The sequence below is a fragment of the Deltaproteobacteria bacterium genome (assembly GCA_005879795.1).
Taxonomy (GTDB): domain Bacteria; phylum Desulfobacterota; class Binatia; order DP-6; family DP-6; genus DP-6.
Genome location: VBKJ01000133.1, coordinates 1 through 46404 on the forward strand (window position 1 = coordinate 1; position 46404 = coordinate 46404).

At 72.4% G+C, this 46404-nt stretch carries 31 protein-coding genes and 1 pseudogene; 13 read left to right on the forward strand and 19 right to left on the reverse strand.

Going from position 1 to position 46404, the window contains the following annotated elements; all coding sequences use genetic code 11:
- Positions 1-919: 919 nt before the first annotated feature.
- Positions 920-1111 (reverse strand): hypothetical protein, encoded by a 192-nt coding sequence (locus E6J59_08780; GenBank protein TMB20334.1) that lies wholly within the window; start codon positions 1109-1111, stop codon positions 920-922.
- Positions 1112-1192: 81 nt separating this feature from the next.
- Between E6J59_08780 and E6J59_08785 the strand changes: the two genes are divergently transcribed.
- A complete protein-coding gene (locus E6J59_08785; protein TMB20335.1) occupies positions 1193-2287 on the forward strand; it encodes an ABC transporter ATP-binding protein in 1095 nt (364 codons plus the stop codon).
- A 429-nt stretch (positions 2288-2716) separates the two neighbouring features.
- On the opposite strand, the gene E6J59_08790 is transcribed toward E6J59_08785, so the two are convergent.
- From E6J59_08790 to E6J59_08815, 6 genes are all read right to left on the reverse strand, one after another.
- Positions 2717-5899 carry a discoidin domain-containing protein gene (locus tag E6J59_08790; GenBank protein ID TMB20336.1) on the reverse strand — a complete coding sequence of 1061 codons (3183 nt, stop codon included), beginning with the start codon at positions 5897-5899 and terminating at the stop codon, positions 2717-2719.
- Between the two features lie 8 nt (positions 5900-5907).
- The gene (locus E6J59_08795; GenBank protein TMB20337.1) at positions 5908-6729 is read right to left on the reverse strand and encodes a carbohydrate ABC transporter permease; all 822 of its coding nucleotides are present in this window, start codon (positions 6727-6729) and stop codon (positions 5908-5910) included.
- Positions 6726-7649: a sugar ABC transporter permease gene (locus E6J59_08800; GenBank protein TMB20361.1), complete on the reverse strand. Its 924-nt coding sequence runs from the start codon at positions 7647-7649 to the stop codon at positions 6726-6728. The genes E6J59_08795 and E6J59_08800 overlap by 4 nt, the downstream gene beginning before the upstream one ends.
- A 14-nt stretch (positions 7650-7663) precedes the next feature.
- On the reverse strand, positions 7664-8842 hold the full coding sequence (locus E6J59_08805) for an extracellular solute-binding protein (protein TMB20360.1): 1179 nt from the start codon (positions 8840-8842) through the stop codon (positions 7664-7666).
- 131 nt (positions 8843-8973) lie between these two features.
- Positions 8974-11103 (reverse strand): glucans biosynthesis glucosyltransferase MdoH, encoded by a 2130-nt coding sequence (gene mdoH, locus E6J59_08810; protein TMB20362.1) that lies wholly within the window; start codon positions 11101-11103, stop codon positions 8974-8976.
- A 572-nt stretch (positions 11104-11675) separates the two neighbouring features.
- The gene (locus tag E6J59_08815; GenBank protein ID TMB20363.1) at positions 11676-13208 is read right to left on the reverse strand and encodes a glucan biosynthesis protein; all 1533 of its coding nucleotides are present in this window, start codon (positions 13206-13208) and stop codon (positions 11676-11678) included.
- A 227-nt stretch (positions 13209-13435) separates the two neighbouring features.
- On the opposite strand from E6J59_08815, the gene E6J59_08820 reads away from it, so the two are divergent.
- The 5 genes from E6J59_08820 to E6J59_08840 all read left to right on the forward strand — a co-directional run bounded on the left by E6J59_08820 (position 13436) and on the right by E6J59_08840 (position 22973).
- A complete protein-coding gene (locus E6J59_08820; protein ID TMB20338.1) occupies positions 13436-14878 on the forward strand; it encodes an NAD(P)/FAD-dependent oxidoreductase in 1443 nt (480 codons plus the stop codon).
- 187 nt (positions 14879-15065) lie between these two features.
- Positions 15066-16391 (forward strand): DUF1329 domain-containing protein, encoded by a 1326-nt coding sequence (locus tag E6J59_08825; GenBank protein TMB20339.1) that lies wholly within the window; start codon positions 15066-15068, stop codon positions 16389-16391.
- A complete protein-coding gene (locus E6J59_08830; protein ID TMB20340.1) occupies positions 16327-17568 on the forward strand; it encodes a phytanoyl-CoA dioxygenase family protein in 1242 nt (413 codons plus the stop codon). Before E6J59_08825 ends, E6J59_08830 begins: the two co-directional genes overlap by 65 nt.
- A gap of 200 nt (positions 17569-17768) precedes the next feature.
- The gene (locus E6J59_08835; GenBank protein TMB20341.1) at positions 17769-21182 is read left to right on the forward strand and encodes a hypothetical protein; all 3414 of its coding nucleotides are present in this window, start codon (positions 17769-17771) and stop codon (positions 21180-21182) included.
- 105 nt (positions 21183-21287) lie between these two features.
- Positions 21288-22973, forward strand: coding sequence for a GAF domain-containing protein (locus E6J59_08840; GenBank protein TMB20342.1), 1686 nt, complete (start codon positions 21288-21290; stop codon positions 22971-22973).
- Between the two features lie 59 nt (positions 22974-23032).
- Here E6J59_08840 and E6J59_08845 read toward each other — a convergent pair whose 3' ends face one another.
- Positions 23033-23410: a hypothetical protein gene (locus E6J59_08845; protein TMB20343.1), complete on the reverse strand. Its 378-nt coding sequence runs from the start codon at positions 23408-23410 to the stop codon at positions 23033-23035.
- Positions 23411-23524: 114 nt separating this feature from the next.
- Here E6J59_08845 and E6J59_08850 point away from each other — a divergent pair, with 114 nt between their 5' ends.
- Together E6J59_08850 and E6J59_08855 are read left to right on the forward strand one after the other, a co-directional pair.
- Positions 23525-25219: a hypothetical protein gene (locus tag E6J59_08850; GenBank protein TMB20344.1), complete on the forward strand. Its 1695-nt coding sequence runs from the start codon at positions 23525-23527 to the stop codon at positions 25217-25219.
- Between the two features lie 239 nt (positions 25220-25458).
- Positions 25459-25689, forward strand: a pseudogene (locus tag E6J59_08855) (hypothetical protein).
- 225 nt (positions 25690-25914) lie between these two features.
- On the opposite strand, the gene E6J59_08860 reads toward E6J59_08855, so the two are convergent.
- The 6 genes from E6J59_08860 to E6J59_08885 all read right to left on the reverse strand — a co-directional run bounded on the left by E6J59_08860 (position 25915) and on the right by E6J59_08885 (position 31660).
- A complete protein-coding gene (locus E6J59_08860; protein ID TMB20345.1) occupies positions 25915-26295 on the reverse strand; it encodes a response regulator in 381 nt (126 codons plus the stop codon).
- Between the two features lie 607 nt (positions 26296-26902).
- Entirely contained in the window at positions 26903-27688 is a 786-nt protein-coding gene (locus E6J59_08865) for an SDR family NAD(P)-dependent oxidoreductase (GenBank protein ID TMB20346.1), read from the reverse strand.
- A 55-nt stretch (positions 27689-27743) separates the two neighbouring features.
- Entirely contained in the window at positions 27744-28127 is a 384-nt protein-coding gene (locus tag E6J59_08870) for a YkgJ family cysteine cluster protein (protein TMB20347.1), read from the reverse strand.
- Between the two features lie 98 nt (positions 28128-28225).
- Positions 28226-29596, reverse strand: a complete 1371-nt coding sequence (locus E6J59_08875) for a hypothetical protein (GenBank protein ID TMB20348.1) — start codon at positions 29594-29596, stop codon at positions 28226-28228.
- 200 nt (positions 29597-29796) lie between these two features.
- Positions 29797-30882, reverse strand: coding sequence for a diacylglycerol kinase (locus tag E6J59_08880; protein TMB20349.1), 1086 nt, complete (start codon positions 30880-30882; stop codon positions 29797-29799).
- Between the two features lies 1 nt (position 30883).
- Positions 30884-31660, reverse strand: a complete 777-nt coding sequence (locus E6J59_08885) for a glucose 1-dehydrogenase (protein TMB20350.1) — start codon at positions 31658-31660, stop codon at positions 30884-30886.
- A gap of 86 nt (positions 31661-31746) precedes the next feature.
- On the opposite strand from E6J59_08885, the gene E6J59_08890 reads away from it, so the two are divergent.
- From E6J59_08890 to E6J59_08910, 5 genes are all read left to right on the forward strand, one after another.
- Complete coding sequence (locus E6J59_08890) at positions 31747-32139, forward strand: hypothetical protein (protein TMB20351.1); 393 nt, start codon at positions 31747-31749, stop codon at positions 32137-32139.
- A 167-nt stretch (positions 32140-32306) separates the two neighbouring features.
- Positions 32307-33530, forward strand: a complete 1224-nt coding sequence (locus E6J59_08895) for an MFS transporter (GenBank protein ID TMB20364.1) — start codon at positions 32307-32309, stop codon at positions 33528-33530.
- A gap of 391 nt (positions 33531-33921) precedes the next feature.
- Positions 33922-36051: a hypothetical protein gene (locus tag E6J59_08900; GenBank protein ID TMB20352.1), complete on the forward strand. Its 2130-nt coding sequence runs from the start codon at positions 33922-33924 to the stop codon at positions 36049-36051.
- A 169-nt stretch (positions 36052-36220) separates the two neighbouring features.
- A complete protein-coding gene (locus tag E6J59_08905) occupies positions 36221-36814 on the forward strand; it encodes a YceI family protein (GenBank protein ID TMB20353.1) in 594 nt (197 codons plus the stop codon).
- A gap of 102 nt (positions 36815-36916) precedes the next feature.
- Positions 36917-38458 carry a lipase maturation factor family protein gene (locus tag E6J59_08910; GenBank protein ID TMB20354.1) on the forward strand — a complete coding sequence of 514 codons (1542 nt, stop codon included), beginning with the start codon at positions 36917-36919 and terminating at the stop codon, positions 38456-38458.
- A gap of 120 nt (positions 38459-38578) precedes the next feature.
- Here E6J59_08910 and E6J59_08915 read toward each other — a convergent pair whose 3' ends face one another.
- The 5 genes from E6J59_08915 to E6J59_08935 form a co-directional block, all read right to left on the reverse strand.
- A complete protein-coding gene (locus tag E6J59_08915; GenBank protein ID TMB20355.1) occupies positions 38579-39598 on the reverse strand; it encodes an NAD(P)-dependent glycerol-3-phosphate dehydrogenase in 1020 nt (339 codons plus the stop codon).
- A gap of 93 nt (positions 39599-39691) precedes the next feature.
- Complete coding sequence (locus E6J59_08920; protein ID TMB20356.1) at positions 39692-39994, reverse strand: GYD domain-containing protein; 303 nt, start codon at positions 39992-39994, stop codon at positions 39692-39694.
- A 27-nt stretch (positions 39995-40021) separates the two neighbouring features.
- Entirely contained in the window at positions 40022-40912 is an 891-nt protein-coding gene (locus E6J59_08925; GenBank protein TMB20357.1) for an acyltransferase family protein, read from the reverse strand.
- A 72-nt stretch (positions 40913-40984) separates the two neighbouring features.
- On the reverse strand, positions 40985-41998 hold the full coding sequence (locus tag E6J59_08930; GenBank protein TMB20358.1) for a methyltransferase domain-containing protein: 1014 nt from the start codon (positions 41996-41998) through the stop codon (positions 40985-40987).
- Positions 41999-42044: 46 nt separating this feature from the next.
- Entirely contained in the window at positions 42045-44417 is a 2373-nt protein-coding gene (locus tag E6J59_08935; GenBank protein TMB20359.1) for a glycosyl transferase, read from the reverse strand.
- Positions 44418-46404 lie beyond the last annotated feature (1987 nt).

Genomic DNA, 46404 nt, shown 5'->3' on the forward strand with positions numbered 1-46404 from the left:
AGATTCGGCAACGATCTCCCGAAGGCGCTCGCGGCGTACAACGCGGGCGAGAGGAAACTCGCTACGCTCCACAAGCAGATCTCGGGGCTGAGCTTCTGGGACGCGAAGCTGTCCGAGGCAATTCCGATGGAGACACGGAGCTACGTCCCAGGCGTCCTCGCGGCTGCCTGGATCTTCTTGCATGCGCAGGACTACGGCCTCGTATCGTCAGGGCTGGAGCTCGGCGCGACCACGATCGCGCTCAGGGAGTCCGCCTCGATCGGCGAGCTGACGATCTGTCTCGGACCGGGCCAGAACCGCAACGGGTGGTTCCGCACCCTCCGCAACCTCAACCCTCGCGTGAGCGGCAATCAGCGGATCGACGCGGGCGAGAAGCTGCGGATCCCGTCCATGCTGGTACCGCGCTACGTGGAGCACTGCGCCGGCGATTCTCCGCTGCTCGCACGCGCCCGCCAGCTGCACGAGGCCACGGACGAGAAGGAGGGGCGATTCGATTATGCGCTGCAGGAGGGCGGCACCTGATCTAGCGTCACGAGGGGGAACGCAGGAATTTCCGGAACTCGTTCACGATGAAGCCGGGGAGACCACTGCCGTCGGTCTGCGCGTCCACGGCGGCGAGGAACTCGGTAAGGTGCGCGCGCACGACGCGGTGGAGCACGCCCGTCGTCGGCGATGGGGCGGGTAGAGGGCCGCCACGCGATCGTCCGTAGCGGGCCACGGGCGAGCCACGCGCGCGCGATTTCAACCCTTCCGACATTTGACGCGTAGCGTACCGAAACGACCCGTTGCCGGCATGGATGCCTTGATGGCGCCCGCGGTGCGCCATCGAAATCCGGAGCGCCCCTCCGCTCCGGGCCGGCACGATGGTTCGGTACGAGGAAGGGCTTGTGGGACGCAAGCGATAAGTGCCATACGGGCCCTATACGAGATGGTCATCACGCCCGAGGCGTGAGATGAACTGCGCCGGCAGCCGCGCACGCAGCGCCGGCACGAGCCGCGTCGAGGGCGGGAACGCCGTGCCCGGCTCCTGCACGGCGACGCTCCGCCGGAGCGCCAGCCCGAGCTGGAGGAAGAACAGCTCGTCGAAGATCAGCGAGCAGTGCGCGAGCATGCGCCGGCGGTTTGCCGCCGACGCGATCGCTGCGCGCGCCCTGGCGGTGATCGGCGAGGAGCGCTTCTTCGACTGAGCACGATGGCGAGCGTCGAGTTCGAGCACGTCGACAAGGTCTTCCCCGACGGGACGCGCGCTGTCGCCGACTGCACCCTGCGGGTCGAGGATGGCGAGCTGGTGGTCGTGGTCGGTCCGTCGGGTTGCGGCAAGTCGACGCTGCTCCGGCTGGTGGCCGGGCTCGAGGAGGTCAGCGCCGGGACGGTCCGCATCGGCGAGCGGGTCGTGAACGAGCTCAGCCCGCAGGAGCGCAACGTCGCCATGGTCTTCCAGGACTACGCCCTCTACCCGCACCTCTCGGCGCGCGGCAACCTCGAGTTCCCGCTCCGCATGCGCCGGCTGCCGCGCGCCGACAGGCGCCGGCGGGTCGAGCGGGCGGCGGAGCTGCTCAGCATCGGCGATCTCCTCGACCGCCTGCCGAGGCACCTCTCGGGCGGGCAGCGGCAGCGCGTCGCGATGGGCCGCGCGCTCGTGCGGGAGCCGAGCGTCTTCCTCCTCGACGAGCCCCTCTCCAACCTCGACGCCAGGCTCCGCGTGCAGGTGCGGGCGGAGATCGGGGAGCTGCAGGCGCGCACCGGCACGACGATGATCTACGTGACCCACGACCAGGTGGAGGCGATGACGCTCGGCGACCGTGTCGCCGTCCTCGACCGGGGCCGCCTGCAGCAGGTCGCCCCCCCGCGCGACCTCTACGACCGCCCCGCCAACGCCTTCGTCGCGGGCTTCATCGGCAACCCGCCGATGAACCTCTTCCCCACCCGCCTCTCGGTGGACGACCGGGGCCGGGTCGTGATGGACCTGGGCGGCCAGCCGGTGCCCGTGTCCGGCGCGCCGGCGCACGCGGCGGCCGTCACCGCCGGCGTCCGCCCGGAGTCGCTGCGGCTGGTGCCCGCCGGCGCCGCCGAGGGCGCCGTGCGCGCCGTCGTCGAGCACCTCGAGTGCCTGGGCCACGAGACGCAGGCCCACCTGCGCGTCGCCACCGGCGGCGACGGCGGCGTCCGCCTCGTCGCCCGCGTGCAGGGGATGCCGGGGCTCGCCAAGGGCGAGCCCGTCGGCGTGCAGGTGGATCCCGCCCGGGTGCACCTCTTCGGGGAGGACGGGCGCGCGCTCGGGGATTGAGCCGGGGGTGCGCCGCGTATCGCAGATTCGATATTGACAGCCGCAAACCGGCGGCGAGATCATCGCGTCCGTGTCCTCCCGGCTAGCCGTTCACGGCGTCTTGACATGCACCCTTCTCCTCGCGGGTGCTGAGCCCGCCTCTACGCGCCTCCACGACCCCATCCAGTGCTGCCATGCGGGCGGGAGCGGTGTCCCGAAGTGCCGCGCGAAGAGCCGGCGTGCCTGCCAGAAGAATGTGCAGCTCGTTCACGCGCCCACCGTGGGGACCTTCGAGGCCCGCGGGGATCACCGCCGCACTTCCCGCCCGCTCCCGTGCGCAGTCGGCCCGCACGATCGACACCGCTGGAAACCGCCCCCTCGGCGTGGCGACCGACGGGATGACCTCACGGCGCGAGCGAGTGCGATCGGCCGAATGCGCGGGCCGTCTCGTCAGTACTCCAGCAGGATGTCGGCGGGGAACTCCCGGACGGTGGCGGTGTCGGCGGTGTGTGCCGCGAGCGGCCGGCCGTTCACGCTGACCGCGCGCAGGGGCCGGGCGAGGGGCGAGCAGACCACGATGCCCCCCGGCGGCACGGCGAGGTCCCCGGACACGCGCAGGCGCACCGCGTCGGCGCCCTCGGCGCGCAGGCTCAGGTCGAGCACCCCGTGGTACGTCGGCAGACGCTTCACGCTGACGCCCGGCTCGGCCGTGACCCAGGCGGCCGGCACACCCGCCGCCAGGACGAGCGCCTGGTCCGACTCGCGCTCGTAGGCGAGCAGCGCGCGCACCGAACGGACGAAGGTCGAGCCCACCCAGGTGTGCGGCATGTCCCCGATGAACCGGGGCGCCTCCCGGTCCCGCCACACGATCTCGGCCCACTCGTTCCAGCCGCGCGGCCGCTGGTCGGCCAGGAGCTGGTCGAGGAGATCGAGCGCGCGCTGCTTCTCGCCGAGGCGCACGAAGGCGCCCACGTTGCGCACCTCGTAGGGAGAGTACTCGTCCGAGTCCGTGTCGCCCCGTCGTCGCGCCACGAGCTCCTCCCAGTACCGCTCGAAGGTCCGCGTCAGCGCGGGCTCGGGCAAATGCCCGAGCTCGCCGCCGGGCGCGAGCGCGATGCTCGTCGAGGTCGGGTCGAAGTCGCCGAGCTCGGCCGAGCCCGGGAGGAAGTCGATCCCGTGCTGCGCCATGGCGCGGCCGATCGAGGCGTAGAGCGCCTCGCGGAAGGAATCGCGCAACGCCGCGAGCTTGGCGGTGCGCCCCTCGTCGCCGACCACCCGGGCCATGTCGGCCGCGTCCTTCAAGCCCCGCAGCGCGAAGAAGTCGTCCCAGTAGGAGTGGACCGGGTACCCCGAGTAGCCCTCGTGGCTGATCGAGGCGGGCAGGATGCCGTGGAACACGGCCTTGTCCGGCGCCTTGAAGTCGTCGCCCGTGCTCTGCCCCCGCAGCGCCGCCAGGTAGTCGACGGCGCGCAGCACGTGCGGCCACATGTCGTGGAGGAAGCCCACGTCGCGGGTGTAGCGGTAGTACTCCGCGACGGCGTACACGAACGCTCCCGGGCTGTCGTGCTCGGAGACGCGCTCGGCGCCGCGCCGGTCGACACAGCACGGCACCTTGCCGTCGGGGCCCTGGTAGCGCGCGTACCAGCGCAGGAACTCGCGCACCTCGGGCGTGAAGCCCATCTCGAGCAGCGCGGAGGAGGTGATGGCCCCGTCCCGGATCCACGAGCGGGCGTAGTTGCGCGATCCGGGCTGGATGGCGGGGCCGTCGCGGTTGATCTGGATGTAGGCGAGGGTCGTCTTGAGCGTTTGCTCGAGCTTGCGCGCCTCGGGGGGCAGGTCGATGGCCACCCGCCCGAGCACCGTCTCCCAGTCGCGCCGCGTCCGCTCCTGCTGCTCGGCGACGTAGGCCGCACCGTCGGCGGCGATCAGGCGCGCGGCGGTGGGTGCCACGTCGTGGAAGGGGACGGCGAGGTCGACCTCCGCACGCCCCTTGGGCTCGAGGTAGAGGTTGTACTGGAGCGCGCCCGAGGCGAAGCCGAGCGGATCGGTGACCTCGGTGTGCGGCGGCACGCGGTCCGCAGCGAGGAAGCGGGTGACCGAACCCGCCTCGAAGGGCGCGGCGCCGAAGTGGTCGGGCAGCGTGAGCGAAACCACGGCGCGGTCGCGGTCCACCCAGACCACGCGCCCGTCGAAGCGCATGCTGCGGATGTGCGTGACCCCCCCCGATACGTTGAGCGTCTGCCAGGGCGGGTTCACCTGGAAGGGACGGATCGCCACGTAGAGCCGCACCGGCTCACCCCGGTCAGCACGGTTGGATATCTGGTAGCGCGCGTAGAGCGTGGACGCGCCGGGCTCCCCACCCGCGAACGCCGTGACGGTGAGCGTCAGCCGCTCGTGCTGCCAGGTGACCGAGGGAATGGGGAGGTAGCCGTCCTGCAGCTCCTGCCCGGTCGTGACCGAGTGCCAGGTGACGAGCTCGCCGCCGGCGTAGAGGAAGGGCTCGATCGAGAACGCCGCCTTGTCGACCTCGAGCATCCCCTCCTCGTTCAGGAGTGCTTCCTTCTCGTCCCCGGCCGCGCCGACGAGCGTCCAGTACGTCTGGCGCCCGTAGAGGTACTTGGGGTACGTCCCCTCGGGCGCGTCCCGCGCGATCGCCGCGAAGAAGTCGCTCGGCGAGGCGGAGAACGAGAACGGCTTCACCGTGAGCGTGGCGATGCCATAGCCCTGCGCCCGGCTGCTGTGCCGGAGGTCGAGGCGGATGAACCGGGACTCGGCGTCCGGGAGGTAGATGTAGTCGCGGCCTCCGTGGCCGGTCACGGTCGAGAAGCCGGTCGTCCACTGCGTGCCGTCGTTGGAGACCTGCACCTCGAACGACGTCGCGTAGTCGTCCGGGTCCCAATCGATGACGAGGCCGCCGTACTCCCGGTTCTTGCGGAAGTCGAGGAGCACCGACTGGGCGCGCGGGACCGGCTCGCTCTTCCAGCCCGTCGCCGCGTCCTCGTCGAGCATCAGCGGCGGCTCGTGGCCGGGCAGCGAGGTCGAGGCCTGGATGTCGGGGGGGACGCCGTCCGGGGTCACGGGCTCGCGCTCCTCGAAGCGGAGGTCGTCGATCCAGATCGATCCGCTCCCCCCCTCCCCGGCCGAGATCGCGAACTCGATGGTGCCCACCTGCTTCGGCTCCCGGGCTCGGGACGGGCCCCAGGCGAGGGAGAGGCGGGACTTGCGGATCGTGATGCCCTGCCAGTCGGTGGGAAAGGAGAAGTCGCGCTGATTCTCCCACCAAACGTTCTTCCCGGCCGGGTCGACCAGCTTGAACTCGAAGTTGTTGCCGCGCCCTTCCCCGCGCAGGGAGAAGGTGAACGCGTAGTTCTCGGGCAGCGTGAGCGGGAACTGCTTGCGCACGATGACGTACCCGCCGCCGCTGCCGAGGTCGAACCCGACGCGCATCCCCATGCCCGAGTGCCCGGGCTCCTGGAGCGTCCACGCGCGCGCGCCCTCGGAGGCGACGGTGGTCCAGCCGGTGAACGTCTCGAAGTCGTCGAGGACGACGCTCGCAGCGCGTGCGCGGGCGCCGCCCAGGTGGAGCGCGAGGAGGAGAGCGGCCGGCCAGGTCGCTCGGCGTGCGGTCGTCACCCGGCGCGCTACTCCTTCACGCTCCCGGCCATGATGCCGGCGAGGTAGTAGCGCTGCAGGCAGACGAAGAGCACGAGGACGGGCAGCACGGTCAGCACCGCCCCGGCCATCATCAGCTCCACGTCCTGCACGTGCTCGCCCGCCAGGTTCGCGAGCGCCACCGGCAAGGTGTAGCGGCGGGCGTCGGCGAGCACGACGAGCGGCCACATGAAGTCGTTCCACGTCCCCATGAACGTGAAGACGGCGAGCGTCACCAGGATGGGCGCGCACAGGTACAGCACCAGCGAGCGGTAGATACGGAGCTCGCCGGCGCCGTCGATGCGGGCGGCGTCGAGCACGCTCTCCGGAATGGAGAGGGCGTACTGACGGACGAGGAAGATGCCGAAGACGCTCGCCATCCCCGGGACGATCACGCCCGCGTACGTGTTCACCAGGCGGAGCTCGCGGAGCATCAGGAAGAGCGGCAGCATGCCGACCTGGGCCGGGATCACGAGGCCTGCCAGGAGGACGCGGAAGATGTGCTCGCGCCCGGCGAAGCGGAGCTTGGCAAAGGCGTAGCCCGCCATGGAGTTCACGAGGAGCGCGATCACCGTGACCGACGCGGCGAGCCCGGCGCTGTTGCGCAAGGAGCGCGCCAGGTCGAGGCGCGTGAAGAGCCCGCGATAATGCTCGAACGTGATGGCGCTCGGCACGAGGCGCGGCGGGACGGCGGTGGCCTCGCCGGCGGGCATCAGCGACGCCGAGACCATCCAGAGGAGCGGGGCGAGGACGAGCACGGCGCCCCCGACGAGGGCCGCGTGCAGCAGGACCGCCTCGGCCGCACGCCTCATGCGCCCGCCTCCTCCGCCCCCCGCCGCCCCGCCGGTGCCGTCGCCATCTCCCGCTCTCCAACCATTAGCCCGCGCAGCCGAAGTTGCAAGGCCGTGCCGGCGAGGATGACGGCGAAGAGCACGAAGGCGATCGCCGCGCCGCGGCCCATGGTCCACCAGCGGAAGCCCTCCTCGTACATGAGCAGCACGACGCTGAGGGTGCTGTCCGCCGGCCCTCCCTGGGTCATGACGTAGGGTTCGGCGAAGAGCTGGAAGTAGCCGATCATCGTGACCACGCCGACGAAGACGAAGGTCGGCGCGAGCATCGGCAGCGTGACCCGCCGGAACTGCTGCCAGGCGCCCGCGCCGTCGATCCGGGCGGCCTCGTAGAGGCGCTCCGGGACGTTCTCGAGCCCGGCGACGAAGATGATCATGTTGAAGCCGAAGTTCTTCCACACCGCGAGCAGGATGATGGCGGGCATGGCCCAGGCGGGATCGCCGAGCCAGTCGATCGGACCGAGCCCGACCAGCGCGAGCCCCCGGTTCAAGAGGCCGAAGCGGGGGTGGTAGAGGTAGCGCCAGACGACCGCAACCGCGACCAGCGTGGTCACCACGGGCAGGAAGAAGACCGTCCGGAAGAAGCCGCGGAGGCGCGCCAGCCTGGCGTTCACGAGGAGCGCCGCGCCGAGCGAGACGGCGACGGAGAGCGGGCCGCCGACGAGGACGAAGTAGAGCGTGTTGCGGAGCGCGATCCAGAAGCGCGGGTCGCGCAGGAGGGTTGCGTAGTTGTCCCCGCCGACCACCCGCAGGTGGCGCGGGTCGCCGATGGCGTAGACGTCGAAGTCCGTGAAGCTCAAGAGCAGCGCGGCGACGACCGGCGCGAGGAAGAAGACGCCGATCAGGCCGAGCGCCGGCGCCACGAACCAGACGGCGGGACCGATCCGCCGGCGCCGCGTCACCGCGCCTCCGCCTGGCCGAGGAGCCAGCGGCGCTTCGCGAGCAGCGCGTCCACCTTCCCATCGAGCGCGGCGAGCGCCTCGTCCGCCGTCATGGTCCCGCGCACCGCCGCCTCCGCGTGCCGGGCGATCTCGGTGGCGATCCGCTCCCACTCGGGGATCTTCGGCGTCGCGCGCACGGCCTCGAGCTGCGTCCAGAACGCGCCCGTGTACGGCTCACGGTCGAGCGCCGCCTCGGTCCACGCGCTCCGCCGCGCCGGAAGGTCACCCGTCAGCCGGTAGAAGCGCGTCTGCTGGGCCGGCTCGGAGAGGTACTCGATCAGCTGCCAGGCAGCCTCCTTGCGGGGCGAGCTCCGGTAGAGGGCGAGGCTCGCGCCGCCGGCGAGCGAGACACCCGGGTAGCCGGCGTCGGGCGCCGGCAGGGGTGCGGTCGCCCAGCGCCCCTCCAGGCCGGGCGGCAGCCGCTGCCGGAACTCGCCGATGTTCCACGGGCCGCTCATATACAGGGCGAAGTACCCGGCCGCGAAATCCTGGTACACGTTGGTCACGGCGGCCTCCCCGGTGCCGGGCGCGAAGCCGCGCCGGAAGAGGTCGAGGTAGAAGTCGAACGCCTGGCGGAAGGGCGGGCTGCGGAAGTCGCCGTAGCGCTCGCCGTCGCGCAGGAGCCCCGCTCCGAGCTGCAGCGCCAGGACGACCGGCGGCTGCCACTCGTGGAGGGGGAGCAGGATCGCATAGCGCTCCGGGCCCGCTCGCGCCTTCACCCGCACCATCGCGTCGGTCCACGTCGCCCACGTGCGCGGGGGGTCGGGACAGCCGACCTCCGCGAGCAGGTCGCGGCGGTAGAAGAGGACGCGCGTGTCCACGTACCACGGCACGCCGCGGGTGACGCCGTCGACGACGTTGGTATCGAGGATGCCGGGGAAGTAGTCTCCGCCCGCGAGGACCGGAGAGCGCGCGATCCGGCCGTCGAGCGGTTCGAGCGCGCCCAGGGCGGCGAGCTCCGGGAGCCAGGTGTTGCCCGCCTGGAAGACGTCGGGCATCGCCCCGCCCACGTAGGCCGTCACCAGCTTCTCGTGCGCGGCGCTCCACGGAATCTGCTGCACGCGTACGCGGCGGCCCGGATGGCGGCGCTCGAACCCCGGCATCAGCTGCGCCACCACCTCTCCCTCGCGCCCCATCGCCCACAGCTCGATCACCACGCCGTCGTGCGCGTCACGGCTGCAGCCGAGCCAGGCGCCGAGCAGCAGCAGGGCGAGGCGCGGGCCGACGTGGGAGGGGCGGCGCGCGGGACGGGACGGACGCGGCGGGCTCAAGGCGAGGGCGGCGGCCCCGGGTGCGGGGCCCGCCCGGGACGGCCCCAGCGCGCGGCCCGCTCGCGCTCGGGCAGGCCCCAGACGCGCCGGTGGAGCCCGTCGGTCAGGTCGGGATCCCGGAGCAGGATGCCGCGCTCGCGCGCCGTCAGGCTCGCGGGCCCTTCGGCGAGCGCCCGCTCGAGCAGCGCCTCGCGCGCCGCCCGGAGCCTCGGCTCGAGCGAACGCCTGCGGCCGAGCAGCGCCCGGTGCAGCGCGTTCACGTAGGGATCGACGGCGGCACGGACGAAGCCGTCCCGCTCGCGCTCGGGCAACGCGGACGTCTTGCGGCGGGCGATGCGCGCCAGCTCGAGCAGGTCGTGCAGCTCCGGGGGTGGCGCCGTCTCCTCGGGGATCACGAACAGCCCCCACCGCCGCGCGCGCTCGCCCAGGCTCGAGCGGCTCGTGTACACCGAGAGCGGCACCGACAGGATGAGCGCGCCGATGACCGGCGTCACCCACCAGAAGTAGCCCGGGCTCAGCCAGAAGAGGGCCGCGCCCCACGCGCTCGCGAACAGCGAGTCGAGCCCGTGGTGCCGGAGCGCCTCCCGCCAGCTGGTGGTGATCTCCTCCCGGCCCTGCGAGCGCCAGCCCACGGTGCGCCCGAGCAGGTTCGTCAGGACGAACCGGCTGTGGAACACCATGCGGATGGGGGCGAGCAGGCTCGAGAGCAGTATCTCGAGAAGCACGCCGAGCGACAGCTTCACGACGCCGCCGAAGGCCCGCGCGCTGCGCCGCCTGAGCACGATCAGGAGCACGCTCAGGATCTTGGGGAGGAAGAGGATCATGGCGATCACCGCCAGCAGCCAGAGCGCCCAGTCGAGTCTCCAGATCGGCCACTCGGGGAACAGGCTCGCCCCGTGCGGGAAGTACTCGGGCTCCCGGAGCGCGGTCGCGACCGCCTCCACCGTGCTGAGCGTCAAGAAGACGAACCAGAGGAGGGCCGAGACGTACGACAGCGCGCCGTTCAGGAAGAGCGCGCGGTGCGCGCCGAACAGGCCCTCGGTGAAGAGGAGCCGCAGGTGCTGCAGGTTCCCCTGGCACCAGCGGCGGTCGCGCTTCATCTCCTCGAGCAGCGTCGACGGCGTCTCCTCGTAGCTGCCCCCGAGGTCGTAGGCGAGCCACAGGCTCCACCCGGCCCGCCCCATGAGGGCGGCCTCGACGAAGTCGTGGCTCAGGATCTCGCCGCCGAGCGGCTCCCGGCCGGGGAGGCGGGGCAGCGCGCAGTGATCCATGAAGGGCTCGACGCGAACGATCGTGTTGTGCCCCCAGTACTGCCCGTCGCCCAGCTGCCAGTAGTGGAGGCCGGCCGCGAACATCGGGCCGTACACCCGGCTCGCGAACTGCTGCACGCGCGCGAACAGCGAGCTGCGGTTCACGGCCGCGGGTGCGGTCTGGATCATGCCGACGCCCGGGTGGCGCTCCATGAGCTCGACGAGACGGACGAGCGTCTCGCCGGTCATCAGGCTGTCGGCGTCGAGTACGACCATGTAGCGGTAGCGCCGGCCCCAGCGCCGGCAGAAGTCGGCGACGTTGCCGCTCTTGCGCTCCACGCGCGCCTTGCGGCGGCGATAGAAGATACGGCCGAAGCCGTCGACGGCGCGACACCAGTCGAACCATGCCTCCTCCTCCTTCACGGCCGCGCTCGGGTCGGCCGAGTCGCTGAGCACGAAGAAGTGGAAGCGGTCGAGCGCGCCGGCGCGCTCGAGGGAGCGATGGATCGCCCTGAGCCCCGCGAACACCCGCTCGACCGGCTCCTCGCAGACGGGCATCACGATGGCCGCGAGGACGCCCTCGGCCGGGGCCGCCGGCGCCTCGTCGCCCGACGGCTCGAGGCTGGTGATCGCGAAGCGATCGCGGCGGCGGACGAGGGTGAGGAAGCCGAGCACGGCGGTCCAGAAGCCGATCGATATCCAGCCGAAGAGGGCGCCGAAGAAGGCCGCGATCGTGACCTCGAGCCAGGTGCGCCCCTGGTGGGGCAGGACGCCGACCATGAACTCGCTCGCGATGATGGTGGGGACGAGCACCAGCAGACCGAGCAGGAGCCGGCGTCGGAACGCGACGCGCGCCCACGGGAGCCGGCGGCGCATCCGGCGGAGCTGGCCGCCATAGAGCGCCCGGTCGGCCGGGGCGGCCGGCGCCCGCTTCCGGCGCCGGCGGCGCAGGAAGCGGCGCTCGATCGGCTCCGAGACCATCGCCCGGCGGCTGAGCTCGGGCATCGAGCGCAGGAGACCGTCCCCGGCGGCGATCCCCGCCGGCCGGCCCGGGTTGTCGCTCCGTGGCGAGCGTCCTCCGAACGCCCGCTCGAGGCGCCAGGGGAGGAAGCCGTCGGGGGGGCCCTGCGGCGGACGCGCGGCTCCCGGACGCTCCTCCTGCACGAGCTGGCGCAGCGCGCGCATCGTCTCCGACACCGCGTCGCCCCCGGTCTCCCACGGCTGCGTCAGGGCGCGTTCGACCGCCCGGGCCGCGAGGGCGCCATGGTCGTGCGCGTCGAGCCCGAGGGCGGCAAGGTAGGCGCGCGCGCGTGTGTGGGCCTCCTTCCAGTCGTGGAGGATCCGGCCCGCGGGCACCTCGAGGCGGCGGTCGCACGCCGGGCCGACCTGTCGCAGCGGAGCCGGATCGCCATCCATCGCGGGAGAACGCGAGCGGGGTGCCTGCTCGCTCACGGCAGGATCACGTAGGACCACGTCTCCGTCAACGTGTCGCCCCCCTGCTCCAGGAACGCCCGCAGCTCGAGCGGCTCCCGCCTCTTCGGCCGCACCTGGAACGTGAGCCGCCAGCCGCCGGTGAAGGGATTCTTCACCACGTGCTCCTCGAGGAGCTCGCCGGCCTCGGCTCCGCCGGCCACGGTGACCACGCCGTGCAGCACCCGGTCGGCCGGTATCGCCGCCAGCTTCTTGCCGGCGAAGTCGATCACGAAGCGCTGGGCATCCTTGGCGGTGCCGCCGTCGCGACGGGTGGCCACGGCGCGACCGCCGGGCGGCCGTGCCGGGTCGTCGCCGAACCAGTAGAGGGTGTACGAGAAGGCGGCCGGCTCGCCGGGCTTCGGCGCGCTCTCCGGCACCCAGTAGGCGACCACGTTGTCGTTCGTGTCCGAGGGGCTCGGAATCTCGACCAGCTCCACGGAGCCCGCTCCCCAGTCGCCGCCCGCCTCGACCCAGGCGCTCACCCGGCGCTCCGGGTACGTCTCCAGATCCTGGTAGTGATCGAACTCGCGATCTCGCTGCAGCAGCCCGAACCCCCGAGGCCTCTCCATCCGGAAGCGGTTCACGTTCAGCGTGCGGCGGTTCTCGAGCGGGCGCCACAGCCACTCGCCGCTCGCGAAGCCGATGAGCAGCCCGTCGGAGTCGTGCACCTCGGGGCGGAAGTCGTCGAAGGGCCGGTTGGTGTTCTCGCCGTGGAAGAACATGCTGGTGAGCGGCGCGATCCCGAGCTTGCGCACCTCCTTGCGCAGGAAGAGGCGGCACTCGACGTCGACCGCCGTCTGCTCGCCCGGGCGGACCACGAAGCGATAGGCGCCGCTGAGCCTCGGGCTGTCGAGCAGGGCGTAGACCGTCAGGCGGTCCGCCTGCGGAGCGGGGCTGACCAGCCAGAATTCCTTGAAGAAGGGGAACTCCTCGCCCCAGGACTCCGCCGTGTCGATGCCGAGCCCGCGCGCCGACAGCCCGAACCCCTCGTCCTTCCCGACCGCTCGAAAGTAGGTCGCGCCGAGGAACACGATGACCTCGTCGAAGTAGTCCCGCGTCTTGATCGGATAGTGGGCACGAAGGCCGGCATAGCCGAGGTTCTGCGGCACCCGGCTCGCGAAGTCGTTCTTGCCGTAGTCGAACTGATCGGGCGAGAAGTCGACGGGGTGGATCCCTTTCGCCTCGACGACGTTCACCCGCACGGTCCGGTTGTAGTATAGCCCGGGGTGGAAGAACTGCACCTGGAAGGGCGCCTTCCGGTCACGCCAGAGCGCCCGCTCGGGCCGGAAGCGGATTTCGCGCCACTGGTCGTAGCTGATCTTGAGGAGCCAGTCGGGCACTCGTCCCTTCGCGTCGAGGAAGGGCTTCTCGGCGAGCCGGTGGGCCCTCTCGGCCACGTCGTCGAGACCGAACGCCGCGGCGCGGGCGGGGAGCGCCGCCACGGCGAGCGCCGCGAGCGCATGGAGCAGCGCTGACCGGCGCGCGCCCTCCGCCCCCGGCGACCACATGCTGCGCAAGGTCATGCAGGGAATGGCTCGTTTCATACCAGGCTCGAGAGGGTCAAGCCCGCGGCCCGGGCGACGCGCGCCGCGGCGACGCGTTGACGCGCCCTCTCTCCACGGCGTAGTAGTCGGACGTTCGGGCAACCGGCACGAGGAGAGGACCCGAGTTGCAAGCCCAGGATCGGACCCATCCGCGCATCGTCATCATCGGGTCGGGCTTCGGCGGCCTTTGCATGGCGATCCAGCTGAAGCGGACCGGGATCCATTCCTTCACCATCCTCGAGAAGACCGACCGGCTGGGCGGCACCTGGCGCGACAACACCTACCCCGGCGCCGCGTGCGACTCGCCCTCGTTCGTGTACTGCTTCTCCTTCGAGCTGAAGACCGACTGGTCGCGGAAGTGGGCGCCGCAGGCGGAGATCCTCGCCTACATGGAGCACTGCAACCTCAAGTACGACCTCCTCCCCCACATCCGCTTCGGGACCGAGGTCGCGGGCGCGCGCTTCGACGCGGACGCCGGCATCTGGCGCATCCGCACCGCCGCCGGCGAGACGATCGAGGCCGAGGTGCTGGTGAGCGCCGTCGGGCAGCTGAATCGCCCGTCGCACCCTGCCATCCCCGGGCTCGCTCGCTTCCGGGGCGTGTCCTTCCACTCCGCGCGCTGGCGGCCCGACGTGGACCTCGGCGGCAAGACCGTGGCCGTGATCGGCAACGCCGCGAGCGCCATCCAGTTCATCCCCCAGATCGCGCCCGTGGTGAAGCGTCTCCACGTCTTCCAGCGCAGCGCCAACTGGATGATCGCGAAGAACGACCGGGTCTACGGCGAGCGGGAGAAGCGACTCTTCGCACGCGTGCCCGGCCTCGCCCGGCTATACCGCTGGTGGCTCTGGTTCCAGTACGAGCAGCGCTTCCCGATCTTCCGCCGGAACCGCTTCATGAGCCGCATGATCACCCGCATGGCCGAGGAGAACATCCGCGCGACGGTGTCCGATCCGGCGCTGCAGCGCGCGCTCGTGCCCGACTACCCGATCGGCGGCAAGCGCATCCTCATCTCCGACGACTACTACCAGGCGCTCAACCGGGACGACGTCGAGGTCGTGACGAGCCCGATCGAGCGCGTGACCGAGGACGCGATCGTGACCCGCGACGGCCGCGCCCGCCCCGCGGACGTCGTCATCGTCGCGACCGGCTTCGAGAGCACGTCGTTCCTCGTGCCGATGAAGATCGCGGGACCCGACGGCCGCCTGCTGGAGGAGGTCTGGCAGGACGGCGCGGAGGCGTACCTCGGCATCAGCGTCGCGGGCTTCCCGAACTTCTTCATGCTCTACGGCCCCAACACGAACCTCGGCCACAACTCGATCATCTTCATGATCGAGTGCCAGGTGCGCTACATCATGGACTGCATCCGGGCGCTCGCGGCGCGCGACCTCGCGTGGCTCGACGTCCGCGCCGACGTGATGCGGGCGTACAACGAGCGTCTGCGGGCCGTGCTCGCGCGCTCGGTGTGGGCGACGACCGACCACAGCTGGTACAAACGGGCCGACGGGCGCATCACCAACAACTGGTCCGGCACCACGGTCGCGTACTGGTGGCGGACCCGCCGCGCCGACCTCCGCCTCTACCGGCAGCGGGCGCGCACGCGGGCGGCCGAGGCCGCGGTCGCGCAGGTCGCCTGAGCCGGCTCGCCCGCTTCAGCACCGCCGAGCGGCGAGGGGACGTGTTCTTCCTCGAGGCGCTGTACGCGAAGGAAGGCAGGGCGCGGGCCAGGCTCCGTAGCCGCGATTTCCGTGTCGGGATTTCCGTTGCCCTCGCGCCCGGATCCGGGCTACAGTGCCGCGCCGGTCGGCGGGTGAGCTGAACACCATGATGTCCAGGCCAGGGCTCGTCGTGGTCGCTCTCGTCCTCTTCGCGACCGTCGCCGCGCGCGCGGCTGAGGGGCCGAAGCCCGGCGAGACGCTCGATCAGAGCACCTGGCGGGAGGCGGAGACCCTGCTGCCCCCGGAGATCCTGCGGCACTACCGCGAGGGCGAGTACAGCAACCCCATCGTCGACTGGCCGGAGAGCAAGTACAGCTGGCCGCCGGACTTCCTCGCCGCGACGAAGGCCAACGCGGGCAGGTTCACCGTAGGCCCGCGCGGGGAGATCCTGAGCAAGGAGACCGGCAAGCAGCCGCCGTACGTCCTCGGCCTGCCGTTTCCGACCATCGACCCGAGCGATCCGGCGGCCGGCGTGAAGGTGGTGTGGAACCAGTTCTACCGCTTCTGGTACTTCGGGAACCTGCTCGCCGAGTCGCAGGTGAACTGGATCAGCCCCCGGGGCCTCGACCGCCGCACCGACCTGGACGTCCGCTTCGCCTACTACGACGGCGTCCCGGCGGACGAGCGCCTGCCGAACCCGCAGAACTTCCTGACCCAGGCCCTGATCCTCGTGAAGGCGCCCGCCGACCTGCACGGCACCGCCGCCCTCACCTGGCGGTACCGGGATCCCGACCGGCGGGACTCCACCTGGTCCTACGTCCCCGCGCTCCGCCGCGTGCGGGCCGTGAGCCCGGCCAACCGGTCCGACGGCTTCCTCGGCTCGGACATGAGCCAGGACGACGGTCCCTTCTTCGACGGCAAGCCGGAGGACTTCGAGTGGCATTTGAAGGGCGAGGCGGAGGGGCTCCGCTTCGCCGAGGACCTCAATCTGAAGGACGTCTCCAAGGCCCGCTGGGTGCCGGAGGTCGGGGCCTGGGACGCGGACTGGCCCGACACGAAGTTCCTCGGCTACATGGATCCCGCGTGGAAGGGCCTCGCGTGGGCGCCGACCGGCCCCTCGGTGCTCGCCCGGCGGCCGTTCTGGGTGGTCGAGGGCGTGCCGCGCGACCGCTACTACCTCTACGGCAAGCTCGAGCTCTGGATCGACAAGCTCACCTACCAGGGCGCCTGGCACCGCAAGTACGGTTGGAAGGGCGAGCAGCTGAACACCATGCAGGTGATGGCGTGGAACCCGATCCCGTTCACGCGGCCGAACGGCAAGGTCGACTACATGCAGGGCTCGAACATGGCCTACCAGTGCGCGGAGAACCTGAAGCTCAACCGTGCCACGGTCGCCGGGATCAAATCGAGCCCGACGTCCCATTTCTATGGCCGGATCAAGTTCAACCCCGACGTCTTCGACGTCGAGGCCCTCGTGCGCTCCGGCAAGTAGCGGGGCCGCGGGCCCGGTGCACGGCTTCCCGGCCCTCGACTTCGACGACTACCACCGCCGCGTGCTGCCCGCCCGCTGCGTGTCGGAGGCCGGGCGAGCGGCCGCGCGCGACTTGCGGGGGGCCGCCCCGATCGCATTCCTCCTGACCGACGGCCGCGCCTACCGGCTGACGCCCGCAGCCGACGCGATCGCCGTCGAGCCGGTCGCCGAGGCCCCGACCATCGTCGAGCTCGACCCGTCGGCGTGGTCGGATTTCGTGCACGAGCTGCACACGGCGGCCGGTCTCCTCTACGGAGGCCGGGTCCGGTTCGTGCGCGGTGAGCCCGCCGACCTCGAGCGCTGGGAGCCGGCGCTGCGCGCCCTGTTCTCCGGGCGGCCGATCTTCGACCCCCATGGCTGCGACTTCCGCGATCCGGCCGGCGCGCCACTCGACCTCCACCGGCGCTTCCGGCTCGACGATTCGGCCGAGGAGCTGCGCCACTTCCTCGGCCAGACGGGCTACCTGCTCGTCGGGCACGTCTTCGCGCCGGAGGAGATCGCGCACATCGCGGCTGCGGTGGACCGGGCCCAGGCGAGGGCGCGACCGGGCGACGGCCGCTCGTGGTGGGCGAGGCGGGCCGACGGGGCGCCGGTCCTCTGCCGCCTCGTCTACCTCGGCCTCGGGCTCCCGGAGATCGCCGCGCTGAGCGACGACCCGCGGCTCCGCCGCCTGGCGGCGCTCGCGGGAGAGCCGCTCCGCCCCACGCTCGACCGCTCGGACGGGCATTCGCTCGTGATCAAGAACCCGGCCGTCGTCGAGGGCCTCTCCGATCTGCCGTGGCATCGCGACTGCGGCCTCGGCGGGCACCCCATCACGTGTCCCGCGGTCAACGTCGGCGTGCAACTCGACGCGGCGACCGCGGAGACCGGGCGCCTCCTCTTCCTGACGGGCTCCTGGCGCGGATCCTGCCACCGGCGCGACCTGGAGCGTCCGGACCTGCCGGTCGTCGCCGTCGACACGGAGCCCGGCGACTGCACGGTCCACCTGGGCGACACCCTGCACGCTGCGCCGCCGCCGAGCGGCTGCGGCCCGGGCCGCCGGACCCTCTACGTCACGTTCATGCCCGCGCGCGCGTTCGACGTGATCCCGCCGGGCCAGAGCTACAACGACGTGATCCGCGCGCGGGTGGGCGGCTGATGCCCGCGCCGCGGCTCCGACCGCGCACGGGCGCGCGTCGTCCCATCCATCTAGCTCGCTAGCAGAAGTCCCCGCGCATAGACCCGCTTCGGGGCGGAGCCGGCGGCGTGGGCCGCCGGCGTCACCTTTCGCTGGGCGTGGTCTCCCCCCTTTTCGGCGCTGCTGCTCAGGTCTCATTCGATTACCCTCCTCGCCGGCGCATGGTACCCGCAGGCGAGCTGACCAGATCACGAGGAGGTCGCATGCCCGCCGTCTCGCGTCCCCGCTCGCTCCGGCTTCTCGCCGCGCTCTGTCTCGTCGCCCCGCTTGCCGCACCTGCGCCCGCGGCCGCCCAGAGCGGCACCTGCAACCTCCCCGCCTACCCGAACGACCCCGACTACGCGCCCGCCGAGCGGGGCGATCGGACGAAGACGTGGAACGAGGAGCAGTGGTACCTCTACTCCTGTCTGCCGAGCGACGCGCCGGCCGCCACCGATCCCGAGGGCGCGAGCGGCATGAGCGTCGAGCGGGTCTGGAACGAGCTCGGCGACCGCGGGCGCGACGACGTCATCGTCGCCTACATGGAGGGCGGCGTGAACTGGCGCCTGGACGACAGCCCCGAGCTGCGCCGGCGCGCCTACCTGAACACAGGCGAGCTGCCGCTCCCGGAGGACGCCGGCGGCGTGACACACGGCGCCTACGACCTGAACGGCGACGGCGTGGTCAACGTCGACGACTGGGCCGACGACCCGCGCGTGCGGCGGCCGTTCCTCCACACCCAGGCGAGCGGGATCACCGCCGAGGACCTGATCGTCGCGTTCTCGGACGGCCGCGACGACGACGGCAACGGCTACGTGGACGACATCTCGGGCTGGAACTTCCACCGCGACACGAACGATCCGCAGACCGACAACAGCGTCTACGGCCACGCGAACGGCGAGTCGCGGCAGGTGCTCGGCGAGACCGACAACGCGCTCCGCACGGCGGGCATGTGTCCCAGGTGCCGCCTCCTCACCGTCAAGGCGGGCGACGAGGCGATCGACCGACCCGACCGGGTGGCCGAGGCGATCACGTTCGCGGTCGACTCGGGTGCGAAGGTGATCACGGGCGTGATCGCGTCGACCGGGCTCATCCCCGAGGTCGCCCAGGCGCTGCGCTACGCCTACGACCGCGGCGTGGTGGTCGCGTGGGCCTCGAACGACTTCGACTCGGGCGACCACACCGACGGCATGTTCTACCCGCACCTCTGGCCCGGGAACTCGATCGTCGGCGATCAGTCCACGCGCGGCCAGCAGTCGCCGAGCGTGCTCCTGAACCGGACCTACCGCAGCCGCTCGACGCTCACATCATTCGGTCCGCACGCGCTCTTCAGCGTGCCCAACAACGACGGCTCGACCTCGACCGGCACACCCACCCAGGCGGGCGTGGCCGCCCTGGTCATCAGCGCCGGACTCGACGCCGCGGCGGCGCTCGAGATCGCCCGGCCGCTCAGCGCCGACGAGGTGAAGCAGGTCGTGCGCTCGACGGTGTCCCCCATCGACGATCCGACGCTGCCGTTCCCGGGCCTTCCGGGTGCGACCTTCAACATCCAGTACGGCTACGGGCGGCCGAACGTCTACCGGGCGGTCCGGGCCGTCCACGCCGGGAGGATCCCCCCGACCGCGGACATCCTGCAGCCCGACTGGTATCAGGAGGTCGACCCGACCGTGCGCTCGGCCCTCAATATCTGCGCCGCCGTCGCGGCGCGGAATCCCGGTCCCTACACCTGGACCATCGGGTACGCACTCGGGCCGGAGCCCCTGGAGTCCGAGTTCGTGCCCATCGGCTCGGGACGGGGGAGGCGGTCCGGCACCGCGTGCGCCTCGCTCGGGCTCACGAACATCCCGTCATCGTTCTGGAGCGGGGACTTCGCCATCACGCCCGACCGCCTCTCGATCGAGCGCTACGACGTGACCGTGCGCGTGCGCGTGACGGACGCGGCGGGCCTCGTCGGCGAGGACCGGCGCGCCTTCCACCTGCGTCACGACGCGAGCGAGATGCCCGGCTTCCCGGTCCGCCTCGGCAGCTCGGGCGAGTCCTCGCCGACGATCGCCGGCCTCGAGGGGCGTCGCACGCTCGACGTCGTGGTCGCGACCGCCGGCGGCACGGTGCACGTGCTCCGTGCCAATGGCCGCGAGGCCCCGGGCTTCCCGGTCTTCACCGGTCCCGCGCCCGGCATGGACCCGGCCTCGGACGTGAACTACCTCGCCGTCCCGCGCTGGGGTAACGACCCGAGCGCTCGCCCGCGCGACGGGATCGCGGCGCCGACGGCGGTCGGGGACGTCGATGGCGATGGCCAGCTCGACATCGTCGCCACCACGGTGAGCGGCCGCACGTACGCGTGGCGGAGCGACGGCACGCTGCTCTCCGGCTTCCCGGTCGAGACCGACCGTGCCTTCGCCCACCAGCCCGTTCCGACCCCCGACACGCCGTATCACCGCAACCGCTCCACCGGCGCGTTCGCGGCACCGGTGCTCGTCGACCTCGACGGCGACGGCGCGCTCGACATCGTGCAGGCGGCCTGGGACGGGCACGTGTACGCCTGGCACGGCGACGGGAGCGCGGTCGCCGGCTGGCCCGTCGACACCGACTACCCGGCGCTCCGCCCCTCGGGCCAGACCTACGCGCGCGACGACAAGGTCGTCGCCACGCCCGCGGTCGCGGACATCGACGGCGACGGCACGCCGGACCTGGTCGTCTCCCTCCAGGACACGTCGTGGCCCAGCGACTCACCCGCCGGGGCCCCGATCGCCGGCTATCTCCTCGCCTTCTACGGCCAGGGCACGGCGCGCGGCAACGCCGGCCTCATCGAGGGCTGGCCGGTCGCGCTTCAGGGCCTCGTGCAGGGCTACGGCTCCGCGCAGGACTTCGTCACCGAGGGCCTCACCTCGCCCGTCGTCTACGACCTGCCGACGGGGCCGGTCGCGGTCGTGACGGTCAACCTGTTCGGGCAGTACCTGGTCGACCTCCGCACCCGCGCGACGCGGCAGTTCGCCGACGCCTCGCTCGCCGACGGCGGCGCGATCGTGCCGTTCACCACCTCGCCGTCGGCGGGCGTCCTGCTCGGGGGCGGCGCCCCGCTGATCGCCCAGTCGGGGTCCTCCGCCTCGGACGTCGCGACCGGCGTCGTCGAGACGCCGGGCATGGGAATCCGCGTGCACTCGGGCGTGGGCGTCTGGGATCCGTCGACCGGCCAGAGCCTGTCGCAGTTCTCGCAGCCGATCCAGGGCCTCGCCTTCTTCAGCGCGCCCGCGCTGGCCGACGTCTCGGGCGACGGCGTCCCGGACGTCATCCTGGCGACGGACTCCGCCGCGCTCCACGCCTGGGACGGCCGCACCGGCCAGCCCGTCGCCGGCTTCCCCAAGTGGACCGGCGGCTTCTCGCTCTTCACGCCCGCGGTGGCGGACCTCGACTGCGACGGGCGGCTGGACGTCGCCCTCATGACACGGGAGGGCTACCTGCACGTCTTCCGCACCCGCGGGCTCGCCTCGGCGGTGAGGCAGGCGTGGCACTGGCATCAGGACAATCGGAACAGCGGGCACTGGGGCCCCGACTCGGGAGCGGGGGAGGGACGGTGCGGCGTCGGGGGAAGGTGACTCGGCCCCCTCTCGAGTGGGGACGACGACGGATCGAGCGCGGGCCTTGTCGATCGTCGTCGAATCCTCTACTAACAGGAACCCGCATCCCCCAGTCCTTCGATCTTGACCAGGCCGGAGAGCACGAGAGAGCCCGGGCCCGCATCCAGGCGACCCGAAGAAGCCGTTCGCTGGCTCGAGGCGGTCACCGACACCGCGCTCGGGCGCCTGTCGCTCGAGGAGCTGCTGAGCGAGCTCCTCGTCCGCGTGCGCTCGATCCTCGGGGTCGACACCGCCGCCATTCTGCTGCGGGAGGGCGAGGAGCTCGTGGCGCGCGTGGCCAAGGGGCTGGAGGAGGAGGTCGAGGCGGGTGTCCGGATTCCGATCGGGCGCGGCTTCGCGGGACTCGTGGCCTCCGAGAAGCGACCGATCTTCATCGAGGATGTCGACCACTCCCAGGTGCTGAACCCGATCCTGCGCGAGAAGGGAGTCCGCTCGCTCCTCGGCGTCCCGCTTCTCTTCGAGGGCGGGGTGATCGGTGTGCTCCACGTGGGCACGCGCCGGCGCCGGCAGTTCGATCGACAGGACGCGCAGTTGCTCCAGGTCGTCGCCGACCGGATCGCCCTCGGGATCGAATACGAGCGGCTGTACCGGGAAGCCGAGGAGACCAGCCGCCTGAAGGATGAGTTCCTCGCGACCATCTCCCACGAGCTCCGCACCCCGCTCACGCCGATCCTCGTCTGGGTGAGTCAGCTGCGGCAGCGGACGTTCGATCCCGCCCACGCCGCGCGCGCGCTCGACGCGATCGAGCGCAGTGCGAGGATGCAGGCCCGGCTGGTCGACGACCTCCTCGACGTCTCGCGCATCATCGGCGGGAAGCTGCGCCTCGACCTCCGCCCGACGGAGCTCGCCTGGGTGATCGAGGCGGCAATCGAAGCGGTGCGACCGGCGGCTGCGGCCAGGGACATCCGCATCGAGACAAAGCTCGAGCCACGGGTCGACGTGATCCGGGGCGATCCGGAGCGGCTGCAGCAGGTGGTGTGGAACCTGCTCTCCAACGCGATCAAGTTCACGCCCGAGGGCGGGCGCGTCGATGTCACGCTCCAACGCGTGGACGCCCACCTCGAGCTGACGGTCAGCGACACGGGCCGGGGGGTCGCGCCCGGGTTCCTGCCCCATCTCTTCGAGCGGTTCCGGCAGGCCGACGCGTCCACCACGCGCGCGCACGGCGGCCTGGGCCTCGGTCTCGCAATCGTCCGTCACATCACCGAGCTCCACGGCGGCACCGTCCAGGCCGAGAGCGAGGGCGAGGGGAAGGGAACCACCTTCAGGGTGCGGTTCCCGCGCGGGGTCGCGATTCGGGGCGCGAGCGAGCAGGAGCGCGCGCCGCGAGGAGAGACCTTCGCCCGCGCGGCGCCCGCGCCACTCGGCGGCCTGCGCCTCCTGGTGGTCGACGACGAGCCGGATACGTGCGACGTCCTCGAAGCGGTCTTGCGCGGGGCGGGCGCCGAGGTCCGCGCCTGCCGGTCGGCCGCCGAGGCGTTCGCTCAGCTCGAGATCTGGTGGCCGGACGTGCTCCTGTGCGACATCGCGATGCCCGGCGAGGACGGATACTCGCTCATGCGGAGGATCCGGGCCGCGCAGGGCCGGTACGGACGCGCGCTCGGTGCCGTCGCGCTCACGGCCCGCACCCGGGCCGAGGACCGGGAGAAAGCGCTCTCGGCCGGTTTTCAGTTGCACGTCCCCAAGCCGATCGACGGCGACGACCTCCTCGCGGTGCTCGCGAGAGTCGCCCGGGTTGCGGCTTCGTGAGCGGCGGGCCGGGCGCCGCAGCCGCCGTGCTTGCCCCGACAGCCTCCTACCTTAACTAGCTAGTTCGCCTGCTGGCGACTGGTCTCGATGAGCACAGGCGGGAAGTTGAACTCCTCGTCGGGCGGCCGGCGGCCCACCTTCGCGCTCACCTGGAGGCGATCGCCGACGGCGGGTGCGGGCGCGTGGCTCACCACGTTGATGCGGCGGTCGTCGCCAAGGAGCGTGTAGAAGCTCTCCCCGAGGTGGCCGAGGCTCGGAGCAACCACGGTGCCGACCACCGTGACCTGCTGGTTCGCATAGTCGTCGGGGTGCTCCACGATGGCCCGGATCGACGTGTCGGCCGAGGCGGGTTCGGCGATCGCGACCAGCAGGCCAACCACGACGACAGCGATCACGGCGCGCGAGATGGCGACCATTCGAGCGAACTCTACCGCCACGACCGCGCCTCGTGCAATACGGAATTCCGACCGAGCGCGATTTTCCGCGTTGACGACCTCGGGATCGATCGGCTAAGGCAGGAAGGCCTGGAGGCCAGCCGGATGAGAGGACGCGTGCGCTTGAAGCTGGCGGTCGGCATCGCGGTGCTCGGCGTGGGGGTCCCGGCCGCCGCCGATCCCGTCAACAGCGATCTCGCCGCCGCCCAGGCGGGCGGCGGCTGCTACCCGACGGGCATTCAGCCCTCGCTGTTCGACATGCTCGTGCTCGTCAACCCCGAGTGGGCCCCGCTGCTGAACGGCATGACGGTCGCCTCCACGCCCGTCCTGGTGCACGGCACCGTCCTGGGCATGCACGGCGACACCAGCGGTGACTTCCCCGCCACGCACGTCCGGGCCGACGTCAACCACTTCGTGATGCCCGATCCGGAGGACGCCGGCCGGCTCGCGACCGGGAACGGTGACGGCGAGGTTCACTTCGAATGGGAGGCCGGCACCTACCCCGCCTGGGCCTGGGCCGGCACCGGAGACCGCATCGTCGGCCTGGGGCGCTGGATCTTCGACTGTGGGCATCCGGACCCGACGCCCGGGAACTGCTCCGTGACCACGGCCTCGCAGTGCGTGCTCGACGGCGACTGCCAGCCGCCCACGTGCCCGAGTTGCGGCTCGGGGGAGACCTGTGTGGGCGCGCACTTCGGGTACAGCTCCGAGCTCCATCCCCCGCAGGCGACGGCCGCGATCCGGACCGGGCGCGGGGCCGTCGTCTCGAGCCTGACCGGCGCCACGCCGGTACCCGCCACCAGGGTCGACATCTTCGTGAGCCCCTACGCCGGCGGGGCCAGCGACGAGTGCATCCTGACGCACCGGGAGACGCCCCTCGACCTCCTGAGCGTCGAGTGCTTCCCGCTCGCGCAGCCGGTGGCGCCGATCAACGGCCAGGACTTCGAGTTCGACGTGCCGCTGCCGCCGCGCCCCGCGGTGGGCGGCAGGCTCAAGCGGCGCATCGTCCCCCAGCAGGGACCGGCCGGCGCCGCGGCGCGCATTCGCGTGGTCCGGCGCCACGGGGACCGGGAGCACCTGCATGTGAGGGTCAGGATGACGAAACGAGTCCACGGCGTCCTCCCCACCGGGTACGCCGGGACGTTGCTGGCGGGATGGGTGAAGGATCCCACCCCGCTCACCCACGTCCGGGTGACGGTGAGCGACCTCGTCATCAACAACGCGCTCCAGCTGGCCACGCCCGTGGCCCCGAAGACGTGCTCCACCAGCCACGGCCCGTGCAGCACGAGTGCCGACTGCTCGAGCGGGGAGTCCTGCCTCGGCGCCGGGCCCGTGAAGAGCTGGGTCATGCAGGCCGCGATCAACGGCGAATGGCAGGAGCTCAGCGGCCTCGACGTGGTGAACACCGGCGACGTCATCCCGCAGACGCTGGTCTACGATCAGTACCTGCCGGCGAGCGGGGAGGTGCATCTGGAGGTCAACGGCGCGGCGCACGAGTGCGTCGACACGATGTACGCCAAGTCGCTGGCCACCGACGTCGCCGAGCTCGGGTTCAACAAGGGTATCGCCTGCCTGGCTTCGACCGCGCACCCCCCCGGGACGATCAACCTCGCCTACGCCGGGCCGGACTTCGGCGCCGGCGGCTCCGGCTCGATGGACTACGAGACCGTGAGCTCGGGCGGCGAGGGTGGAAACTGCTCGACGAGCACGACGCTCACCTGCGTGGTCGACGACGACTGCCCGTCCGGGGAGATGTGCCAGACGACGGGCGGCGCCTTCTCCCTGCGCTACCGGATCGAGCGATTGCCGTAAGCGACGGGGGTCCGGCAACATGCTCTTCGCCGCGGCCAGCGGGCCCGCCCTCGTCCCCTTCGGCCCCGTCGCCCCGAGGCGGGCGCCGGGGCTGCCCGTCTCAGCGGGAGCCGCCGCTTGACCCGGGTCCACGACGCGACCACACTCGGTTCGTGAAGCTCGCGGCGATGCATGGGCCGCCGGCTCTCTGCTTCGCGGTCCTGCTGACGCTCTCGCTGCCCGCCGGCGCGGCGTGCATGGGCCATGGCGGCGGCCACTCCGGTGGGGGCGGCTTCGCCGGCGGCGGGCACTTCGGTGGCGGCGCGCACTTCGGCGGTGGTGGGCACTTCGGCGGTGGTGGGCACTTCGGCGGTGGTGGGCACTTCGGCGGCGGCGGGCACTTCGGCGGCGGCGGGCACTTCGGCGGCGGCGGGCACTTCGGCGGTGGTCGCTTCGGAGGCCACTTCCCCGGAGGCTTCCATGGCTTTCGCTCCGGGTCCTTCTTCCACTCCAATCACGGCTTCCACCACGGACCCTTCTTCTTTGGCAACGGCTTCGTCGTCTTCGGCGTCCCGTGGGTCTTCCCACATTACTACTACCCGTACACGCCCTACCCGTATTACTCTCCCTACTGCGATCCCTACTCGCCTTACTACGACCCGAACTACTGCTACTGGCTGACCGGCTCCTAGACGTGCATCGGACGGCCCGGGTCCTCACCTCACCCGATGCCGGTCGACCAGCTCCAGCAACTCGTCCGGATCGGCGGGCTTCTGCAGCACGGCGGCGGCCCCCATGCGCGTCGCCCGGGCTGCGAGCGGATCGGCGGAGACCACGACCACCGGGATCGAGTCGAGCCTCTCGTCGCGCCGCTGCACCGCTCGGAAGTCCCAGCCGTTCATCCGCGGCATCATCAGGTCGAGCAGGATCAGGCAGGGCAGATCCTCGGCGGCGCGGAGCAGGCGCAGGGCCTCCAGCCCGTCCGCCGCCTCCAGCACGCGGTAGCCCTCGCTCGCGAGCAGGGCGGCGAACGCGCCGCGCACACCCGCGTCGTCCTCGACGATGAGCACGGGAGCCGCGGAACGCTTGGACGTCATCCTTGCTCTGCCCTCAGCATTCGCCCGTGCGGCCTCGGAGGCCGCCGCCGGCAAGACCGCGGCGCGCCGCTCTCGAGGACGCGGCCCAGCGAGGCGCCCAGGTTGGGAACGCCCGTCGCATGCGGATCGTCGGGGTTGTCCGGGAAGACCTCGAAGAGCTTGCGGCCGAGGATCCTCGCGCTTGGTCATGGTCGCGTGCAGGTAGGCGTCGCTGGCCGCGACGATGGTCAGGTCCGCGGTCAGGACGAGGCCGCCGCGGCGCGGACCCGAACAGCGCGCGAAAGTCCGGAGCCGGAGCCCTATCTGATCCGTGTGGCATGGTCGATCTCCTCGCCAGCCCACCCTCCGCACACACCTGGGCACGACCGGCACGGTCACGCGGACGCGACGCCCGATCCAACACGGTCCGGGACACGAGCCGGCGATCCCGTTTGGATCGGCAGTGTTCGGCATGATGCGCGATACGCACGGGGAACGTCAAGGTGGGAGACGTTGCCTCCCGATGTGGCACGCGCGGGGGACACACGCTGACGCCGAGCGTGACCCACGCGTTGCGCCGGCTCGGAGCTCTTGTCCCCGCAACTCCCACCCGCTGAAGGGTTGCTGGTCACGACGCGGTCAGCGGCTGCGCCCGCAGCGTCTGGCGCCGTACGAACTCGGGCGCGAGGCTCTTCACGAGGGGGGTGAGCCCCGTGAACCAGGGCAGGTAGATGCGGAACTTCCTGCTCTCGAGCGCCTCCAGGACGCCCGCCGCGACCCGCGCGGCGTCCATGCACACGAACCTGGGCGGCATGGGCTGGCCCTTGAACTGCTCGAGGGTGAGCGGCGTGATCACGTGGCCGGGGTACACGATCGACACGCGCAGGCCCTGCTCGCGCACCTCGAGCAGCAGGGCCTCGGAGAAGGCGTCGAGCGCGGCCTTCGAGGCGGCGTAGGCCGTCTGCCCGGGCGGCGGCGAGAAGGCCGAGGGTGAGGAGACGTTGACGATGTGGCCGCTCCGCCGGCCGAGCATCCCGGGGAGGACCGCGAGGGCGCAGGCGACGGCGCCCAGGTAGTTGGTGCGCATGATCGACTCGAACTCGACCGCCGACGTCCGCACCGCGGGCTTGTAGGCCCCGGTCCCCGCGTTGTTCACCAGGACGTCCACGCGGCCGTGCGCCCGCTCCAGGCGGCGCAGCGTCGCGGTGATGGCCTCGGCGTCGCTCACGTCGGCCTGGGCGGTCTCGACCGTTCCGGAGAGGCCGCGGGCGCTCTCCTGCAGGCGCGCCAGGTTCTCGGCGCCGCGGGCGATGCCGATCACGGTGGCGCCGCGCCGCGCGAGCGCGATGGCGGTCTCCCGGCCGATGCCGGTCGAGGCACCCGTGACCACGGTAATCAGACCCCGGTAGTCCATGACAGCGACCTCCTCCTGGACGAGGGCATCACGGCGCTGCCGGGCACCACGCGCGTCAGCCCGCGCGGCCCGGGAGATCGACCGCGTAGCCGCACTCCGGATCGGCGAGCGGCATCTCGCGCGGCGCCTGGCCGTACCAGGGGTAGCCGCGGCAGACGAGCGGTCGTTCCTCGTACACGGTGCAGCGGCCGTCCGCGCCGAGCCGATCGCAGGTGTAGAGCTGCGCGTCCGCGGGGAGCCGGCTCGTGTAGAACGGGTTCAGCGCCGTCGCCTCCGCACGCGTCAGCGGATGCCAGTGCTCGGCGGCGAAGACGTGGTCGGAGGGAATGCCGAGCACGCGGGTCAGGGCGGCCATCTGCCGCACCTCCTCGGGCGACTGTTCGAGGACCAGGACCTTGCAACAGGCGCCGCAGCCGTTGCAGCTGCCCCGGAGCTCCATCGCCGGGGACCGTAGCGCAGCGCCATCGCGGAGTTCAACGGGGCTGGCGTCACTGCACGCCGCCGGCAGTTCTCCTTCACCGCGAGGGGACGATCCAGCTAGAACAGCCGCTCGAACCGCTGTCTCAGGTCGTCGATCCCGTCCGCGATCCGCGCGAAGGTCCGCGTGAAGAACGCCCCCAGGTCGTCGCCCTCGCTGTCGCCGATCACGCCGAAGGGCACCTCGCCCGCGGGACGGAAGCGGCTGTGAGCGAGCGGGTCGTGCGCCGCCACCCGCGCGACGTCCACGTGCGGGATCGACTCGCCGAAGCGGGCGTTGATCGCCTCGATGAACGTGTTGGCGATGAGGGCGTTGCCGGTCCGCGTCGGGTGGATGCCGTCCAGGCTGAAGATGCCGCCCAGATAGCGCGTGGTGAGATCCGGTGTGCCGTCGGCGTTCAGGTCGACGCCGCTCGCGCCCAGCTGATCGAAGCCCGTGAACAGGTCGACCGGCGCGATCACGACGCCGCGGGTCCGCTCCGTGTCCGCGATGGCCGCCGCGATCTCGTCGTTGAAAGCGCTCACCCTGGCCCGCACCTGCACACGCTCGGCCGCATCCAGCACCTTGGCGCACGGGGGAGTGGGCAGCCGGTCGGGGGAGAGATCGATCGAGAGGAGGTCGTCCGCGGCGACCGGCTCGGTCGTGCCGTCCGTCGCGCGACAGCTCGTCACGTCCCCGGCGGCGCGGCGCAGGGCCGCGATGGCCGTCGGATCGGGGAGGTTGGCGACCGCCATGTCCGCCTGCGTGTCGGCCAGCGCGTCGAGCAAGGCGCGGAAGCGGCCCCCGAACTCGTCCGCCGTGAGCGTCACCGCGCCGGGGCTGGTGTCGGTCGCCATGTCGAGCACGTCGTTGTTCCCGATCCAGACCAGGAGGAAGCTCGGACGCAGGTCGCGCGCGCGGCTCACCTGCGACACGGGCTCGGGCCGGAGCGGGAGGCCGAGGATCAGGAACTTGAGCACGTCACGCCCGTTCACGTCGCCCGTGACGAGCCCGCCGGCGATGTCTTCCGCGGCGATCTTCTGAAAGACGCTCCGGGTGTCCTCGCCCGGGACGGCGAGGTTGCGCGCGGTCTTGCCCGGGTGGGCGCGGAAGCCGAGGCCGTCGTGCGTGCGCCGCACCTCGCCTCGGTCGAGGCGGCCATTGCCGTTGGCGTCCACGATCCCGAGCGGCGGCGGCACGCCGGGCGCGCTCAAGAAGGGCAAGGGCAGCCGCACCTGCGCCCGCCGGGCGACGAAGGCCGGGGCGCTGTCCACCTGCCCCGGACGCCCAACGCCGACGAAGCCGCCCGAGCCGAAGCCCGCGAGCAGGCTGTCGCCGACAACCACCATGCGCCGCAGCCGGGAGACGCCGGCGTGCGCGTCCCCGGCCAGCAGTGCGTTCACGAGGAGCGCCGCGCAGAGAGACCGATGGCAGATCGCAGTGCTACGCATGCGTCGCGAGATGGCCGGAGTCAACACCCGAACCCCGCCCGCAGCTACTCACCCGGGCGGGTGAGCCACCGCGACAACAACAGGGGAGCCCCGTCAGCTGATGCAGCGGCCGATCGTGCTGCGCGGCAATCCGGCGTTCATCGCCCGGCCGGCGGAGGAAGGTGCTCGCGCTGCTGGTCCGACAACCCGGTGTGGCGCTCTCAGGGGACCACGTCTGGCTCATGCGCGCCTGGAGGTCCGAGCCCCCGCCCCGTCACGAGCGGCAGGTCGAGCGCCGACAGGAGTCCCGGGTTCGCCCGGCACACCGCGGGGATCGCATTCACGATCCGCGTCGCCGCGAGCAGCACCCCGCCCACGGCGCGGTCGCCCTTCTCGTCCTCGAACTCGAGCTCGCAGCGCATCGCGGGCGTGCCCTTGATCAGCACGCGATAGCTTCCCTTCCCCTGCGGCCACTCCGGCGCGAGCTCGTCGTCGAGCCGGGTCACGTGCTCGACCACGATCGCCGGCCGCCCGCCCACGATCCCCTGCACCTCGAAGCGGAGCGCGGCCATGGTGCCGGGCTCGACCGTGTGCGCACCGACCCGGATCGGGCGCACGGCCGGCCGCCGCTCGTAGACGGAGCGGATGTCCTCCAGCTCGACCGCCAGCCCCTCGGCGAGGAGCCGGACCGTCCCGCCCCACGCGAAGGTCAAGGAGCCCGGTGCGAGCAGGAGCGGCGTGTGATCGAGCGGCTTGCCGAACCCCATCGTCTCGAACAGCACCTGCGGCTGGTCGTAGGTCGCATAGTTGATGATCTCGAGGATGCGCACCTCCGTCCAGCGCTGACACAGCCCCGACAGCGCGAGCGGCAGCAGGTCGTTCGCGAACCCCGGGTCGATCCCCGAGGTGAAGAAGGATGTCCTGCCCCGTCGGCACGCGTCTTCCAGCTTGTCGCGCACCTCGGGGAAGAAGGAGCGGGGGTGCACGAGCGGGACGATCGAGCTGGAGACGACATCCTTCCCGGACGCGAGGATGCGGCAGATGTCCTCGACCGCCTCGAACGGCCGGAGGTCCGCCGTCGCCGTGTAGCAAACGCAGTCCGCGTCGAGCGCGAGCAGCGCGTCGGCGTCGGTGGTCGCGCGCACACCCACCGGCGCGAGCCCGCACAGCTCGCCCGCGTCCCTCCCGGCCTTCGCCGCGCCCGACACCCACAGGCCGGCCAACTCCAGCTCCGGGTGCCCGATGATGCAGCGGAGCGCGAAGCGCCCGACGTTCCCCGTACTCCACTGGATCACGCGGTAGGGCATCTCAGTCGAACGGCCAGTTGGTCGACTCGGTGCCACCGTCCACCTCGACCACCTTGCCGGTCACCCAGCCGCCGGCGGGTGAGCATAGCCAGAGGGCGGCCAGGGCGACGTCCTCCACCGACCCGATGCGGCGCATGGGCGTCATCGCCTCCATCTGCATTCGGATCTCGTCGGTGAGGAAGGGCCGCAGCGCCGACGTCTCCACCGCGCCCACCGCGAGCGCGTTCACGCGCACGCGCGGCGCGAACTCGGCGGCGAGCTGCCTGGTCATGAACGAGAGCGCCGCCTTCACCGTGCCGTAGGCAACGAAGCCCTTGCGCACGATGCGCCCGGCCGCGGACGAGATGTTCAGCACCGCACCGCCGTCGCGCGCGAGCATGTGGGGGAGGCACGCGCGGGTGAGCAGGAAGGCGGAGGTCAGGTTGAACCTGAGGCACCACTCCCACGACGGCAGATCCGTGTCGAGGAACGGCATGGGCGGGAAGCCGCCCGCGTTGTTGACCAGGAGGTCGATGCGGCCGAAGTCCGCCATCGTGCGCCCGACGACCTCCTCGAGCTGCGCCGGGTCGGTCACGTCGCAGCGGACCGGGAGCGCGCGCCGCCCAAAGCCGCGCACCCGTGCGGCCGTCGTCTCGATCTCCGTTTCCGTGCGCGCGGCGCACACCACGTCGGCGCCCACCTCGGCGAAGGCGAGCGCGATCGCCTGGCCGATACCACGGCCGGCGCCGGTCACGAGCGCGACCCTGTCCGTCAGCCGGAAGCGGTCGAGGAGCCCCATGCCGGGCCGGGATCGCTCCGAAGCCCTCCGGAAGTCAAGAACGGTCGCTGGCAAACGCGGCGCGCGGGCGTTAGCATCGGGCCGCCATGGCATCCCAAAAGCACATCGAGCACGCGGCCGCGACGCTCTCCTTCCAGGCCTTCTGGACCTGGCTCCAGGCCCACCCGAACTGCATCCTGCGCGCGGGCACGCCCGAGGTCGTGCTCTACGACGACGACGACCTCCACTGGCACTTCGCCGTCGAGGGGGACGACACCCGTGTCGTGCAGCTGATCCGCGGCAAGACCCTCGTGGGCGAGATCGTCGTGACGCCGGGTGACATCGCCTACGTGCAGGGCGTCGCGGGAGAGGCGGAGGACGAGTACATGTTCGAGCTCATCTCCGAGACCGAGACCGACCGCGTCGCCGGCTACCACGTCGTGCTCTCGCACGCGTACGACGCCGAGTCCAGCCTCCCGCCCGGGCGCGCGGTGCACTAGGAGGCCTCCTAGTGTGGTGTCCGCGAGGTGGCTTTACTGCGAGTGCCGAGCCACGTCGCGGACAGCACACCAGGTGAGCGAGCCCGCCGCTGACGCCCGCCGGTCACGACCACCCCGCCTTCGCCGCCGCCGTCCTCGCGAAGGTGAGCCGCCGCCTCATCCCCTTCATGTTCGTCCTCTACGTGGTCGCCTACCTCGACCGCATCAACGTCGGCTTCGCGGCGCTCCAGATGCGGCAGGACCTGGGCTTCACGGACGCCGTCTACGGCCTCGGCGCGGGCATCTTCTTCATCGGCTACTTCCTCTTCGAGGTGCCGAGCAACCTGATCATGCACCGGGTGGGCGCGCGCGTGTGGATGGCGCGCATCATGATCAGCTGGGGCGTCATCTCGGCGGCGATGATGCTCGCGCGCGGCGCGGCGAGCTTCTACGCGCTCCGCTTCCTCCTCGGCGCGGCCGAGGCGGGGTTCTTTCCCGGAATGATCCTCTACCTCACCTACTGGTTCCCCGCCGCCGAGCAGGCGCGCGCCGTGGCGCGCTTCATGACTGCGACCGCGATGGCGGGCGTGGTGGGCGGGCCCATCTCCGGGGCCATCCTCGTGGGGCTCGGCGGCCGGGGCGGGCTGGCGGGCTGGCAGTGGCTCTTCCTCCTGGAAGGCCTGCCGGCGGTGGCGTTCGGGCTCGCCGTGCTCGTCTACCTGACCGATCGCCCGGAAATGGCCGACTGGCTCGCGCCCGAGGAGCGCAGGTGGCTTGCGGAGCACATGGGGCGCGAGCACGCCGAGCGGCAGGCGCGGCACGGCTACGGCGTCGTGCAGGCCCTCGCGCACCGGCGGGTGTGGCTGCTCGGGCTCCTCTACTTCGCGCTCGCGTGCGGGGTCTACGGCGTGAGCTTCTGGATCCCGCAGATCATCGAGGGCTTCGGCGGGCTCGGGGACCTCGCGGTGGGCATGGTGTCGGCGGTCCCGTACCTGGCCGCGGCGATCGGCATGGTGGTCGTCGGCGCGCACTCGGATCGATGCGGGGAGCGGCGCTGGCACCTGGCCGGGTCGGCATTCGTCGGTGCGGCAGGGCTGCTCGCGAGCGCGAGCGTCACGTCGCCCGTCGGGTCGCTGCTCGCCCTCTCGCTCGGCGCGCTCGGGGTGTGGAGCGCGCTCGGGCCGTTCTGGGCCCGCTCGGCCACCTTCGCGAGCGGGAGCGCGGCCGCGGGCGCGATCGCGCTCGTCAACTCGGTCGGCAACCTGGGCGGCTTCCTCGGCCCCTACCTGATCGGGCTCGTCAAGGAGCGCACCCACGGCTTCGCCGGCGGGCTCGCCATCCTGGCAGGCGGGCTCGTCCTGGCGGGGGTGATCGCGCTCGGCCTCCGCGACGAAGCCGAGCCACCGGCCTGATGCTTCAGCGAATACGGGCGATCACACCGAGCGCCGCGGCCACCGTCGCCCACGCGATGAGCAGGTGCGCAAGTCCGGTCAGCATCGCATTCTCCCGACACGCTGCGAGCAGCAAGTCCGCGGCCAGGGGTCGGGCCGCGTTGCATCGGACCCTCCACGCCGCGGCTGCACAATCGCGCAGCAGCGTCCGCCCAGCGAAGCAGCGCCGCTCGACGGAGGACGGCGCTCATCTCCGCGTCCCCCCGGATCCTCGCTCGCCTTGCTGTCTGCTCGGAAGTCCAATAGGGGCCGCAGAGCGGAGGTAAGGAGTCCCTCCCCGGGCGTAACCGCAGGCCGGGCGGCCTGTTTTGCTCGGACCGCGCCCTGTGGGCGTGGAGAGGAGATGACGACCATGGGGTGGAAACGGCTCGCGACGACGGCTCTCGTAGTTCTCGTGGCGGTGGCCGGCCGGGCACCCGGTGTCGCGGCGGCGGTGCCGCGAGGGGCGGGCGCCACCCCCCCGCGGCTCAGCTTCACCGACGGCGAGGTGTCCTTCTGGCGTCCCGGCGCGGAGGACTGGGCCCCCGCGAAGGTGAACACTCCCCTCGCTGCGGGTGACTCCCTCTACACCGGCGAGAACGCCAACCTCGAGCTCCAGGTCGGCCCCAGTGCCTTCGTGCGCGCCGGGGCCGGGACCGAGCTGGGCTTCGAGTCCCTCGAGCCCGACCTCCAGCAGTTCAAGTTGACAACCGGCCACGCCGCGGTGGACGTGCGCCGCCTCCCGCGCGGCCAGGCGATCGAGGTCGACACACCCAACGGTGCCTTCACCATCGATCACCCGGGCTACTACCGCATCGACGTCGAGCAGGAGCGTACCACCTTCTCGACCCGCCGCGGCGGCGAGGCAACCCTCGTCCCTGCCGACGGCGAGGCCACCGACGTCGGCTCCGACAAACAGTTAGTGCTGGAAGGGACGGACACGCCGCAGCTCAGCACCAGCGCGGCCCCCGACCCCGACGACTGGGACCGCTGGAACCTCGACCGCACCGGGCGCCCGAGCGAGCCGTCGCCCAGCGCGGCCTACGTGTCCCCCGAGGTCGCGGGCAGCGAGGACCTCGACCGCCACGGCGACTGGCGCGACACGCCGCGCTACGGCCACGTGTGGGTGCCCCACGAGGTGCCGCCCGACTGGGCGCCGTACTCGACCGGGCGCTGGGTCTGGGACCCGTACTACGGCTGGACCTGGGTGGATGACGCGCCGTGGGGCTGGGCACCGTACCACTACGGCCGCTGGGTGTACGTCAACGGCTTCTGGGGCTGGGCGCCGGGCCCGGTCGTGGCGGCGCCCGTGTACGCGCCCGCGCTGGTCGCCTTTTTCGGCGCGCCGGGCGTCGGCGTGTCGGTGAGCGTCGGCGTCCCGTTCGTGAGTTGGGTGGCGCTCGGCTTCGGCGAGCCGGTCATCCCCTGGTGGGGCCCGGTCGGCTTCGTTGGGACGTGCTGGTGGGGCGGCTGGGGCGGCCCGCGCTTCGTCAACAACAACGTCGTCATCCAGCACAACACCTACGTGAACGTGCGGAACGTGACGGTCTTCCAGAATACGCACGTCCACAACGCGGTGATTGCGGTGCAGCGCGATCACTTCGGCCGGGGGCATGTCGAGCACGTGCGCCTGGGCGCGGCCGACGCGCAACGTCTCCGTCCAATCCACGGGCGGCTCGGCGTGAAGCCCACGCCGGCAAGCCTGGTCGCCAAGGAAGGCCACGCCATCCGCCCGCCGCAGGCGGTGCATGCGCGGCCCGTGGTGGCGACGCGCCCGCCGCAGGATCTCTCGCACCGCCTGCGCGCCGCGGGGCTCAACCCGGCGTCGAGCGCCGCGCCGCCGCCGCGGCTCGTGCACGCGCCGCGGCCCCAGGGCGGCGGCCGCCAGGCCTCGTTCGGCAGCCGCGCGACCCCGCCACCGCCGCCGGGAGCGGGGCACCGCCGGCTCGAGGCGGGGGCGCGTCCCGCGCCGCCATCGCAGCACACGCACGGCGAGCGTCCGAACCTCGGCCCGCCTCGTGCCCCCGCAGCGCCGCGGGCGCCGACCACCGCGGAGCGCCGCCCGCACGGCGGCGCGCGCGCTGCCGAGCGCGGCACACCGCCGGCCCTCCCGCACGACGCGGAGCGGCGCCCTGCCGAGCGCGCCGCACCGCCACCCCCACCGCACCACGCGGAACGCGCGCGCCCCGCGCCACCTGCGCCGGCGCGCAGGGTGGAGCGGGAGCGCCCGGCGCGTGGCGCTCCACCCCCGCAGCTCGGCGCTCCGCCGCCGCGCGCACCACACGAGGGCACGCACGCGCCGCGGCCGCAGCCCGCGCCGCACGAGAAGCAACATCAGGGGCCGGGCGGCGCTCCGCCCTCCGCACGCTGGGAGGCGCCTCGCGCGCCGCATGCCTGGACTCAGCGCCCCGCCCGGAGCGCTTCCGTGCGCGAGCGTGGGGCGCGTCCGAGCGAGCGGCGGGCCGCCGGTGCGGAATCGCCACGCGTAGCGCGCGGGCGCTGACCGTATGGCACCGCCATCCCCGGCGCCACCGCGGGCCGGGCGGCGATGCCCCGCGATCCGCGCGCGACGTTGGCGAAGTGGTTCGCCTGGCCCATCACCGCGATGTTCGCCCCGGCGAGCTGCGTCAATCCACTTGCCTGAGCTCGCTCGCGCGCATAGGAGGGGCCGCATGCGCAACCTGCTGATCGCCGTCGCTCTCGCCCTCCCCTCGTTCGCCGAAGCCGTCACCTGGAACCTCGATCCGTCCCACACCAGCGTGCAGTTCTCGGTCCGCCACCTCATGGTGAGCAACGTGCGCGGCGAGTTCGCCAAGCTGAGTGGCAGCGTCGAGGTGGACGAGAAGGACCTCACGCACTCGAAGATCCAGGCCGCCATCGACGCCGCCAGCATCGACACCCGCGTCGAGAAGCGCGACACGCACCTGAAGAGCCCCGACTTCCTCGACGTGGCCAGGTACCCGACCATCAGCTTCGTGTCGAAGAAGATCGAGCAGGCCGGCGCGGGACACTTCAAGGTGACGGGCGACCTGACCCTCCACGGCGTCACGCGCGAGGTGAGCCTCGACGTCCAGGGCCCCACGCGCGAGATCAAGGACCCCTGGGGCAACACCCGCGCCGGCGCGCAGGCCACCACCACGATCCATCGCAAGGACTTCGGCCTCACCTGGAACCAGGCGCTCGAGGCCGGAGGCGTGGCCGTCGGCGACGAGGTGTCGATCACGATCGACGTCGAGGCGACGAAGCAGACCGCCGCGGGCGGCTGAGCCGCAGCCGTCAGCGCGGCGCGGGCTCGATCAACGGGACGATCTCCGCCGGGCGGCGGGTTGATCGCCGCACGCGCCCGTCGCTAGTGTGGTGTCCGCGAGGTGGCTTTAGAAGCCGAGCCCACGGTGACGCGCTCGCCCTACTGGCTCACCCGCTTCGTCCTCCTTCGCCTCCTCGGCTTCGTCTACTTCATCGCCTTCCTCTGCCTCGCCCGCCAGCTGCTCCCGCTGCTCGGCCACGACGGGCTCACGCCCGTCCCGCTCTTCCTCCATCGTCTGGAGGCGCACTTCGGCTCGCGTCGGGCGGCGTCCCTCCAGCTCCCGAGCCTCTTCTGGCTCGACGCCTCGGACGGCTTCATGCTCGCCATGGCCTGGCTCGGGGCCGGCCTCTCGCTCGTGGTGCTGGCCGGCTTCGCGAACGCGCTCCTCATGGCCGTCCTCTGGGCGCTCTACCTCTCCTTCGTGCACATCGGGCAGGACTGGTACGGCTACGGCTGGGAGATCCAGCTCCTCGAGACCGGCTTCCTCGCGGTCTTCCTCTGCCCGCTCCTCGATCCGCGCCCGTTCCCACGGCGTCCGCCGCCGGCAGCGGTCCTCTGGCTCTACCGCTGGCTCGTCTTCCGCATCATGCTGGGCGCGGGACTCATCAAGCTACGCGGCGATTCGTGCTGGCGCGACCTCACCTGCCTCTACTACCACTACGAGACGCAGCCGCTGCCGAACCCGCTGAGCCGCTGGCTGCACTTCAAGCCGCGCTGGTTCCAGAGGTGCGGCGTGCTGTTCAACCACGTGGCCGAGCTGGTGGCCCCGTGGTTCGCGTTCTGGCCGCGCGCGGCGCGGCACGTGGCGGGCGGGGTGCTCCTTGCGTTCCAGGTGTCGCTCATCCTGAGCGGGAACCTCTCCTTCCTGAACTGGCTCACGATCGTACCCATCCTCGCCTGCTTCGACGACTCGCTGCTCCGCCGCGTGCTACCGCGCCGCCTCGTCGTGCGCGCCGAGCGCGCCGCGGCGGCAGCGCAACCCTCGCGCGCCGAGCAGGCGACGGTCGCCGCGCTGGTGGTGCTGGTCGCCGTGCTGAGCATCGATCCCGTGCGCAACCTGCTCTCCGAGCGCCAGATGATGAACACGGCCTTCAACCGCCTCGAGCTGGTGAACACCTACGGCGCCTTCGGGAGCGTCGGCCGCCTGCGCCCCGAGATCGTCTTCGAGGGCACGAGCGACGCGACCATCACCGACGCCACCGTCTGGCGGGAGTACGAGTTCAAGTGCAAGCCCGGCGACGTCATGCGCCGGCCATGCGTCGTCGCGCCCTACCAGGAGCGGATCGACTGGCAGATCTGGTTCGCCGCCATGTCGACGCCGGAGCGCTATCCGTGGACGCTTCACCTGGTGTGGAAGCTCCTCCACGACGACCCGGGGGCGCTCAGCCTCCTGGCCACCAACCCCTTCCCCGATGCGCCGCCGCGCCACGTCCGCGCCCGCCTCTACCGCTACGAGTTCGCGCCGCCCGGCGACCCGAGCGGGGCCTGGTGGCGGCGGACGCTCGTCCGCGAGTGGCTGCCGCCGCTCTCCGCCGACGATCCGCATCTGCGCCGCTTCCTCGCCGCGCATGGCTGGATTGCCGCGACCGGACCACCGGCGTGAGGCGGACGGACGACGTGCGACCCGGCGCGGAGTGCAGCCTACTCGCAGATCGTCGACCTGGCGGCCGCCACCCCGAGCGTCCGGCTGGCGTCCTCGCCGCACCCGTCACGCCGTCAGAGATCACGAGCCCCGAATGCCCTGCAGCTCCTCCTTGTGCCCGCGCTCGAGCAGCTGGCGCACGGCCTCGAGGAGCGGCCGCCCGCGGTGCAGCACGTGGTACACCTGTTCGGTGACGGGCATGTCGACGCCCACCTTTCGCGCCAGGTCGTACGCCGCCGCCGCGGTCGAGAACCCTTCGGCCACCGAGCGCTGGCGCGCGAGGTAGGCGGCCGGGTCGGCGCCCTCGGCGACCCGCAGCCCGAGCGTGCGGTTGCGCGAGAGGTCGCCCGTGCAGGTGAGCACCAGGTCGCCCACCCCGGCCAGCCCGAGGAACGTGAGCGGATCGGCCCCGAGCGCCACGCCGAGCCGGGCCATCTCGGCGAGCCCGCGCGTGATCAGCGCGGCACGCGCGTTCGCGCCGAAGCGCAGGCCATCACAGGCCCCGGTGGCGATCGCCATCACGTTCTTGACCGCGCCGCCCACCTGGACGCCGACCGGGTCGGCGCTCGAGTAGGTCCGTAGTGTGGCGGAATGGACGAGATCCTGCACCTTGCGGGCGGCGACCATTCCCTTCGACGCCACCACGACGTCGGTCGGGAGGCCGCAGGCGACCTCGCGCGCGAAGGTCGGCCCGGAGAGAAAGGCGAGGCGCTCGGGCTCGAGGTCGGGCATCGTCTCCTCGAGCACCATCGACATGAGCTTCAGCGTCCGCTCCTCGATACCCTTCGTGGCGACCACGACGAGCGCGTCGCTCCGCACGCCTGGGGCCGCCAGCGTCGACACGGCGCGCAGGTGGCTCGAGGGGGGGACGAGGACGACCACGTCCCCGCTCGCCGCCACCTCCCGGGCATCCGCCGATGCCCGGATGGTGTCCGGGAGCGAGACGTCCGGGAGGTAGACCGAATTCGTGTGCCGGGTGGCGATCTCCTCGGCCACTTCGGGCTCGTACGCCCACGCCGTCACCGCGTGCTCGAGCCTCGCCAGGTGGCAGGCGAGCGCGGTGCCCCACGCTCCGGAGCCGACGACCGCGAATCGTGTCATGCGCCCCTATACAGCCCCGCGCCGGATGCTGCCATTCACGCCGGGACGCGGCGGGCACCGGACCGTCGCCGCCACTACGAACGGGCGGCGCGCCTACTTCACGGCGGGCAGGCCGGCGACGATGCGCCGGTACTCCTCCTCGCCGAAGGCGCGGCAGGTCTCGATGCGCACGTTGCCCCTGGCGCTGAGGGCGAGCGAGAGCTTGACCGCCGTCTCGTCGTCCGGCGCCTCGGCGATGACCACCGCGTCGTACTTGCCGGTCACCAGGTAGAAGTCCCGGAGCTTCGCGCCGGCGGCTCGGTACGCCTCCCTGGCCGCTTCGAGCCGGGCGGGCCCGTCCTTGATCGCCTCGATCCCACGCTGCGTGAAGCGGAGCAACGACACGAAGGTCGGCATGGCATTACCTCCTGTTCGTGGTGCCTCTCACCCGAAGACCGGCAGCCGCCGCCGCGCTGCGAGGCCGTCGAGCATCTCCTGCATGATCCTGCTCACCCGGTCGTAGGCGTGCCGCACGGCGCGCGCGTCGCACGCCGCGTCGGGATCGTGGCCCAGCTCGATCGGCGGGCCGACGCGGTACACGAACTTCGCGGGCAGCGGCAGGTAGGGCAGGAAGCCCGAGAGCCACACGCCCCACGGCAGGCCCAGGTTCACCGGCAACGTCTTGACGCGCGTCCAGCGCGACATCCCCGTCCAGCGCGCCAGGCGCTGACTCGAGAAGAGCGTGACGTAGACCTCGTGTCCCCCGACGTCGACCACGGGCAGGATCGGGACGCCGTGCTCGAGCGCCAGCTGGACGAAGCCCGCGCGGCCGTGGAAGTCGATGGTGTGGCGGCGCCAGAAGCTCTTGAGACAGTCGAGCTCCCCGCCCGGGTAGATGAGAAGCGGCGCCCCCAGCCGGAGGACCTTCGCGGCGTTCTCGCGCGAGGCGCGCAGCCCGCCCATCTTGACGAGGAAGGTCCGCAAGAGCGGGATGCGGAGCGCGGCGTCGTGCACCATCGCGTATGCGGGACGCTCCACGCCGAGGAGCGACCACCAGTACGACACCAGCACCCAGCAGTCGGGGAGGAGCGGCCCGCCGTTGTGGTTCGCGACCGCGATGAACGGGCGGTCGCGGGGGACGTTGTCCGCGCCGTCGATCTCCGCCCGGAAGTAATGGATCCTGAGCGCGTCGAAGAACGGGAGGGCGATCTCGCGGATGAACTCCGGATCCCGGGCGCCGGGGTCCGAGACGTCGACGTCGTGCACGAAGAGGTCGGCCAGCTGCATGGCCAGTCCGGACGTCTCTCGGGAAGCGAAGAGGAGGAGTTGACGCATAGGCCCGCCCGCGGGCGGCGTCAAGGGGGGCCGCGCTGCGGGGCCCCGTGCGCCCCTCCCCGGCGGGGAGCTTCAGCGGTAGGCGATCACCGCCCGCTGCGGCGACGGGACCAGCTCCCAGAGCTCGCTGCGCGCGAAGCCGACGTTGCGGAACATGCGCTCGTACTCGGTGAAGGTGTAGGCGTCGCCCGCCGGCGTGCCGGCCAGCATGACGAGCGCGAACGCCGCGGCGTCGGGCGGCGCGACGCGGCTCTCGTCCGGCACCATCTCGACCGCCACGGCGCGGCCGCCGGGCGCGAGCGCCCGATGGACCTTGCCGAGCAGCGCCTCGCAGCCGGCCGGGTCGAAGTGGTGGAGGATGTTGGTGAGCAGGACGAGATCGTAGCCCGAGCCGTAGTCCACCTCGAAGGCGCTCCCGGGGAGCGTCCGGAAGCGGTTCGCCACCCCGGCCGCGCGTGCGTTCTCCGCGGCCACGGCGAGCACGTTCTTCCAGTCGAGCGCGACGATCTCGGCCTTCGGGTTGTGCATGGCGAGCGTGATCCCGAAGAGGCCGTGGCCCGCGGCGATGTCGAGCACCTTCCACGGCCCCGCGGCCGAGGCGTCGAGCCGGTTGGCGAGCAGCTCGGCCATCATCCGCGCCAGCGGCGCCATCGAGCGCGCGAACTCGACCCACATGGGATGGTCCGGGGCGAGCTGCTCCTCGCCGACCGCGGCCCGCCCCGTGCGCACGGCGGTGGTGAGCTGGCCGAAGCCCCGCATCACCTGCGGCGAGGCGAGGAAGTGGATCGCCGTGGCGATGCAGGCGGGCGAGGCGCGGTCGAGGAACGTCGCAGCGGCGGGGGCGAGCGCGTACCGCCCGTCGCTCTTCACCAGGAACCCGTGCACCACCAGGTAGTCGGCGAGGATGCGCACCCCGCGCTCCGACGCCTGGCAGCGCGCGGCGATCTCCTGCAAGCTGCCGGCCCCCGCGCCGATCGCCGTGAACAGGTCGACGTCGATTGCGGCCCGTAGTGCCTCGGTCTTCTGATACGAGAGGAAGGCCTGAAAGACCGCCGACGGGCCCAGCACGGTCTCGGTCTCTCCCATGGTGACCCGCCTTATACTGCGCTGGGCGGCGCGGAAGCCACCCCGCTCACTCGACGCGCACGCGCACCGCCTCGGAGCCGGCGCGCGCGAACGGCAGCCGCGCCTGGAAGGTGTGCTCGCCGGGGGCGAGCGCCCAGCGCGTGGTGTACGGGTAGTCCACCACCCGGAAAGGCGCGCCGTCGACGTACCAGACGACCTGCTCGGCCGGCGGCTCGACGATCACGCGCAGCGCGAGCGTCGTCATGATGGCCGGGCTCTCGGGGTCGCGCACGAGCATGAGCCCGCTCCGCGGCGCGAGGATGCGAAGGCGCGAGGGCGGCGCCTCGCGCGCGAGGGGCGCGGGCGGCGCATCGAGCGGGCTCACCCCCACCGGCGGGCGCGGGAGCCCGTTCGCCGCCGCCCACGCGGCGTAGCGCGCGGGGAGCACCGTGAAGCGCCGCACCTCGACGAAGCGGCGGGGCGTCGCGGCCGAGGCGAGGAGCCCGTCGCGCGCGTCCACCGGCTCGAGGACGTGCGCGTCGCAGTCCTCGAGCGGCTCCTGGCCCGGGCGGAACCACTCCAGCAGCACCTGCCCGCACGCGTGCGTGGCGCGCTTGCCGGTGAGGGCGCAGATGCGGACCGCGCGATAGCCCCGCGGCGGCGGGAACTGGAGGTCCTCGAGGCCGTCCTGCTGGCCCTGGTGGAGGTGGCCGAGGATGCGCTGCGCGAGGCCCGCGGCCGAGCTGAAGGCCGTGAGCCGGCTCATCGGCCGGTAGTCCGGACGGCCGAGCCAGACGCCGACCACGTAGCGCGTCGAGTACGCCACCGTCAGGGCATCGCGGTACTTGGACGACGTGCCCGTCTTCACCGCGACCGGGAACGGGTACTCGCTCGGCCCCATGCGCGGGAAGGTCGGCAGGCGCGCCATCGGGTCGGCGAGGAAGAGCGTCACCAGGCGCGCGGTGTCCTCGGAGAGGAGGCGCCGCGGCGGGGCGAGCGACTGGCCCCGATACCACACCAGCTCGCCGGCGCGCCCGTCGCCGGCCAGCACCGCATAGGCGCGCACGAGGCGCTCGAGCGTGGTCGGCATGGCGCCGATCGCAAGCCCGAGACCCCAGTGGCGCCCGGGCTGGTCGCCGTCGTGGAGCCCGAGGTCGCGGAGGAAGGCGTAGCCGTCGTCCAGGCCGAGGCGGTCGAGGAGGTTCGCCGCCGGGACGTTGCGCGAGTTGGCCAGGGCGACGCGCGGCAGGAGCGGACCCAGGAAGGCCTCGTCCGCGTTGGTGATGTCGCCCGGGGTGCGGAGGATGTCGTCCAGGATGGTGGCCGGGGTGATGGCGCCGCGCTCGAGCGCCAGCGCGTAGAGGAAGGGCTTGAGCGTGCTCCCCGGCGAGCGCGGCACGCGCGCGTAGTCGTAGGCGCCGGCATGCCGGGCGTCGAAGTAGCCCGCCGAGCCGACCCACGCGACGACGCGGTTCGTGCCACGCTCGACCACGATCACGGCCGCGTTTCCCGCGCCGCGCTCCTCGAGCTCCCCGAGCGCGTCGGCGACCATCGCCGCGACCGCCTGCTGCACGTCGAGGTCGAGGGTCGTGTTGACGAGCGGCGCCGGTGGGGGCGCGCCGTGCCGGAAGAGCCGCTCGAGGTGGAGGACGGCGTGCAGCGCCTCCGGCGGCCGCCGCCCGAGGGGCGGGATGCGCAGCGCGGCGATCTGCCGCACGGCGAGGTCGTAGTCGTCGCGTCCGAGGACGTGCGCCGCGCGGAGCGTGTCGAGGACGCGCCGCCCGCGCTCGGCGGCCCGCCCGCGGCCGGCCTCGCGGTAGGGGTTCATGCGCGCGGGCGCCTGCGGGATGGCGACGAGGAAGGCCGTCTCGGCCCAGCTCAGGTCCTCGACCGGCTTCCCGAGGTAGCGGCGCGCGGCGTAGGCGATGCCGCGCACGCGGTTCCCGTAGGGCGCGATGCGGAGATAGTGCGCCAGCACCGCCGAGTGCCCGTAGCGCGCGGTGAGCACGAGCGCCGCCAGCGCCTCGACGAGCTTCCGCGGGTAGGTCCGCGGCCCCGGGCGCTCCAGGCGCGCCACCTGCATGGCGATGGTCGACGCGCCCGAGGCGCGCCGCCCGGCGCGCAGGTTCTGGGCCACGCCGCGCACGACGGCGAGCGGGTCGACGCCCGGGTGGCGCCGGAAGCGCCGGTCCTCGACCGCGAGGGTGGCGGCCACGACGCGCGGCGGGAGGCGCGCGAGCGGCCAGTAGCCGACCTCCGGATCGCGCGGGTCCGGCACCTCGGCGAGGAAGCGCCCGTGCGCGTCGCGCAGCAGGAGGGTCGGCGCCGGCGCAGTCAGGCGCACGCGCGCGGCAACGAGCACGAGGAGGCCGACCGCGAGCAGCGCGGCGCGCGCAGCACGCGAACAGCGGACGGGCCCCCAGATGATTTTGCCGCTCATCGCCGCTCGGCCGGCGGCGTCACCTCGACGCGCGCGCCGGCGGAGTTCCCGCCCACGCTGCCGTCATACATCATCTCCGCCTGCGCAGCGGGCTGGATGAAGCGGCCGCCGGTCGCGGCGCGCGCGCGGAAGTAGAAGTCGAACGTCCCCCTGGGCAACGTGTCGTAGTAGAAGGAGAGCCGGTCGTCGAGGAAGGCCGTGTAGGTCGGCTCGAGCGTCAACACGCCCGCCGGCGTCGCGTCGGACGAGGCGGTGGCGAGCTTCGAGTTGAGCGGCTCGATGCCCGCGGCGAGCGGCACGACCACGGCCACGTAGTGGCGTTCCTCGGGGTTCACCACCTGCACGTGCTCCTCGACCAGGTCGCCGACGGCGAGCGCGAGCGTCGTGCCCGGCTGGGCGAGCGGCACGCGCTCGGGCGGCTCGTCCACGCCCTTCTTCACGCGCAGCCACTCGCGACTCACCACGAAGCCGCTCGCGTGCGCGGCCACCTGGCTGCCGTCGGCCGCGGGCACCCAGGTCGTCTCCGCGCGCACGCCGAGGACGCCGGCGTCCTTCCCGGGCTCGAGCGCCACCTCGCCGTCCTCGGCCGCGCTGGCGACCAGGCGACCGAGCGGCGCCTCGGGGCCGAGGGCCAGCGTCCGGAGCTCGCTGCCGAGACGGACGCGCACCGTGTGCGGCACCGTCCCGCGGAGCGGCGGCGAGAGGCGCTCGGCGAGCGCGCGCAGTGCGGCCGCGTTGGCGTTGGTCGAGCCCCAGCCGTCGCCCCGCCCGAGCGTGACGAGCGCGTTCACGAGCAGCTGGAGGCGCGGCTCGTTGCCCTTCACGCGCGCGACGGCGCGCGTCACCTCGGCGATGGTGCGCGTCTCGCCCGGGAGGATCAGGCCGTTGCGGCCCGTGAAGCGCTGCTGGAGGCCACCGTACTGCTCCTTGCCCTCGTAGAGGCGGATCACGATGCCGTCCCACAGGCGCCCGACCAGGCCCTCGACGGTGGACGACTGCGTGTCGCCCTGGCGCGCGAGCGCGAGCGCCACCTCGGACACCCCCTCGAGGTCGAGGAACTGCGCCCGGCGCGCCAGCTCGGCGGCGTAGCCCGGGTTGAACTTGCCGGCGTCGGCGAGCGCGGAGAGCGCCCACGCCCGCTCCGCGAACGCCTCGCCGTCGATGAAGTGGCTGTAGTCCGAGCGGAGCGCCTGGTCGAGCGAGTTGGTGAGCGTGTCGAAGAGCTTCTGCTCGACGGCGAAGCCGCCGGCGCGCGCGTCGACCAGGAAGTCGACCGTCCACGCTGTGAGCGACACGTAGCCGCGGCAGCCGGGCCAGTAGCTGACCAGGCCGTAGGCGTCTACGGTCGATGGGAGCCACTCGAGGACGTCGCGCACCGGGCGCGCCGAGGCCTCCTCGCCGCCCTCCTCGGAGAGCACGCCGCGGAACTTGCGGAGCGCGAGGAACGCCGCGGCGCGGCTGAGTCGCTGCTCGGTGCAGCCGTACGGGTAGCCCTGGAAGAAGTCGAGGCCGGCCGCCATTCGCAGCAGCGCCGGCTGGTCGGAGACGAGCACCGTGCGGCGCACGGTGCCGGGCCGCGCGGCCTCGGGGACCGCGGGCAGTGCGACCGGCGCGCCGGCGCGCAGCTCCGCGAGCAGGCGTGTCGTCACGCGCTGGCGGTCGTCGCGGATCGGGAGCTTCACCTCGAAGGCGTCGCCCACGCCGTCGGAGAGCCGCTCGACGGCCACCTTGAAGGCGACCTCGTCGCGGGAGAGCTTGCCCTCGGCGGTGTACGGCGGCGTCGTCACCTCGACCGGGAACTCGATGCGCTCGGGGCGCTCGGGCGCCCAGGCGATCTCCCGCGTCGTCGGGCCCGTGATCGCCGCACCTTCCGCCGCGACCTGCGCCCTCCCCGGCCCGCCCTCGCCTTCCACGATGCGGCCGATCCCGGCCGCGGTGAACGCGTCGCCGGGGCGGACGAAGCGCGGGAGCGCCGGCTGCACGACGA

Bases quoted from the DNA above. Each gene is read 5' to 3' on its own strand.
- E6J59_08780 (TMB20334.1), bottom strand. From the start codon at position 1,111: ATGCTCGCGCACTGCTCGCTGATCTTCGACGAGCTGTTCTTCCTCCAG.
- E6J59_08785 (TMB20335.1), top strand. From the start codon at position 1,193: ATGGCGAGCGTCGAGTTCGAGCACGTCGACAAGGTCTTCCCCGACGGG.
- E6J59_08795 (TMB20337.1), bottom strand. From the start codon at position 6,729: ATGAGGCGTGCGGCCGAGGCGGTCCTGCTGCACGCGGCCCTCGTCGGG.
- E6J59_08805 (TMB20360.1), bottom strand. From the start codon at position 8,842: ATGGGGCGCGAGGGAGAGGTGGTGGCGCAGCTGATGCCGGGGTTCGAG.
- mdoH (TMB20362.1), bottom strand. From the start codon at position 11,103: ATGCGCCGCCGGCTCCCGTGGGCGCGCGTCGCGTTCCGACGCCGGCTC.
- E6J59_08815 (TMB20363.1), bottom strand. From the start codon at position 13,208: ATGTGGTCGCCGGGGGCGGAGGGCGCGCGCCGGTCAGCGCTGCTCCAT.
- E6J59_08820 (TMB20338.1), top strand. From the start codon at position 13,436: ATGGCGATCCAGCTGAAGCGGACCGGGATCCATTCCTTCACCATCCTC.
- E6J59_08825 (TMB20339.1), top strand. From the start codon at position 15,066: ATGATGTCCAGGCCAGGGCTCGTCGTGGTCGCTCTCGTCCTCTTCGCG.
- E6J59_08830 (TMB20340.1), top strand. From the start codon at position 16,327: ATGGCCGGATCAAGTTCAACCCCGACGTCTTCGACGTCGAGGCCCTCG.
- E6J59_08835 (TMB20341.1), top strand. From the start codon at position 17,769: ATGGTACCCGCAGGCGAGCTGACCAGATCACGAGGAGGTCGCATGCCC.
- E6J59_08860 (TMB20345.1), bottom strand. From the start codon at position 26,295: ATGACGTCCAAGCGTTCCGCGGCTCCCGTGCTCATCGTCGAGGACGAC.
- E6J59_08865 (TMB20346.1), bottom strand. From the start codon at position 27,688: ATGGACTACCGGGGTCTGATTACCGTGGTCACGGGTGCCTCGACCGGC.
- E6J59_08870 (TMB20347.1), bottom strand. From the start codon at position 28,127: ATGGAGCTCCGGGGCAGCTGCAACGGCTGCGGCGCCTGTTGCAAGGTC.
- E6J59_08875 (TMB20348.1), bottom strand. From the start codon at position 29,596: ATGCGTAGCACTGCGATCTGCCATCGGTCTCTCTGCGCGGCGCTCCTC.
- E6J59_08880 (TMB20349.1), bottom strand. From the start codon at position 30,882: ATGCCCTACCGCGTGATCCAGTGGAGTACGGGGAACGTCGGGCGCTTC.
- E6J59_08885 (TMB20350.1), bottom strand. From the start codon at position 31,660: ATGGGGCTCCTCGACCGCTTCCGGCTGACGGACAGGGTCGCGCTCGTG.
- E6J59_08890 (TMB20351.1), top strand. From the start codon at position 31,747: ATGGCATCCCAAAAGCACATCGAGCACGCGGCCGCGACGCTCTCCTTC.
- E6J59_08895 (TMB20364.1), top strand. From the start codon at position 32,307: ATGTTCGTCCTCTACGTGGTCGCCTACCTCGACCGCATCAACGTCGGC.
- E6J59_08900 (TMB20352.1), top strand. From the start codon at position 33,922: ATGGGGTGGAAACGGCTCGCGACGACGGCTCTCGTAGTTCTCGTGGCG.
- E6J59_08905 (TMB20353.1), top strand. From the start codon at position 36,221: ATGCGCAACCTGCTGATCGCCGTCGCTCTCGCCCTCCCCTCGTTCGCC.
- E6J59_08915 (TMB20355.1), bottom strand. From the start codon at position 39,598: ATGACACGATTCGCGGTCGTCGGCTCCGGAGCGTGGGGCACCGCGCTC.
- E6J59_08920 (TMB20356.1), bottom strand. From the start codon at position 39,994: ATGCCGACCTTCGTGTCGTTGCTCCGCTTCACGCAGCGTGGGATCGAG.
- E6J59_08925 (TMB20357.1), bottom strand. From the start codon at position 40,912: ATGCGTCAACTCCTCCTCTTCGCTTCCCGAGAGACGTCCGGACTGGCC.
- E6J59_08930 (TMB20358.1), bottom strand. From the start codon at position 41,998: ATGGGAGAGACCGAGACCGTGCTGGGCCCGTCGGCGGTCTTTCAGGCC.
- E6J59_08935 (TMB20359.1), bottom strand. From the start codon at position 44,417: ATGAGCGGCAAAATCATCTGGGGGCCCGTCCGCTGTTCGCGTGCTGCG.